Source organism: Nocardioides kongjuensis (assembly GCF_013409625.1).
GTDB classification, from domain to species: domain Bacteria; phylum Actinomycetota; class Actinomycetes; order Propionibacteriales; family Nocardioidaceae; genus Nocardioides; species Nocardioides kongjuensis.
Map to the genome: position 1 here is coordinate 2746064 of NZ_JACCBF010000001.1, position 57244 is coordinate 2803307.

Genomic DNA, 57244 nt, shown 5'->3' on the forward strand with positions numbered 1-57244 from the left:
TCGACAAGCGGCAACCCGTCTTCACCGGACGCTGACGCGAACGGCCCGGCCGCCCCGAGGGGCGGCCGGGCCGTTCTGCACTCCGCTCTCCAGCGTGACGTCAGGCGTTCGGGGCGGAGGGCACCACGACCCCGCGACCGTTGAGGCGCCCGGCGCGCAGCAGCTCCAACGCGTGACCGGTCTCCTCGAGCTTGAACTCCTCGACGTTGAGATCGAGCTCGCCGGCGACGAGCAGGTCGGCCAGCTCACCCGCGACCGCACGCCCCTCCGCGTCGCGGCGGATCATGTTGACGGGCAGCATGGCGACGTCGTCGAGCAGCCAGTTGGACAGCTCGAGGGTGACCTCGGTGCCAGCGACGTACCCGATCAGCGCGGCCCGTCCGCCCGGACGCACCGCGCGCAGCCGGGCCGGGAGTCCGGGCCCGCCGATGGTGTCGACGAGCAGGGTGGCCGGGCGATCGCGGACGAAGGCCGCGAGCGCCTCGGTGTCCGTCGAGTCGAGAGCCGTCACGCCCTCGGGCAGGGCGGCCGCCTGGCCGGCGTCGAGCACGAGCGCCGTGACCGTCGCCCCTGCGCGGCGGGCCAGCTGCACGACCATCGAGCCCACGGCACCGGCAGCGCCGGCGACGAGGACGTGCTCGTCGGCCGCGACGACGTCGTCGAACCAGCGTCCGAGGCGACCGACGCCGTTCAATGCCGTGTGGGCGGTGGTGGTCGGCACCCAGAAGGTCGCCCCCAGCGCGGGGCTCAGTCCGTCGGCGACCGGGACCAGGGTCGCGGACTTCGCGACGACGTACTCCGCCCAGGTGCCGGGACGGAGCATCCCGAGCCCGCCGCCACGCAGCACCACCCGGGTGCCCGGCGCGAGCTCCGCGGACTCCACGACCACGCCGCAGCCCTCGACCCCGGCGATGTAGGGCAGCTCGGGCTTGATCCCGAAGCTGCCGCCCGCGACGGTCAGGTCGAGGTGGGCCACCGCCGCAGCCTCGACCCGGACCAGTGTCTCTCCGTCGCGCGGCACCGGTCGCGGCACCTCGTCGATCGTCGGCTGCTGGCCCCACGCGTGGATCCGGGCCGCCTTCATCGTCGCGTCCGTCACTGTCCCTGCTCCTCCGATCGGGCCTGGCCCCACAGCGGGAACCGCTGGAGGCCGAGGCCGATGTTGACCGACTTCACGGCCGTGTACTCACGCAGCGTCTCGAGGGAGAGCTCGCGGCCGAAGCCGCTCTCCCCGACACCGCCCATGGGCATTCCGGGGGCGAGGTCGAACCAGCGGTTGACCCACACGATCCCGGCCTCGAGCTGCGCGGCCACGGTGTGCGCCCGGCGCAGGTCGCTGGTCCAGACACCAGCAGCGAGACCGTACGGCGTGCTGTTGGCACGGGCCACGGCCTCCTCGTCGGTGCGGTACTTCTGCACGACGGTGACCGGACCGAACACCTCGGTGCCGCTGATCGTCGACCCGCCGTCGTCGTCGGCCAGCAGGACGGGGCGCTGGAAGTAGCCGTCCGCGAGGTCCTGCGGCAGGTCGAGGGGCTCGTCACCGGTCACGAACCGCACACCCTCGGCACGGGCGCGGTCGAGGTGACCGCGGACCAGCTCCAGCTGTCGCGCGGAGACCAGCGGGCCGACCTCGGTGGCCGGGTCGAGTGCGTCACCGACCCGGATGCGGCGTGCGGTCGCGGCGAAGCGCTCGACGAACTCGGCGTGCACCTTCTCGTGCACCAACAGCCGGGAGGCGGCGATGCACGCCTCTCCGTTGGCGAGGTAGATGCCCATCAGGGCGTCCTCGACGGCGCGCTCGAGGTCGGCGTCCTCGGCGACGATCATCGCGCTCTTGCCGCCGAGCTCCATCAGGCTCGGCGTGAGCGTCTGGGCGGCTGCGCCGAGGATGGCGCGGGCCGTGGCGGGCCCGCCGGTGAAGGTGATCTTGGCGATGTCGGGGTGACCGACCAGCGCGGCGCCGGTCTCCGGGCCGACGCCGGTCACGACGTTGACGACGCCGGGCGGCAGCAGGTCGGCGACCAGGCGGAGGAACTCGAGCACGCTCGCGGTGGCGTACTCCGACGGCTTGACGACGACCGTGTTGCCCCCGGCCAGAGCGGGCGCGAGCTTGTTGGACAGCGTGATCAGCGGAGAGTTCCACGACAGCACTGCTGCGACGACGCCGATCGGCTCACGCCGCGTGTAGACGAGGGTCTCGGGGTCGGCGACCGGGATCTGCTCACCGTTCAGCGAGCGCACCACGCCGGCGAAGAAGCGGAAGATGGCGCAGACGGTCGGCAGGTCGGCGAGGTGGGCCTCGCGGATCGGCCGGCCGTTCTCGGTGGCGAGCAGGGGCGCGAACCGCTCGCCCTGCTCCTCGAACCGGTCGGCGATCGCCAGGAGCACCGTCTGGCGCTGGTCCAGGGTCGTGCGCCCCCACGCGCGCTGTGCGGCCCGGGCGGCCCGCACCGCCTCGTCGACGTCGCGCGCCGATCCCTGCGGCAGCGTGGCCCACGGCTGCCCCGTGCTCGGGTCGATCGCCTCGAAGGTGCCGGTCCCGGCGATCCAGTCGGCGCCGATCAGCTGCTCGTACGGCGCAGCGGGCACGTAGGCGCTGCGGGCGGAGGTCCTCATCGACGTGCTCACGGGCGTGGTCAACGGCGCGCCTCTCTCGTGGGGGACGGATGACGTGGCGGTTGCGTCAGTCTGCCGGCTCCCCGCCCCCGGTCGCGTGTGCCCGATCCGGTGAGCGAACCGGGCGTCGGGAGGGATCACGCGACGGGGACGGGGAGCAGGCGGGAGGCGCCTAGCCTCGGGATTTCACGGGGCTAACGCGCCTCGGCGGTGCGCAGCCGACCGACGACGACGCCGGCGGTCAGGACGGCGCACCCGGCGATCACCAGGATCGGCAGCTGCACGCTGCCGGTCCACTGCTGGCCGAGTCCGGTGACGTAGGGCCCGAGGAAGGAGCCGATCGAGCCCAGCGAGTTGATGAACGCCAGCGATGCGCCGATCGCGATGCTGCCGCGGAGGTGGTCGTGGGCCAGGCTCCAGACCAGCGGTCCGACGACCGAATAGGTGCCGGCGGCGATGCTGAGGCCGAGCAGCGTGACCAGTGCGCTGTTGCCAGCCGCGACGCTGAGCACCAGACCGAGGGCGGCGAGGACGAGCGCGGTCGCGGCGAGCCGGCGGTGCTGGCCGGTGCGGTCGCCGAGGACACCGCCGAGGACGATCGTGATCGCCGAGATGGTCCACGGGATCGCGGAGACCAGTCCGATCGCGAGCACGCTCTTGAGACCGGCGGCCTGCAGCATCGTGGGCATCCAGAAGATGACGGCGTAGATGCCGAGGTAGCTGGCCGCGAGGGTCAGGCCGAGCAGCCAGACCCGGCTGTCGGTCAGCGCGCTCCGCAGCCGCCCACGCTCGTGGCAGCGCTCCGGCTGGGGGTCGGCCGCGAGCGCCCGCTCGATCTCGTCCTTCTCGGCCTCGCTCAGCCACCTTGCCTGACGCGGGCTGTCGGCCATGAAGAGGAAGAAGACGACCCCGAACACGATGGCCGGAAGGCCGGTCAGGTAGAAGAGCCACTGCCAGCCGGCGTGGCCACCGGCGCCGTCGAGCCCCGACATGATCCAGCCCGCCAGCGGACCGACGGCCATGCTGGCCAACGGACCGGCGACGACCAGGATCGCCAGCGCCCGGGTCAGCCGGACCCGCGGGAACCACGCCGCGAGGAAGAGCACCATGCCCGGGTAGAACCCGGCCTCGGCGGCACCGAGTGCGATCCTGGCGAGGTAGAACTGCTCGGTGTTCTGCACGAATCCAGTCAGCACCGTGATCGCTCCCCAGGTCAGCAGGATCCGGGTGATCCAGGCCCGAGCACCGATCCGCTCGAGGACCAGGTTGCTGGGGACCTCGAGCAGGCAATAGGCGACGAAGAAGAGGCCGGCGCCGAGGCCGTAGGCAGCCGCCGACAGCCCGATGTCCGGTGCCATGGTGAGCTTGGCGAAGCCGATGTTGCTGCGGTCGATGACCGCGATGGCGTAGCCGATCGCCACGAAGGGCAGCAGCCGGCAGGCCAGGCGCCGGAACAGGGCCGGCGAGATGTCGGAGACCGTCGGCGTGCCGGCGGCGTCAAGTGCGGTCATGAAGCTCGTACCTCCGTGGAGTACTGGTCCAGCGTGTCATGGTGAGAGGGATCGGGTGCGTCGGTGCGCTCCGGCAGGTGCCACCAGGACCCGGGCGTCCAGGCGGCTCGGTGCCAGAGCAGGCGTTCGTCGGCGCGCGGGTCGTGCTCGACCCGCGGCTCGGTGTCGAGCACGAGGGTGGCGCGCTCGGTGGCGTCGTACCGCGGCCAGTCGGGCAGGCCGGCCCCGGCCGGGTCGGCGCCCGCGACGAACCTGCCCCAGGTACGCCGGATGGCCGCGCCGAGCTCGACGAGCGCGGGGTCGGCGTCGGCCAGGCCGACGTCCCACAGGTAGGTCTGGTCGGCGCCGTGGAAGCCCCACTGCTCGGGCGGTACGCCGGGGGTGGGCGCCTCGAACACGTAGCGCCAGGTGTCGGCGTGCTCGCTCTGGGCGTCGAGCAGGCGCACGGTGGGCACGCCGTACCGCTCGTCGCCGAGGATCGCCTGGTGCACCAGGCGCCCGGGCAGTGCCGGGCGCGCGGTCCGGTAGGTCTCGATGACGTCGTCGGCGTCGGTGCCGAAGATCTCGGCCAGCCGGGTCGGGACCAGGTCATTGGCGCTCGGCTCGGCGAGGGCGTAGCTGCCACCCTCGTTGGCGGTGACGCCCGCGATCATCCGCACGCCTCGCGCTGCTCCCGAGCGCAGCGCCTCGGTCGGAGTGGCCGGAAGGATGCGGCCGTCGACCATCGGGCGCCACAGCCAGGTCGCGCGGACACCGCGCCCGAGCCGCTCCTGCGCCGCGAGGATGTCGTCGGCCGGCAGGCCGAGCAACGCGGCTGCGTCGGCCGGGTCGATGCCCAGCTCGCGCAGCAGCTCGGCCGCAAGCTCGGCCGCCTGGTCGGGGCGGGCGACGTGGTCACCGCCGCTGTGCACGACGGCTGCCTCGAACAGGCCACGGGCGGCCGGTGTCGCCATCAGGTTGATCGCGCTCTTCGCGCCTGCGGAGATGCCGCCGATGGTCACCCGGTCGGGGTCGCCCCCGAAGGACGCGATGTTCTCCCGGACCCAGCGCAGAGCCTGCACCTGGTCAAGGAGCGCGCAGTTCGCAGCGTCGGCGTACTCGGGTCCGAGGAGGTGGTCGAGCCGCAGCATCCCGAGGGACCCGAGCCGATAGTTGGGCGTGACGACGATGCAGCCCTCGCGGGCCAGCGCCATGCCGTCGCCGGAGAACGTCGCGCCCGACCCGACGGCATACCCGCCGCCGTGGAACCAGACCAGCACTGGCAGCGCGACCTCCGGGTCGCGCTCGGCGGGCGCGCAGACGTTGAGGTGGAGGCAGTCCTCGGACTGGGGCGCGTCGGCATCCGTCTCCGCGGCGCCGAAGCTCGGGAGGAGGGCACTGCCCTGCTCCTGCCGGGCCCGCGGGGCGAACCGGTCCGCGGCGCGCACGCCCTCCCAGCCGGGGGCGGGCTGCGGTGCCTTCCAGCGCAGGTCGCCGACCGGCGGCGCCGCGAACGGAAGGCCCCGCCACACCGTCACGTCACCTCGTCGGGCGCCGCGCACCTGGCCCTGGGCCAGTGTCACGAGCGTCGTCTCCACCACGTCCATCTCCTTGTCTGCGGTCCCTGTGACCTGCGTCTCAGCATGAGGGGCGGCGAGAAGATCAGACAATGGGCATTGAGAACGTGGAGATTTTCGACAATAGTCTGGCGAATGATTCAGTTCTCCGGCGCGCTCGACCCGCTCTCCCAGCGCATCGTGGCGGCCCTGCAGGCCGACGGGCGCGCCTCGTGGACCCGGATCGCGGCGGTCCTCGGGGAGTCCGAGCGAACCATCCACCGGCGCGGGACCGAGCTGCTGCGCTCGGGTCAGGTCCGGGTCAGGGGGCTTGCCCACCCCGGTCGGGTGCGCAACGCCAGCCAGGTGGTGCTGAAGGTGTCCTGCACCGCCGGCACCACCTCGATCGCCGGCGGCGCGCTTGCCCGCCGCGCGGAGACGGTGTTCGCCTACCTGACCACCGGCGCGGTCGACTGCGTCGCCGAGCTGTCGGTCCACCCGAGCCGGTTCAGCGACCTCGTCGTCCAGGAGATCGGCGCGATCCCCGGCGTCGCCTCCTACACGGCCTCGCCGGTCCTCGGCTACTTCCGTGCGATGCACCAGTGGCGGCCTGACCTGCTGACCGCAGAGGAGTACGACGCCCTCGGCGGCGCGACGTACGCGACCGACCCCGGCGAGGGCAGCTCCGTCGAGCTCGACAAGCCCGACCAGCGGATCCTGACCGAGCTGACCGCCGACGGACGGGCGACGTACGACGACCTGGCCCGCGCCACCGGCCTCTCCGTGCAGACCGTCAGCCGCCGCGTCGAGCGGCTGCGCCTCGACGGGACCCTGTCCATCCGCGCCGTCTTCGAGCCCGCGCTGATCGGCCTGCCGGTGGAGGTCCTGTTGTGGCTGGAGCTGTCCTTCAGCGAGATCGAGGAGGTCGGCAACCAGATCATCACCTCGCCGTCGGTCCGCTACGCCTGCGCACTGGCCGGCGCGCACCAGCTGCTGGTCGACGCCGTCTTCCCGTCCCGCGACGACCTCTACCGCTACCTGCGCGAGGCACCGTGGGTGGCGCAGGTGCGCGCGGTGGAGCCGACGGTCGTGGTGAAGCCGCTCAAGCGCAGCGGGGTGCTGGACCTCCAACTGGGCTGATTCCGGTCAGTTGAGCTGCCCCGAGGTCCGGATCCGGCGCACCGTCCGCCGCAGCTGCGCGACGAGGCGGTCCACGTCGACCCGGAAGGTGGGCGCGGTCAGCGAGAGCGCGCCGAGCACCAGCCCGCTGCCGCCGTACAGCGGCACGGCGACGGAGCTGTAGCCGACCGTCGTCTCCTCCTGCTCGACCGCGTAGCCGCGCTCGCGGACCTGGCGGACCTGCTCGAGCAGGAGGCCCGGGGCGATCACCGTGCCGGCCGAGACTCGCGGCAGGCCCTGGGCGATCACGTCCTCGAGCAGCGCCGACGGGGCGTGGGCGAGCAGGACCTTGCCGCTGGCGGTGCAGTGCAGTGGCATCCGGCCCGCGATCCGGGAGGGCCGCGCGGCCTGGGGGCTGGCGCTGACCTTCTCCAGGTAGAGCACCTCCTGGCCGTCGAGGACACCGAGGTGCACGACCTCGCGGGTCTCCTGGTGCAGCTGCTCCATGGCCGGGCGGACACTGTCGCGCAGCACCCGGAAGCGCGGCACCCGGCTGCCGAGCTCGAAGGCGCGCATCCCGAGGCGGTACTCCTGCCCCGCGCGCTCGAGCATCCCCCAGGCGAGCAGCTCCTGCGCGAGCCGGTGGACCGACGCCTTGGAGATGCCCGTGCGGCGGGCGAGGTCGGACAACGAGATCTGGTCGTCCTCGATCGTGAACGACTCCAGGATCAGCCGGAGCTTGCCGACGACACTGTTCGCGCCCTCCACGGTCACTGGGGTCAGTCCCGACCGGGTGCGTGCTGCAGGAGCAGCACAGTGCGGACCAGGATCTCGACCAGCCGCCGGGCCTCGACGAGGTCGACGAGGTTCATGCCGCGGGTGAAGTCGGGCGGTACGCCGTCCGGCCCGGCCGGCACCTTCGGCATGCCGACCCGTGCGGTCGGGACACCGCGCAGGCGCAGGATGTTGGCGTCGGTGGCGCCGCTGTTGCCGGTGATCGGCGTGTGGCTCTCGCCCGCGACCGTCTCCCACGCGGCGACCGCCGCCCGCACCACCTCGGACGACGGCGCCGTGTGGCTGGCCGGCACTGCAGCGATCTGGGTGACGGTGAGCTCGACGTCGAGCTCACGGCCGACCTCGTCCAGGAAGGCGCGCACCTCGCGGGTGACCGACGGGGGCGTCTGCTCCGGCGTGATCCGGACGTCGAGCCGCAGCCGCACCGACGCAGCCGTCGCGGCCGCGAGGTGGTCGAGGCCGCCGCGTACCGACGAGACGATGCCCTGCGGACGCATGGTTCCGGTCTCGTGGCGCTCGGCGTAGTCCTCGAGCCACGCCTCCAGCCGCAGCGCCACCTCGCCCGCGAGCGCGACCGCATTGCGGTAGGGCAACCGGTGGCGGCTGCCGACGTACGTGTGGATGCCCGGTACGACGACGTCGAGCCAGACCAGCCCGACCTCCTCGTGCGAGACGTTCCAGCCGGGCTTGGCGATCACCGCGTGGTCGGTGGTGAACCCGCGCTCCAGCAGGAAGGTCGCGCCCACCCCGTGGCCGGTGTTGGCGCGAGCCGCGTCGTCCGGCGCGAAGGCCGGCATCCCGCCGGCACCGAACCCGGCGACGACATCGCCGCCGAGCTCGATTCCGGACGCCGCCAGTGCCTCCAGCGCGACGAGGACGCAAGCCGCGTGCCCCTTGGGGTTGCCCGCGCCCAGCCCCTCGACCAGGTCGCCGTGGACCGTCGCGCCGGCGTCGTCGTCGGTGAACGTGTCGATCGGCGCATAGAGCAGCACGGACGGTCCGTTGCCGCCGGCGAGGACGCCGACGGCGTTGGACTGCTCATCGTCGATCCGCTGCTCCACGGCCCGCAGCCCGGCGGCGTCCATCCGCTCGACGAGCCAGCGGGCCAGCTCCCCCTCGCCGCCGGTCGGGCTGGCGATGTCGACCACGCCGGTCACCGCACTCAGCAGCCGCTCCCGGGTCACGTGACCGAGAACGGCGTCGACCTTCCGCTCGATGTCCACGTCCGGCTCAGCCGACGGGGTGCTTGGCGAGGAACTCGAGGCTGATCGGGTTGTAGAGGTCGGCCTGCTCGTGCTGCGGCCAGTGCCCGCAGTCGTCGAAGAGCACCAGCTCGGAGCCGGCGATGTTCTGGTGCATCGCCGTGGCCTCCGGGACGTCGCCGAACGGGTTGTTGCGCCCCCACACGACCAGCGTGGGGACCGTGATCTCGGCAAGGTCCTCGGGGCGCAGGATGTTGCGCAGCCGGGTCTCGAGGTCCTGCAGGCACAGCAGGTTGTCGATGTTGGCGACGAACTCGGGCTGGTGGTAGATCAGGTGCCGCATCGCCACCAGCTCCTCGGTGGCGTTGACCGGGTCGGCCATGAGCAGCCGCATCCGCTTGCGCGTCAGCTCGGTGTCGTCGGTCTCGACCGCCAGTCGGGTGCTGGTGCGGATCCGCTCCATCACCTCGGGGTTGGCGACGGTGCCGCCGGCGGCAAGCAGCTGGATCGACGCGACCCGGTCGGGGTTGTCGATCGCCGTCCGGCCGGCCACCCAGCCACCCAGCGACTCGCCGACCAGGTGGGCCTTCTCGATGCCCAGTGCGTCCATGTAGGCGAGCAGGTGGTCGCGGTAGCGCGGGATCTCGTACGGGAAGTCCGGCTTGCCGGTGAATCCGTGCCCGAGCATGTCGATCGCGTGGCAGTGGTAGCGCTGCGCGTGCACCGGGAGGTTGCGCACGAACGCCTCGAGATGGCCCGAGGTGCCGTGCAGGAAGATGACGTGCTCGTCACCGCTGCCGGCCTGCAGGGATCGGGTCGGTACGCCGCCCGCGTCGACCGTCGTCATCGTGAAGTCGGTGCCGGCGAGCTCGGTCCAGATGGTCCTGGCCAGGTCGTTGCTCATGATCTCTCTTTCGAAGACTGCGTTTCAGGGCTGCGTGTCAGGGCTGGTTGATCCGGGTGACCCGGGTGTTGACCTTGGTGGTCAGCGCGGGCAGCACCGTCTGGTGCGAGGCCAGGCGCCGGCTGGCGGCCCGCAGGGCGGCGGCACCGGCGATCAGCGCGCCGAGGACGAGGAGGGGCTTCATGGGACGGGCCTTTCGGGTCGGGGCAGGTGCGATCAGGGGTGGTCGACCGCGCGGAGGAAGCCGTCGACGACGGCGTGGTAGGCGCCCGGACGCTCCTCCTGCAGGTGGTGCGAGACGTGGTCCATCACGTGGAGGTTCCCGCGCTGCACCATGCGGGCGAGCATCATCGGGTAGTCGGGGGTCAGGAAGGCGTCCTCCCGGCCCCACATGAACAGCGTCGGTGCCTCGACCCGGCCGAGCTCGGCCGTCAGGTCCTGCCAGTCGCCCCGCGGCGAGTCCGACATGGCGGCCAGCTCCCGCTCGCCGGGGTCGAGGCTCTGCTGCCAGCGCATCTCGAGCGTCTCCTCGGGGAGCCGGTCGGCGTCGTACCACTCGAGGCGGGTGATCAGGGAGCGCATCTTCTCCCGGGTCGGGCCCTCGCCGCCGTAGTAGACGTCGCGGGCGTTGCGGCCGCGGTGGCCGTTCTCGGGCAGTGGCGCGAGCGGGCCGTAGAAGACCGGCATGCTGCCGGTGATGACCAGCGAGCGGACCCGGTCGGGGTACGTGGCGGCGAGGCAGAGCGCGATCGTCCCGCCCCACGAGTTGCAGACGATGTCGGCCTGCTCCATGCCGAGCTCGTCCATGAGGGCGACCATCTTGGCGGCGTGGAAGTCCCACATCGGGCCGGTGATCCGACACTTCTCGGACAGGCCGTACTGCAGCAGGTCGGGAATGACACAGCGTCGGTCGGCCGCGAACAGCGGGATGACCGGACCGAAGTCGCTCCAGCCGGTGCAGCCCGGACCGCCACCGTGCAGGAACAACGTGTCCGGGCCGGTGCCGACCTCGAGGTAGTGGAACTTCACCCCGTCGGCGTCGGCGTACCTGCTGTCCGGCCGCGGCCCGGCAGCGGGCGAGGTCAGCTTCGTTGCGGTGGTCATGCGTTTCCTTCCGTTGCGTCGATGACGGCGACACTCATGCCGGTCAGCCATTCGGGCATCTCGGCGTAGGCCAACGCCTTGCCGGCGCGGAAGCCGAGGGCAGCTGCCATCACCAGCCAGGTGCGGATCTCCTGACCGCCGTTGCCGGCCTGCTCGGCGATCTGCTCGGTGGTGAGCTCGGCATAGGGGCGCAGCTCTCCGCGCTCGAGGTCGGCCAGGAAGCGCTCGTCGAAGTCGGTGAAGATGCACGGCTGCGCGGCGACGATGATCTCGCGGCGGCGCTGGTCGAAGCGCTCCCACTCGCCGCGCCCGTTGAGCCAGGCCTCGACCAGGAACTCCTCGTCCTCGCCGTCGGGAGTGGTCCAGTCGGAGGGCCACGGCAGCTGGTGGGACAGTCCTCCGGAGGCGATCACGACGACCCGGCGGTCGCCGCCGATCCGCTCGACGGCAGCCGCGATGGCCTCGCCCACCTGGGCGCAGCGGGTCGTCGTCGGCAGCGGGGTGGCGAACACGTTGACCACCAGCGGTACGACGGGCACGTCGATGCCGTCGAGCAGGTACTGGATTGCGTGCGACTGCCCGTGGTCGATCTGCAGTCGCGCCGAGATGGCGACGTCGATGCCGCCGCCGACCAGCTCGGCCGCGAGCTCCTGTGCGAACGCCGGGTCCGCGTGCTGCGGGCCCTTCGGCGTACCGGCCTCACCGGCGGCGATCACCTCCCCCACACCGAGGGTGAACGACGGGATCAGGTCGAGCCAGAAGCCGCGGAAGTGGTTGGACCCGACGACCAGGACCACATCGGGTCGGGCCTCGGCGATCCGGTCCCGCGCGGCGGCGAGGCCGTCGCGGAAGGCCTCCGCTCGGTCGGTGTGGACGACCTGGTCCCAGTGGGTGTTCATCAGCGTGGAGTGCGAGGCTCCGACGCCGAGCACGATCGACGACATCAGTTGGACGCCTCCTCGGTGGGCTCCAGGCCCTGCTCGCGGAGGGCGGCGAGCCGGTCCTCGGTGACGTCCTCGGCGAGCTTGCGCCACTGCAGCAGCGAGTCGTCGGGGCGGTAGAGCTTCTCCGGCGGAGCGTCGGTGATCTCGACCATCCACTTGTCCTGGCCGGAGAACTGGCCGTGGAAGAGCCAGCGGACCGCGCCGAGGTACTTCGCGTAGAAGGGCAGCGTCTTCAATCCCTTCTGGAAGTCGGCCATCACGCCGACGTACAGGTGGTTGTCGGCGTCGACCGGCACGTAGAACTCGTAGTGGATGAAGGTCGGGTAGGCGATCCGGAGCACGCCGGGCATGCTGACCGAGGCGAAGCCCGGGAACTCCTGCGCGGCGATCACCGGGTTGACCTCGCGGTGGCTGCTGGTGTTGCCGATGTTGGTTGCCTGCTTCGGCGGCTTGGCCTTGTACCAGGCCAGGCCCGTCCAGCGGCCCAGGCCGGGGAAGTCCGCGGTCCAGTGCTGCTCCTGCTGGACCCGGTAGATCCACCGGTCCCGCTTGACGATCCGCGTGGTGTTCCAGACCGGCATCGGCTTGAACATCCGCCACAGGGCCGTGCGGTGGAGGTACTTGGCGTGGCCCTCGTCGTACCCGTTCTCGACCGCGAAGCGCCAGTTGCCCTCGCGGGCCTGGATCCGCTGCCCGAGCACGGCGGGGTTGGACACGAGCTCCTCGGGGAGCTGCTCGTCGATGGGGTGCGGCTTCTCGCCGTCGCCGACGTAGACCCAGACCATGCCGAGACGCTCCTCGACGTCGTACGTCGGCTGGGTGACCTTGCCGCAGATGGGCGACTGCGGCCCGTCGGTGATCGCGGCGACCAGGTCGCCGGTCTCGAGGTCGAACGTCCAGCCGTGGTAGACGCAGGAGATGGCTCCCGGGAACTGCTTGTTGCCGTTGCTGAGCGGCACCCCGCGGTGGGGGCACCGGTTCTTCATCCCGTAGAGCTTGCCCTTGTCGCGGATGACGAAGAGGTCCTCGCCGAGAAGCTTGACGCGGTGGGGGCGCTCGCCGACCTGGTCGGCGAAGCAGACCGGGTACCAGTAGCCCCGGAAGCCGGCCGCGGCAGCCTGGTAGTGCGGCCACGTCGACCAGTCCTGCCGACCGGGCAGCTTGCCCTCGCGGTGGCGGGGGGTGCGGGGGCGGCGGGCCTTGCCGTCCGGTGGGGTGGTCGGGCTCACGGTCTCGGTCATGGCAGCAGATCACCACCGGGTCGCCGCCCCGACAAGGGAGGTGGTTCGCCAGGCGAACCGGCGGCACGAATTCCCTTGTCAGGAGCGACATTTCCGGCGGTGGTTCGCTCAGCAGTCCAGGTGCGCGGACACCTCCCGGACCTCGCTGCATCCTCGTCGGTGTCCCCCGAGATGAGGAGTTCACCCATGGACGCACCGTCCCCGATGACCACCGACGTGCTGATCGTCGGCGCCGGCCCGACCGGGCTCTACGGCGCCTACTACGCGGGCTTCCGTGGCCTCTCGACGGTCGTCGTCGACGTGCTGCCCCAGCCGGGCGGCCAGGTCAGCGCGCTCTACCCCGAGAAGGAGATCCGCGACGTCGCGGGCATCCCCTCGATCCGCGGTCGCGACTTCGTCGCCGGGCTCGTCGAGCAGGCGGGCGCCTACGCGCCCACCTACCGGCTGGGCCGCCAGGCGGTCGCCCTGACCCACGAGGACGACCACGCGCTGGTCACCCTCGACGACGGCACCGTGATCGCCGCCCGCGCCGTCGTGCTGACCGCGGGCATCGGTACGCCGACCCCGCGGCCGCTGCCCTGCGGTGAGGAGTGGCTCGGCACCGGGCTCTCGTACTTCGTGCTCGACCCGTCGGCGCACGCCGACCAGGACGTCGTGGTCGTCGGCGGCGGCGACAGCGCGCTCGACTGGGCCGTCGCCCTCGAGGACGTCGCCCGGTCGGTGACGCTCGTGCACCGCCGGGCCGCCTTCCGTGGCCACGCCGCGACCCTGCAGCAGGTGCAGGCCGGACCGGCGACGCTGCACACCGACACCGAGGTCGTCGCGCTCGACGGCGACCTGGCCTCGGGGCGCCTCGAGAAGGTCACCCTGCGCGCGAAGGACGGCTCCGAGGTCGTCGTACCGGCGGACCACGTGATCGCCGCCCTCGGCTTCATCAGCGACCTCGGGCCGCTGCGCGAGTGGGGCCTGGAGCTCAACGCCCGCTCCGTCGTGGTCGACCGCTCGCAGCGCACCAACCTGCCGCGCGTCTTCGCCGCCGGCGACCTGACCGACTACCCGGGCAAGGTCAAGCTGATGTCGGTCGGCTTCGGCGAGGTCGCCACCGCGGTCAACCACGTCGCCGTGGACCTCGACCCCACGCTCACCCTCTTCCCCGGTCACTCGACCGACGGCCACTGACCGCCCCGACAAATCTGGAGGAATCCGCCATGACGTACGTGATCGGTGCCGACTGCATCGACGAGCTGGACCGCTCCTGCATCGACGTGTGTCCCGTCGACTGCATCTACGAGGGCGACCGCAAGAGCTACATCAACCCCGACGAGTGCATCGACTGCGGCGCGTGCGAGGTCGAGTGCCCCGTCTCCGCGATCTCGGTCGACCGCCTGGCCCGCACCATCCCCGAGAAGGCCGTCCACCTCGAGGACGCCCGCACGTTCTTCGACACCGTCCTCCCCGGTCGCGCGGAGCCGATCGGGAAGCCGGGCGGGGCCGGTCGGTACGGCGAGATCGGCGTCGACACGCCCCTCGTCGCGGCGTTCGACGGGTGAGCGGGGGGCTGCATGAATCCCCGGCCGGCTGGGGATTCATGCACTTGTTGGGGGTTGCAACGCCTGACAAGTGCAGGAGAAGCCTGACAAGTACGCAGGGGCGCGACGAGCTCGGCTCGTCGCGCCCCTGCGTGCCTTCCGAGGAGTCCCGGCGGATCAGGCGAGGTTGATGAAGGTCGTCTGGGTCTCGGTGAACTCGTCGATGGAGTACTCCCCCATCTCGCGGCCGTGGCCGCTCATCCCGAAGCCTCCCCAGGGCGAGCCCGGATCGATCAGCGGGAGCTGGTTCACGAACACGGTGCCAGCGCGCAGTCGCGGCGGCAGCGTGTGGGCGGTGGTGAGGTCCTTGGTCCACACCACGCCCGCCAGGCCGTACTCGGTGCCGTTGGCGCGCGCGACGGCCTCGTCCAGGTCGTCGTAGGGCATCACGGCGAGGACGGGGCCGAAGATCTCCTCGCGGGCGATGGCCATCTCGTCGCGAACGTCGGCGAAGACGGTGGGGCGGTAGAAGTAGCCGTTCGCCAGCTCACCGTCGACCCGGGAGCCGCCCGTGACGAGCTGCGCACCCTCGGCGCGGCCGGAGTCGACGTACGACGCCACACGGTCGAGGTGCTCGGCCGAGACCAGCGGGCCGACCACGGTGGTCGGGTCCTGGCCGGGGCCGATCGCGAGGCTGTCGGCGGCCGCCGCGAGCTTGGTGGTGAACTCGTCGGCGACCGAGCGGTGCACGAAGAAGCGGGTGTAGGCGCCGCAGGCCTGACCGGTGTTGAACACAGCACCCTGCAGGTTGCCGATGACGGCGGCGTCGAGGTCGGCGTCGGGGCAGATGATGCTGGGCGCCTTGCCGCCGAGCTCGAGCGAGACCCGCTTGAGGTCGTCGGCCGAGGCGCGGACGATCTCCTGGCCGACCGCGGTGGAGCCGGTGAAGGAGATCTTGTCGACGCCGGGGTGGGCGACGAGGGCACGGCCCGCGTCGGGGCCGCCGGTGACCAGGTTGACCACGCCGGGGGGTACGCCCGCCTCGCGGCAGATCTCGACCAGCCGCACCGTGCTCAGCGGGGTCTGCTCGGCCGGCTTGAGCACGACGGCGTTGCCGGTCGCGAGGGCGGGTGCCAGCTTCCACGCGGCGATCGCGAAGGGGAAGTTCCACGGCGTGATGAGGCCGCAGACGCCGAGCGGTACCCGCCGCTGGTAGCTCAGGTTGCCGGGGATCGAGACCGGCGAGACCTTGCCCTCGATCTTCGTGGCCCAGCCGGCGTAGTAGCGGAACACCTGGGCCGCGAGCGGCAGGTTGATCTGGCTGCTGATGAAGGTCGGCTGGCCCTGGTCGAGGGTCTCCAGCGCGGCGATCTCCTCGGCGTCACGCTCGAGCAGGTCGGCGATGCGCCACAGCAGCCGACCGCGGGCGTCCGGGGTCATCGACTGCCAGGCGTCGGACTCGAAGCCGGCCCGGGCGGCCGCGACGGCCGCGTCGACGTCGGCCGCACCGCCGTCGGCGAAGGTGCCGATGGTCTCACCGGTCGCCGGGTTGATGGTCTCGGCGGTCGCTCCGCTGCTCGCGTCGACCCATTCGTCCGCGATCAGCAGCTGGGTGGTGTGCATGTGCTCTCCTTCAGGTATGACGGGGGTGGTGACGCCCGCAGATCAGGGCGAGGGCGGCCAGGACGACCTGGGAGGCGGCCAGCGTCACGGCGCCGTGCATGAGCAGGTCGACGACCTCCGACAGGGCCACGTGTGCCGTGGCGCCGTCGTGGGTGTGCTCGAGGCCGAGGTGCACGAGCACCATGCCGACGCCGGATCCCGCCATCATGGCCAGCGCCGACCGGGCAGCGGCCCGGTGGCGCCAGACCGCGGGGACACAGCCGACGCAGAGCAACGAGAGGGCCAGCATCGGCAGGGACATCGCCCACAGCTCGCGGCCGCCGGCCGCGAGCAGGGCGAGGTGGAGCAGCAGGCAGGTCACCGCGGACCCGGCCACGACGGCCGGGGCCAGGTCGGCGACCTGGGCCCGGACCGTCGTACGACGGACCGGCGCGAGCGCGCTCGTGGTCATCGCGGCGTCCGTCAGTGGCAGTGCTTGGGCGCGGTGGCCGGCACGTCGAGGGCGGGGTTCTTGTCGAAGAAGTTGACCGGCAACAGCATGAAGCCGGCCTTCTCCACCGGCATGACCGGCCAGTCCTCGGCACGCGGGATGTGCGTGACGCCGAGGGTGTGCCAGAGCACGACGTCGGTGTCGACGGTCGCCCGGTCGGCCTTGGTCCACTCGGGCAGGCCCGCACCAGAGCGGCTCTGGTTGGGGTACTCGCCCGCCGAGCGCATCTCGGTGGGCTCGTAGGGCGTGACCCAGATGTTGCGGGTGGCGAAGCCCGCCCGCTTGGCGATGAGCGAGGGCTCCTGCGCGAGCATGGTCGCCGAGGACCAGCCGGGCAGGAACTTGTAGCCGACCGGCACGCCCCACTTGTTGGTCTTGCCGCGGTTGAGCACGACCCAGTTGCGCGACGACTGGGTGTTGGTGATCGCGTCGCCGGTGTTCTCGGTCTCGATGACCGTCTTGCGCACGCCGATCGCGTTGCCCTGCGGGTTGTCCGGGCCGACCGGCACGGAGTAGGCGTCGTTCTGGACGACGGTGTTCTGCCAGCCGTCGACCTCCATGTCGAGGCGGAACGAGAACAGGTGCTGGTGGTAGGTGCCGATCAGGTTCTGCGCGATCGGCGTGCCGTGCTCGGCGACCTCGCCGTCCTCCACCGCGCGGGTCTGCACGATGCCGAGGAGCTTGACCTCCATCTGGATGGAGCCGTCCTGGTAGAAGTACCAGAAGAAGCCGTAGTGGTAGTTGCCGACCGTGCCGATGAAACTGACGACGAGGCGACGCGAGCGGCGGACGTCGACCTTCCCGGTCACCCAGTCGGTGTGCTTCCACAGGATGCCGTCGTCCTCCTCGTGGATGCAGATGGCGTTCTCGATGGTCATCGGCTCGCCGTCCTCGCCCGCCAGCACGGCGTCCAGGTAGACGATCTCGCCGAGGCAGTCGCATCCCAGGCGCAGCGAGTTGGCCAGCTTGCCGAGGCCGTACTCGCCCACGTCGAAGGCGCTGCGCCAGAAGTGCTCCGAGCTCGGGTCGCCGTACGGCACGACCATCTCCGACAGCGAGCCGCGGTGCATGACCGAGCGGTACTCCTCGCCGTCCTTGTACTCCACGCCGTGCAGGACCAGGCCCTCCAGCGGGTGCATGTTGATCCGGAAGCGCCACTTCTGCCAGGTCAGCTCGGGCCCGTCGAGAGCGAAGCCGACGCCCTCGGGCTGGGTGATCTCCAGCGGCGCGACATCGGTGCGCATCGGCTGGTTGGCGTCGGCGGTGTAGTTGCAGAGGTCCGGGTTCATCGGGCGTACGCCGAAGTCGTGGACCGCGATGACCTCCTCGCGCTGCAGGTCGACGACGGCCATGACGCCCTCGATGGGGTGGGCGTAGCCGTTGTCGTCCGGGAACTCGCGGTAGTAGGACACGGAGCCGGCGAGACGGCGCCCCTGGACGTCGATCTCGGCCATGTTGCCGACGCCCCACGGGTCGATCTGGACCTTGTCCATGTCCGTGATGCCGCGCTTCGCGAGCGCCTCGACGTAGCGCGGGTCCGCCTTGATCAGCTGGGGGGCGAGCGCGAACTCCTCGACCAGCACGGGCGCGGAGCCCTCGGTCACCTCGGTGACAGAGGCGACCTTGTCAGCCTCGAGGTCGAGGACCACGTCGAACGTCTGGCTGGTGCTGCGGTCGAGGATCATGGCGCGCGCACGGCGGGGAACGGCGACGCCGTCGCGCAGCAGGCGCTTGTCGGGCTCGTCGGTGAAGACGGCGCTGAAGCCGGGCCGCTCACCTCCGATCCGCTCGGCGCGGACGAGGGCGGCGACCTGCCGGATCTCGTCGGCGGTCAGTGCGTCGAAGAGCTGGTTGCGCACGGTCGGTCCTTTCGCAGTGACGGTGGCGTGGCCACAACCAATCACCGTGCGGGGACCGCGGAAAAGGAAGTGGTTCGCTCAGCGGGCCACCAGGCCGAAACCCGCGCCAGGACCGGGGATTCGGCGCGTCAGGCGCCGGACAGGAGCGCCCGCATCCGGTCGAGCGCGACCTGCGTGCGAGCGGAGTCGCCGTAGACGAAGTGCTGGAGGACGAGCCCGTCGAGCGCCGCGAACACCAAGTCGGCAAGAGAGCCGTCGGGGTCATCGATGCCGCTGCTGTCGAGCGTGGCGGCGACCTGGGCGATGTAGTGGTCGTAGAGCGCGGCGACGTCGGGCAGTGATCCGTGGCCGCGCGCTGCGCGCAGCAGGAAGTCGTACTGGAGCAGCTGGCGGGCGGGATCGTCGGCGAGCAGCGCGACCAGGTCGCCGGCGAGGTCGGAGACGTCGTCAGCACGCAGGTGCGCAGCCGCGGCGTCGTGGCGGGCTGCGCGTTCGAAGGCGGCGGTGAGCATCGCCTCGCGGGTGCCGAAGTGGAAGCGCACCAGGCTGTGCGCCACACCGATCCGCGCTGCCACCGACCGGTAGGTCACCTGGTCGGTGCCGAGCGTGCCGGCGATGTGGATCGCGGCATCGAGCAGGCGCTCTCGGGTGGCGTTGGCGGGCCCGGTCTCCTCGGGCTGGTCGGACTGGTCGGCTTGGCTCACGGGGCGATTGTGCTCCGCTCAGGCACCGAGGAACCGCAGCACCGCCGCAGCGACCTCGGCCGGCTTGTGCTCGAGCAACGGGATGGTGCCGTCCTCGATCGCGACGACCTCCACCGACGGCGAGCCGGTCAGCGCGTAGCGCACGGGTGGCAGGTCGGGGTAGGCGAAGGGGTCCGCGGTCGCGCCGAGGAGCAGCACCGGTGCCTTCACCAGGCCGATCCGATCCTCCATCCGGTAGCGCGCACAGGCCCGGTGGCCCTCGGCGGGATCGAGGCCGGGCGCGAGGGCATCGCGCACGAAACGGTCGAGCAGGCCGGTGAGCAGGTCCTCCGGGTAATACGGGGCGCGCTGGTTCCACAGCGTGGTCAGGTGGGCCCCGTCCGGGGTGCGCTCGGCGGTGTCGACCGCCGGCGGCTCGGCGTCCCGGTAGCACCGGTCCGTGTACGACGGCGAGGAGAGCACGACGCCCGCGACCCGGTCGGCGTCGGCCGCGGCCACCTCGATCGCGACGACGGCCCCGGTGTGGTGCCCCATCACGGTGTAGGCGTCGAGTCCGAGGGCATCGGCGAGCGCGGTCGCGCCGGCGGCGTACTGCTCGATGCTCTGCGGCCCCTCGGGCTTCGCGGACAGGCCGAAGCCGTACATGTCCATGGCGATCGCCCGCACCGAGCGGCCCAGCAGGGGCAGCAGCTCGCGGTACTCGTCGTGGGAGCGCGGGGTCTGGTGCAGCAACAGGACCGCCGGACCGGAGCCGGCCTCGGCGTAGTGCAGCTGGCCGAGCGGCGTGTCGGCATATCCCCGGCGTACGGCGGGTGCGGTCATCGGTCCTCCTCGTCGGGCGGTCCGGGCGAGTCTCGACCGGCCTCGACGCCGCAGGGAACGCGCTGGTCCGCTGAACGGTCCAGATCGCGACACGTGACGCTGGACACAGGGATCCCGATGGCGCACACTTGTCCACGTGGACAACTTGTCCAAGTGGACAAGTCGGTGGACGACAGGTGAGAGGCGAGGGTGGCGTCATGACGCTGGCTGAGATCGAGACCGACTTCGAGCCGCAACTCGACAAGGAGGCCGCCGGCGCACCGCCGTCGGTCCTGGGCAAGGCCTACCTGCTGCTGGCGGCCTTTGACGACGGCCACCCGCGACTGGGCCTGACCGAGCTGAGCCGGCGCTCCGGGGTACCGAAGGCCAGCGCCTATCGGCTCTCCCAGGAGCTCGTGGCTCTTGGCTTCCTCGACCGGGTCGACAACTCCTACCAGCTCGGCTGGCGGGTCTTCGAGCTCGGACAGCGGGTGCCCGGGCCGGCACAGCTGCGCTCGGTCGCCCGACCGGTGCTGATGGACCTCCACACGGCCACCCGCGCGGTCATCCACCTGGCCGTGCCCCGCGGCAACGACACGGTCCATCTCGAGCGGATCGCCGGCCGGCGCGACTCGAGGGTCCAGACCGCCATCGACACCCGGATCCCCCAGTGGTTCACGGCCTCCGGGAAGATCTTCCTCGCCCACAGCGACCAGGCCGACGAGGCCCTCTCGGCCCTCGAGCGCGGTGAGGTCATCCCGCTGACCCCGCACAGCATCTGCAACGGGCGGGCCCTGCGCAGCCAGCTGGCCGAGGTGCGCGAGCGCCGATGGGCCGCCGAGCGGGAGGAGTGCATCGAGGGCTACAAGACCTACGCCGTACCGATCACGGTCGCGGGCAGCACCGAGGTCGTGGCGGCACTGTCCGCGACCATGGAGGTCGCCCGGCGAGACGACCAGCAGGTCACCCACGCCCTGTGGGCCGCGGCCCATGACATCGGGCGCGGGCTGCGGCGCCGTCTCGTCTGGTAGCTCCTCCATGGCCGCTGCGAGAGTCGAACGGACCGAGTCCGTTCTCTGAATCAGGTTCGGCCGCGGACTGCAGGCCGTACCCGACTAGCTGTGATGTCCAGGGAGGTTGTACCGCCCGGCACCGGTGAGCCTGTCTGACAGACGAAGGCCTCCGGTTGTGAAGTGGAGCTGTCTAGTTCAACGCTTCACTGACCGGAGGCCCTCGTGTCCCACGCTAACGCTGCCCTGACCCCGCGCGCCCGTTTGCGGCTCGCCCAGCTCGTCGTCGACCGCGGCTGGACCTACGCTGCAGCGGCCAAGATGTTCATGGTCGCCCCACGCACCGCGAAGAAGTGGGCCGACCGCTACCGCATCGAAGGCCCGGGCGGGATGGTCGACCGCAGTTCACGACCGAAGACGTGTCCGAACAGGACCAGGCCGGAGGTGGTGCGCCAGATCGTGCGACTGCGATGGCGCCAGCGACTCGGTCCGGTCCAGATCGCCGGCCAGCTCGGCATGCAGGCCTCGACCGTGCACGCCGTGCTCGTCCGCTGCCGGATCAACCGGCTCTCCCACATCGACCGCGTTACCGGGGAGCCGCTGCGACGCTACGAGCATCCGCACCCCGGCTCGCTGATCCACGTCGACGTCACCAAGTTCGGCAACATCCCCGACGGCGGCGGGCACAAGTTCCTCAGCCGCCAACAGAGTCGAGCCAACGGCATCGCGACAGCACTCCGCACAGGCGAACGCGGGAAGCACTATCGACCATTGATCGGGACCGCGTTCGTGCACACCGTCATCGACGACCACTCACGCATCGCCTACGCCGAGATCTGTACCGACGAGAAGGCCGCCACCGCGATCGGCGTCCTACAGCGTGCGGTGGCCTGGTTCGCCGATCACGGCGTCACCATCGAACGAGTCCTATCAGACAACGGCTCGGCCTACCGGTCCTACGCCTGGCGCGACGCGTGCGCTGAGCTCGCCATCAGCCACAAGCGGACCCGGCCCTACCGGCCCCAGACCAACGGGAAGATCGAGCGCTTCCACCGAACCCTCGCCGACGGATGGGCCTACGCCCGGCTCTATGAGTCAACCGAGCAACGCAACGCCGCGCTGCCCGCCTGGCTCCACTTCTACAATCACCACCGCGCCCACTCCGCCATTGGAGGCCGCCCACCGGTCACCCGGCTGACCAACCTCCCCGGACATCACAACTAGCCCGTCCGCGATTGGAGCTTGTCCAGGGACACGGCCACCACCAGCACGAACCCCGTGACGACTCCCTGCCAGAACGCGGAGACGCCCATCAAGCCCAGGCCGTTCTGCAGAACCGCGATCAGCAGCACGCCGACGATCGTGCCGCCGACACCGCCGATGCCGCCGAAGAAGCTCGTGCCGCCGAGGAGCACCGCCGCGCCTGCCGTGAGGGCAAGACTGGCGCCAGCCGTCGGCGAGGCCGACGCGAGGCGGCTGGCATCGATCAGGCCGGCCACGGCGGCGAGCAGGCCGCCGATTCCGTAGACACAGATCCTGACCGCTGGGACGTTGATGCCGGCGAGCCGGGCCGCGTCAGGATTGCCGCCGACGGCATAGACCGCGCGACCGAAGGGCGTGCAACGCAGGACGTACCCCGATATCGCGAGTACGACCGCGGAGAGGATGATCGGGAACGGGATGGTCAGCACCGTGCCATTGCCCAAGAAGTAGATCAGGCTCCCCTCCGGCTCTGCGATCGCGTTGGTCTTGCCGTTGGTGATCACGTTGAGCGCTCCGGTGAACAGAGACGAGGTCCCTAGGGTGACCACGAAGAAGTTCAGCCGGAAGGCACCGATGAGGACACCGTTGACGGCGCCACCCAAGAGAATGCCGATCCCGATGCCGCACAGCAGCGCCGCCACGATCGGCAGGCCTGCGTCGAGAGCACGGAAGGCCGCGTAGCCGGACGCCGCGTAGATCGCGCCGACGGAGAGGTCGAAACCCGCAGCCAGGACCACGAAGGTCAGCCCGACCGACGTGATGAGCAGTGCACTGTTGCCCGAGAGGACGTTGAGGACATTGGCCTTCGTGAAGAAGAACTCCTGCGTGGACGCCAGGTAGACCAGCATCACCAGCAGTGCGGCAAGCGCTCCGGCGAATCCCTTGATCTCGCGGATGACGCCGCTCAGGACGACGCCGTACGTGGGCCGACCCTGGTCCCGGGGCGAGGCACCGTCGGGCGCGAAGGCAGTGGACTCAGACATCGTGTTCGACTCCCGCTATGTGTTGCGCGATGGACAGTTCATCGAGTTGGTCGGCGGGCAGGTCGCCCACCACCTTGCCGTGCAGCATCATCACGATGCGGTCGCACAGCCCGAGGAGCTCGGTGCTCTCCGAAGAGCTGATCAGCACGCCGACCCTCTTCGCAGCCAGCTCTCTGATCACGCGGTAGATCTCGGACTTGGCGCCGACATCGACGCCGCGTGTGGGCTCGTCGAGCAGGAGCAGCCGCAGATCGCGATCCAGCCAACGGCCGATCACGACCTTCTGCTGGTTACCTCCGGACAGGCTCCCCGCCGGTAGATCCGGGTCGTCCGGCCTGACCTGCAGATCGGCCATCACGGCCCGCGCCGCCCGACGCTGACTGCGCGCTGGAACCGGCATCAGCGAGAGCCTGCTGTTGGTGACCGTCGTCAGGTTCTGCAGGACACTGGCACCGGCGATCAGACCTTCCTGTTTCCGGTCGCCGGTCACCAGCGCGATTCCGCGCTTGATCGACCCGCGGGGCGATCGGCGCCGGTAGGGCACACCGGCGACTTCGACGTCACCCTGCACAGCATCCGCACCGAAGACCGCGCGCACCACCTCGACCCGGCCTGACCCCACCAGGCCAGCAACGCCGACGACCTCGCCGGGACGTACGACCAGGTCGGCCGGCCCGGCGGTCGGCTCGACGCGGAGTCCACGCACCTCGAGAACCGGTCTGGCGTGCGTCGTTGGCCCAGCGGTGATCTCGCGATGGAAGTAGTCAGTCAGTGAGCGCCCCACCATCAACTGGGTGATGGTCATCTCGTCGGCCTCGCCGATCCCGAGGGTGTCGACGACCGAGCCGTCGCGGAGCACGGTGACCCGGTCAGCGACGGGCTCGATGTCTTGAAGCCGCTGCGAGATGAACGCGATCGCCAGTCCGCGCTCCTTCATCCGCCGGATGATCTCGAAGAGCGACTCCACGAGTTCTCCCGACAGCGAGCTCGTGGGCTCGTCGAAGATGACCACCGATGCACGCGACGTGATCGCCCGCGCGATGGCAACGACCTGACGGTCACCCGGCCCCAGGCTACCGACCAGCTGGTGGGAGCGAACCTTCGATCCCAGCTCCGCCAACGCCTCTCGCGCCACCCGGTGTGCGCCACGCCAGTCAACTCGGAGTGGCGAGCCCGGCAGGCCTCCCAGCGCAATGTTCTCCGCCACCGAGAGTGAGGGGACGACCGGCACCTCCTGCGCCACCATCGCGATGCCCGATCGCGCAGCCTGCAGTGGATTGGCGAAGTTGACTTCCTCACCGCGAACTCGGATCTCCCCGCTGTCCGCCATGATCTCTCCGTAGGCGACCTTCATCAGAGTCGACTTACCAGAGCCATTCTCCCCGAGGAGGGCGTGCGCCTCGCCCGGTCGGAGAGCGAAGTCGACGCCCCTGAGTGCGTGAGTTCGCCCGAAGCGCTTGTGGACCGAACTCATCTGCAGGACGGGCTGTTCTATGGCCATCTCGCCGCCTCGACAGACCGGGAGCGCGTCACTTGTCCAGCGCCATGACGCCGTCAGGGCAGCCGCCACCAGACGCGCAGGAGAGCGTGCCGGCCTTGATTTGCGACACTGCGTCAGACCACCCCAGATAGTCGGCTGCCGTCTCCTGGGTGACAAGTTCCGAGGGGCTCTCGACGTACGCCGGCACACCCTTCTCCCCAGCGAGCACGGCCTTCGTCAAGGTCTCCAGAATCAGCCCGGTGCGCCACGGCACCAGGTTGATGGTCGCACTGATGCGGCCGTCCTTGACCGCGTCGACACCGTCTTGATCACCGTTCTGCCCGACGATCACCATCGAGGTGACGCCCGCCGACTTGGCCGCCACCGCTGCGCCGATCGCGGAGCTGTCGTTGTAGGCCATGATCGCCTGGATGTCGTTGGTGAACCTGGTCAGCGCGGTCGCGACGACCTTCTGTGCGCCGGCGATGTCATCGGTCGGATTGTCCGCCCGACCGGACCAGGTGATGTCCGATCCCTCGGTCACGTCCGACTGATAGCTCTTCAACATCGCCTCAAGCGTCGGCACCGGGATTCCGAGGCCGACGCCGAGGACGTTGCCCTTGCCATCGAGCCGCTCCTTGACGAAGTCGGAGAGGAGTCGGGCACCGCGGTAGCTGCCACCAGTATCAACGTTGGCGTCGTAGACACCCAGGTCGCCGTTCGGCGTTGGGACTGCGGCCCAGCCGATCAACTTGATCCCGGCCTTCTGTGCTCGGTCAAGCGCCGGCCTCAAGGAGTTGGCGTCGAGCGGATAGACGATGATCGCATCGACATGCTGTGCCACGAGCTGGTCGATGTCGGTGACTTGCTTGGCCGGATCGAGCTGGGCGTCGAGCGCCTTGACAGTCATCCCGTCTTTCGCCGCCGCTGCGGTGAAGGCGTCCTGCGTGATCTTGAGGATCGGTTGTGCCCCCTGAGGATTCGAGATGCCGATGACGAGGTGGTCGCCGCCGTCGGAGCCCTCGTCGGAGCTGCTCCCACAGGCGGACAGCGCGAGTGATGCGCCGAGAACCAGGAGCAGAGCAGCTGCACACCGGCGCCGCGTTCGAACGAACATCTTTCCTCCAACGTTTGGGGATGGTGCCGGGGAGTACAGCACCGGTCCGCACTCCCCAGCCCCGGATCGGTCCGGTGGCCGGACCGGGCAATCGGCGACGGACGGGGGACGGGCGACAGTCAGGCGACGGCACCGTGATCGCGGTGTTCACGGTCACGCCAGCGAAGGGACATCATGAACGTCATCGGGTACACCGACCGGCTCACCTACCGAGCCGGAAACGAGGTGCATTGCCGGATCAGCACCACCGCGGACTCCTTCACCGCGCGATTGGTCCGCCTCCTCAACGGCGATCCCCATCCGCTCGGGCCGGGCATCGACATCCGGCCAGTTCCGTCAAGGCTGGACGGGCTGAGCTTCCCCGGCCGCGTCCAAGCGCTGCACGCAGGATCGCACGTCGTGATCGAGGAGTCCTTGGTCGCAGCCGGAGCCGATCTGGAGCTGTCCTGGTGGGCACGGCCCACCCTCGCTCGGGCGTCCCACGATCAAGCCATGGTCACGCTGACGTACGCGGATCGCAGCGTCGTCGTTCTCGGCATCGACAGCGACGGCCGATGGCGACTGGATGGCGACACTCTCGGAATCCCCGGCGCGCCTGTGGATCCCTTGCGCTGGTACGAGATCACGCTGCGGGTCGCCACCTCCGGTTCGGTGTCGGTGACGATCTCGACCGAGCAGCGCGACACCGAGTCGCTCACAGCCACCGCGCTGCCGCTGGCCGGTGCCGACCGCTTGGGGCTCGTCTTTGCGGCACGAGCGGTCGAGAACGGCTGTACGGATCACTTCAACGGTCGGATCGAGTCACCTCGCCTTGCCGGGCTCGCCGCTTGGGACTTCGGGCCGACGGATCGCCCCCGGACTGTCGACAACCGACTGGGGTCCGCCTTCCAAGGCCGAGCGGTCAACTTCCCTCTACGCGCCTGTCTCGGCCACCGCGGCGCGGGCGACGACGCCGACCCACGCCTGTCCCCGGAGTCGTACCAAGCCATCCATTTCCACGATGATGACCTGGATGACGCGCTTTGGCAGGACGACCTAGTCCTGGCACTTCCTCACGAACTGCCGAGCGCCGTGTACGGCGTCGAGGTCACCGCGGCGGACGGCACCACCGACACGCTCCCCTTCGTGGTCGCACCGACCGCCGCCACCGCACCTGCCCTCCTCGTGCTGCCGACCTTCAGCTACCTGGCGTACAGCTGCGAGCACGTGATGGCCGACCCCGGGGCGCGGGCCTACCTGGAAGGGGTCGGCATCACCGATGTCCCGGCGTTCGGGGGCAACCGGCACGACCGCTATCTGCTCGAGAACGGCCTGCGCAGCCTCTACGACGTGCACACCGACCTGACCGGCGTCTGCTTCACCTCCACCCGAAAGCCGCTGCCCAACATCAGGCACGACCACCGCTGGGCCGCGGTCGCAGGAGGAGCAACCTCGGCGCACCAGTTCAGCGCCGACCTGCACATCGTCGCCTGGCTCGTCCAACAGGGATTCGACGTCGACGTCGCCGCCGACGAGGACGTGCACGAGCGGGGTCTCGACCTGCTCGGCCAGTACCGGGTCGTGTTGACAGGAAGCCACCCGGAGTATCCGACAACCCCCATGTTGCGTGCCTACGAGTCCTACCTCGACGGGGGCGGCCGGCTGATGTACCTCGGTGGGAACGGCTTCTACTGGGTGACTTCGATCGATCCCGAGGAGGGACACACCATTGAGATTCGCCGCACCGCAGGCATTCGCGCATGGCAGCCGGAGCCGGGTGAGTGGCACCACCTGACCACAGGGGAGCTCGGTGGTCTCTGGCGCACCCGCGGAATCCCACCTCAGCGCATCGTCGGCGTCGGCATGGCCTCACAGGGCTTCGACACCAACCGCCCGTACGACGTGCTGGTCGACGTCGAGGACCCCCGCTGCGCCTTCGTCTTTGATGGGGTCGAGCTCGTGGATGGCCGCCTCGGCGAGTTCGACTCGATGGTCAACGGGCGGGGCGCGGCCGGAGTCGAGATCGATCGTGCAGACCACGCTCTAGGCACATCTCCCGACGCGCTCGTCCTCGCCTCCGCAACCGGGTTCAGCCGTGCCTATGGGCTGGATCCGATCGAAGTAGCTCTGCCCGACGGCTGCTACGACGGCACGACCAGCGACAAGGTCCGCGCCGACCTGGTGCTCGAGCCCAAGCCGCGCCAGGGTGCGGTATTCGCCACCTCGAGCATCGCATGGTCGGGTTCGTTGCTCGTCAATGGAGGTGACAACAACGTGTCCCGCGTAACCCGCAACGTCCTGGATGCCTTCCTGACGCAAGATGTGCTCCCGTTCAATCGGGCTCCGCGCGATTGACCACCGGGCAGCTTCCGCGGCGTCCCGTTCGCGGCGTGACGGTGGGTGAGTCCGGCTGAACACAGGGCTCTCTTGCACCCACTGCACGAAGCACCGACCAGCTGCCCCGACCGATGCCGGGCTGCGGATGGGGGCGGGCAGCACTGGACAGCAACCGCGCGTTGGAGAGCTGCTGGGTGTTCGGCGCCAGCGAGGTCAGGCAGTTGATGACGCCTCACCCACCAGGAGCAGCACGCGCAGCACGAGCTTGCGGTAGAGGATCGGCGAGATGTCTGATCGTTGCGTGGGGGTGGTCTCGGTACTCATGGTGACGGCTGCCTCCTGGGGGTGGGGACGGGTGAAGCGGCGGTGAGGTAGTCCTCGGCCGCACGACAGGCCAGGGCGCGCAGCGCCGGGCCGAACTCCTTCGCGGTGCCGGTCTCGGGCCGGGACTGGACCCAACCGAGGTAGGTCGTGCCGCGCAGGTAGAGGAAGAGCGGCAGCAGGCGCTCGTCGTCGGCCGCCAGGTCCCGTTCCGACCGGTAGCCGGACAGGAGCGCGGCACGCAACGCATCGAAGCAGGACTGGTCGAGGTGGAAGTACAGCGCGGTGGCGAGCTCGAACAGGTACCAGCCGTGGCCGGCGTCGTCGAAGTCGATCAGCTGGAGCTCGCCGCCGTCGACGAGGATGTTCTCAGGGACCAGGTCCGCGTGGATCAGGCCGTAGCCGTCGTGCCGGCCGAGGGCCAGCAGGTCGGCCCGAGCGCGATCACGTGCACGGACCAGCAGGTCGCGTTCGGCGTCGGTGAGTGCGCCGTACTCCCAGAACCGTCCCCAGCGCGGGTGCTCCCCGACGAGGGCGTCCGCGTCCCAGGCGGGACGGGTGAACCCCTGCGGCAACACCCAGGTGGCTGTGTGCCGGTGCAGGCGGGCCGCCAGCCGACCGGCATCGGCGAACAGGCGGACCGCATCGCCCTCGGCAAGGTCGACACCGGCCTCCGAGGTGCCCGCGGGCCGGCCGGACAACCAGCCGAGCACGGTCACCTGTCGCGGCTCCGGTACGCCGGGGTGCGCTGCCTCGACGACCAGGCTCCCGTCGGCCGCGGACACGACCGGCGGCACCGTGAAGCCGTCGACGTCGTGCAGAGAGCGCATCCACTCGAGCTCCGAGATCACAGCGGCCGGAGAGTGGTAGGCATGTCGGTGCACGCGAACCGCCACCCTGCGTCCGGTGGCCAGCTCGGCGGAGAACACGGCGTTCTCACGGTACTTCACCAGCTCCAGGCGGTGCAGGCCGCCGGCCCAGGATGCCCCGGCCACGTCGGCGAGGCGTGCCAGCGCCGCGGCCTGCTCGCGGTCCGGGAGCGTGTAGAAGCTCACCACGGCCCGGTGCCGTCGGAGGCCCGGTCGGGGACACCGTCGAGGGCGTCGTCGAGAGCGTCGAGCAGCCGGTCAGCGTGCTCGGTGGCGAAGACCAGCGGCGGCCGGATCTTCAGCACGTTGTCGTGTCGACCGATCCGGCTCAGCAGCACACCCCGGTCGCGCATGGCGTTGACCAGCCAGGCGGTGCGAGCGGCGTCCGGAACCCCGTCGTGCTCGATCTCGACGCCCACGAAGAGACCGCGGCCGCGGATGTCACCGAGCGGCTCGTGACGCGCGGCCAGCTTCGCCAGGCCCTCGCGCAGGTGGGCGCCGACCCGGTGGGCGTTGGCCTGGAGCCCCTCCTCGTCGAGGACGTCGAGCACGGCCGCGCCGGCCGCCGCAGAGACCGGGTTGCCGCCGAAGGTGTTGAAGTAGGTCGCCGCCGACTGGAATGCCGACACCAGCTCGTTGCCGGCGACGACGCCGGCGATCGGGTGGCCGTTGCCCATCGGCTTGCCCAGCGTGACGAGGTCAGGAGTGACGCCGGCCAGTTCATGGCCCCACAGCGCGTCGCCGGTCCGGCCGAACCCGGCCTGGACCTCGTCGCAGATGAAGAGGCCACCCGCGGCGCGGACCAGCTCGACCGCGCCGGCGACGTACCCGGCGACCGCGTCGGGCAGACCCTCGTTGGCGAAGAAGGAGTCGATCAGGATGGCGCCGACGCCGTCGCCCGACGCCTCGAGCGAGCGCACCGCCTCGGCCACCTCGCCCAGGTACCGCTCGAGCAGCTCGGCCTCGGTCAGGCCTGCGCCGTCATGGCGGGGGTCCGGGACCCGCACGGCCCGCGCGCTGGCCGGGAACTCCTCCACGACCGGGAAGCAGGTCGTCAGGGACGCGAGCGTCGCGGTGTTCCCGTGGTAGCTGAAGTCGCTCACGATCAGCCCGCGCCGACCGGTCGCGAACCGGGCCATCCGCAGCGCGAGCTCGTTGGACTCGCTGCCGGAGCAGGTGAGCACGGCGGTGTCGAGGGAGTCGGCGAACCGCGCGGTGAGCCGCTCCGCGTAGTCGACGACGACACCGTCGAGGTAGCGCGTGTGCAGGTTGAGCGTCGCCGCCTGTCGAGCCACGGCCTGCACGACGTGCGGGTGGCAGTGGCCGACGTGCGGCACGTTGTTGTAGGCGTCGAGGTAACGGCGTCCATCGGCGTCCTCGACCCAGACGCCGCTCCCGCGCACCAGGTGCACCGGGCGGTCGTAGAACAGCGGGGCGTTGCGCCCCAGGACGCCGCGGCGACGCTCGAGCAGGTGGTCCAGGCCGGTCATCTCGTCACTCCTCGATGGTCTCGAGGACGCCCCGGTAGTCGTCAGGCCGGCGGACCCGCAGCCACAGGCCCTGGCCGACCCCGAAGGCGGGGAACGCGGCGATGAGGACGTAGAAGAACAGCACGCGGCCGGTCACGTGGGGCTCGCCGAGCAGCAACGGGAAGTTCTCGATCTGGAGGTAGGCGACGAACAGCAGCCCGGCCAGACCGAGTCCGGGCGCGACCCAGCTGCGCCACGGTCCCTCATCGACGCCGGGGCGAGCGAGGTAGACGATCACCGCGATGCTGGCGAGGGCCATGAGCAGCACGATGGAGAACATCGCGACCCCGCCGAACCAGGTGAAGACCTGCATGATCGGGTCCAGGCCGCTCGCCGCGAAGACCGCGACCATGGCCAGCGCGAGCGAGATCTGCGCGAGGGCGGCGACGTACGGCGAGCCGTGCCGGGGATGCACCTTCGCGAAGGATCGGGGCAGTGCGTGGGCGATGCCCATGGAGTGCCCATAGCGGTTGAGCACATTGTGGAAGGACAGCACGCAGGCGTAGAGGCTGGTGATCAGCAGCAGGTTGACCACCTGGGCGCCGGTCCCGCCGAGGTACTCCCCCGCCAGCACCATGATGAAGTCGCCCACGTGCTCGGGGATCCAGGACGGGAACCGGCCGACCCCGACCGCGAGGATCAGCGCCCACTGGGTGAAGGTGTAGAAGACGGCGATCACGATGACAGCGCCGTACGTCGCCCGCGGGACCGTGCGGTCGGGGTCCTTGGCCTCGTCGCGGAAGATCGCGGTCGACTCGAAGCCGAGGAAGCTCGCGATGGCGAACATCAGGCCCAGGCCGGGCGAGCCGGTCGTCACGTTGTCCCAGTGGAACGAATCGAGGCTGACGCCGTCGTGGCCACCCTCGGCCAGCGCGACGACGGCGAGCAGCACGACGATGCCGATCTCGAGGACGAGCATGACGCCGAGGACCTTGGCGCTGAGGTCGAGGTGGCGGTAGCCGAGCATGCCGGTGACCGCGAGCGTTGCGAGCGAGTACACCCACCAAGCGACGTCCGGACCGTTGAGGCTGTCGACGACGAACGCCTGCAGCTGGGCACCGAGCATGGCCGCGATGCCGACCTGCGCGGTCGTGTAGGTGAGGATCGCGAGCCAGGCCGCGCCCAGGCCCGCCGGCCGGCCGAGGCCGTGCCCGACGTAGGTGAAGAAGGCGCCCGGCCGGTGCACGGTCCGCGCCATCGTGGTCAGGCCGACGGTGAAGAGCAGCAGCACGACGCTGCTGCCGAGGGTCAGCGCCGGCGTTCCGACACCGTTGCCCAGCATGGCCTGCAGCGGGAAGACGCCGCCGACGGCGGTGAGCGGTGCGGCGGCGGCGACCACCATGAAGATGATGGCGGTGACGCCGAGGCTCCCCTGCAGGCGGTGCTCGCGGGCATCGCCCGGGGAGGGAGTGACACTGGTGGCGGCACGGCCGCCGAGTTCGTCGAGGTGGGACACGGGTGGTTCTCCGTTCTTGTGGGTCGCGCTCAGCGCGGGCGCCCGGGGAGGTGGAAGAGGCCGTCGGGGTCCCAGGTCGAGCGCAGCTCGGTCAGCCGGCGCCAGCTCTCCGGGCTGAAGGAGCGCTCCAGACGCTCGGGATGGCGTTCGTGGTCGGCTTCGCTGACGAAGTTGCCGACGCTGAGCGGCGCGAGGATCGCCGACATCTCCTCGATCCAGCGCGCGTTCGCCTCGTCTGCAGCCGGGTCGGTCCACAGCGCGTACGCCATGACCAGGGTGCGGTGGTCCATCGAGTAGGCGCCGGCTCGGGGGTCCAGGCCGACCTGCTTCCCGTTCCCCGGCATCAGGGCGACGAAGTTGCTCAGGCCCGACGGCGCCCGCACGAAGGCGTCGGCGAGCGGGACCATCGCGCCCGCGGCGTCCAGGTCGGTCCAGAAGGCGTCGGCCAGGTAGCGGTGTCCGTCGGGGTACTCGGCGTCGAAGGACGCCGAGAGGTCCTCGTAGGCCACCGGCGCCAGGTCGGTGCAGGCCAGCGGCTCGACGCCGGGACCGTCGGCGAACGGCGCGAGCGCCGCCCGCGCCTCGGCCTCGGTGTCGACGTACGCGGTGGCGAGCACAGTCACGATGCGGTCGGGATAGCCCTCACTCGGCAGGTGGTCGTGGCGCCCGGGACCGCCGGCCGCCGTGAACACCTCGACGTACGACGGCAGCGTGGCCGACACCCGGCTCACCCAGGCGCTGACCGCGGCGAGGTGCTCGTGGTCGAACACCCACGATGAGACCCGGGTGTCGACCGGGCGGTCCTGGAGGTCGAGCTCGAACTCCGTGACCACTCCGGGGAAGAGGGGTCCCGCGCCGCGGGCCAGCCAGAGCAGGTCCCGGTTCTCGCTCTCCGACGCCACCACGAGCTCGCCCTCGGCCGTCACGACCCGCACGCTGCGCACGCTGTAGCAGGCGGGCTTCCAGTGTCCCGAGTTGACGCCGATCCCGCCGCCGAGCAGGTAGCCACCGGCACCCGGGGTCCCGCAGTGCCCTGATGAGTAGGCGAGACCGTGCGCGGCGACGGCCGGGACGATCGCGGAGCTGCGGGCAGCGGGACCCACCCGCAGCCTCCTGCGCTCGGCGTCGACGTCGACACCGTCGAATGCGCTCATGTCGATCAGGACGCCGCCCTCACGCACCGGCGCGGCGATCCAGCTGTGCCCACCGGAGAGGACGGCGACCTGGTGGCCGTCGCGCCGGGCGGCGCGCACGGTGTCGACGACGTCCTGCTCGGTGCGCGGACGGACGACCACGTCGGGACGGCGGTCGACGGGCAGCTGGTTGAACACGAGGTCGGCGAGCCGTTTCTCGAAGCCGGGGTCGGAACGCGTCAGCCGCGGGCTATCCGTCCTCACGGGACCACCAGCTGACGCGACTCGTGGGCGTGCACCAGGCGCCAGTCGCCGCCGGACCTCCGTAGGGCGGCGGTGAAGCGCACCTCCCCGGTCAACGGTTCCTCGATGCCGTGCAGGTGCATCGAGGTCGCCAGGGTCGAGAAGCAGAGCGCCAGGTCCCCGGCCACGGTCACGTCGGTCTCGAGCTCGCGCCACTCGGCGATCCGCTCGACGACGGCCGGGATCCCCGTCCAGTAGGCGACGATCTCCTCCCATGTGCGGCACGGCCGTGCGTACTCCTCCGGCTGGTACAGCAGGTCGGAGTACTCCTGGTCCCACAGCGCCTGGAGGCCGTCGAGGTCCAGCGCCTGCAGGGCTTCGCCGTACGCCGTCCAGGTGGCCCGGACCCGCTGCTCGTCGGTCGTCATCGGTGTGCCTCCGGTCAGAGGACGACCGTGACGGTCTTGGTCTCGGTGTTGGCGGCGATCGCCTCCACCCCCAGCTCCCGGCCGACGCCGCTGGCCTTCGTCCCGCCCCAGGGCAGCTGCGGGGCCAGCGGCGACCAGCCGTTGACACCGATCGCGCCCGCCTGCAGCTGGGCGGACACCGTGTGGGCGCGGGCGAGGTCGCGGGTCCAGACGGTGGCCGCGAGCCCGTAGTCGTTGTCGTTGGCGAGTGCGACGGCCTCGTCGGGGTCGTCGAACGGGATGACCGTCCCGACAGGTCCGAAGATCTCCTCCCGGGCGATCGTCATGTCGTTGGTGCCCGCGAAGACCGTCGGCGCCACGAAGAAGCCCGGGCCGTCCGGGGCCGTGCCGCCGGTGACGAGGGCGGCGCCGTCCGCGGCCCCCTGCTTCACGTAGCCGAGCACGCGGTCCCGCTGGGCCGCGTTGACGAGGGGGCCCATCGTGGTGCCCTCGGCGAACGGGTCGCCGACCACCTGGGCCTCGGCTGCCTGCTTGAGGCCCTGGAGGACGTCGTCGTACACCGAGCGGTGGGCGAGGATCCGCGTGCCGGCGGCGCAGACCTCGCCGGAGTTGAAGAACAGGCCCATCCCGGCGCCCTGGACGGCGGCCTCGAGAGCGGCGTCCTCGAAGATGATCTGGGGCGACTTGCCGCCGAGCTCGAGCGTGGTGCGCTTGAAGGAGCCGGCCGAGTTGACCAGGATCCGGCGACCGACCTCGGTGGAGCCGGTGAAGGAGACCTTGCGCACGCCGGGGTGGAGGCTCAGCGCCTCGCCGGCGACCGTGCCCGCGCCCGGCAGCACCTGCACGGTGCCGGCCGGGAACCCGGCCTCCTCGACCAGGGCGGCGAGGTGCAGGATCGAGAGGGAGGCGTCCTCGGCCGGCTTCACGATGACCGCGTTGCCGCAGGCGAGGGCCGGCGCGAGCTTCCAGCCGAGGATCATCAGCGGCGCGTTCCAGGGCACGATCGCGGCGACGACGCCGAGGGGCTCGCGGCGCGTGTAGGCGTGGGTGGGCCGGCCGAAGTAGCCGTCGTTGGCGATGGTCTCGCCGTTGATCTTGTCGGCCCAGCCGGCGAAGTGACGCAGCGTTGCTGCCAGGTTGGGCACGAACATCATCCCGGCGAAACCGACCGGGATGCCCATGTCGAGCGCGTCCAGCGTGGCCAGGGTGGCGGCGTCGCGCTCGACGAGGTCGGCAAGCCGGTTGAGCAGCTGGCCCTTGGCGGAGCCGGGGAGCGCACCCCACTCGCCCCGCACGGCGGCCGTGGCCGCGGCGACCGCCGCGTCGACGTCGGCCGCTCCGGCCGCCTGGATCGCGGTGATCGGCTCCCCGGTGGTGGGGTTTAGGACCGTGAGGGGGTCCGCGCTGCCGGCGCGCCAGGCGCCGTCGAGGAAGAGCTGGGTGTGCAGGGCGGGTACGGCGACCATCGGATGCTCCTGGTGCTGTCGGGACTGCGCCGGTACCTGCCGGCGTCATGTGATCCACGACACTAGGAACGGCGGTTCGGTCAGTCGATTGGCGAAACCCCTTGCCCGGAGGGGGATTCCCGACGTGGCCGTAAGGAAATCACTCAGCCGGGCAAGGGGCTCCGGATCAGGTGGAGGCGGCGCGTACGGCGGGCAGCACCCGCTCGACGAGCAGCTCGAGGCCTCGGCGTTCGTCGAGGCCGAAGGGGTTGCCGAGGTAGACCTTGTCCACCCCGGCCGACGCGAGCTCGACCAGGTGGTCGACCACGTCGCTCGGTGTCCCGCAGACCAGGAAGCGGCGCAACAGGGCGGCAGGGACGAGTCGTCCGGCGCCCTCCTCGTCGCCGTCGGCGAGGAGGTCCCGGATCCGCTCGATCAGGTCGGGGTCGAGGTCGACCGTGGGGTCCAGGTGACCGACCGCCTCGACGTACATGGCTCCCCTGGCGCGGGCCAGCGCCTCGGCCGCGGACCGGTCCTCGTCGACGACCAGCATCGGGTTGAAGGAGACGACGAGATCGTCCACGTCGCGACCGGCCCGTTCCGCGCCCGGCGCGGCCAGGTCGCGGATGACCTTCGCCATGTCGGGGTTCGCAGTGCCGCCGACCTCGATCTCGTCGGCGATCTCGCCCGCCAGTGCGGCCATCCGGGGGCTCCAGGTGCCGATCACGAGCGGGATCCGGTCGCGATGGACGTCGTACTGCAGGCCGAGGCCGGCGGCGAGCTGGAACACGGTCCCGTTCATGCCCGACCGGTCGTCGCGCAGCAGCCGCGCGACGATGTCCGCGGTCTCGCGGACCGCGGTGATGGCGCGGCGCTGGTCGAGCCCGAGCTGGTGCAGCCAGGCGCCGCGCACCAGGCCGAGATGGGCTCGTCCGCCCGATGCCGCGTCGAGGTAGGCGACCTGACCGGCGATCTCGACGGGGTGCACGGTGAACGGGGTCAGGCAGCCGAGCCCGAGCTGGACGCGGTCGGTCGCGGCCGCCATCTCCAGCAGTGGCCCCAGCGGCGGCCGGAACAACAGGTCGCTGTAGACGACGAGCTCGTCGACGCCGTTCTCCTCCGCGTAGCGCGCGAGCGGGGCGTACGACCCGGGGCGGCCGGACGCCGCCCAGCCGAGACCGATGCGGAGCCCTGCCGCGCCCGTCACATCAGGTCCGCCGCGCGGTGCCGGCGCAGCGCGGTGCGCTCGATCCGCATGACCACCCGCTCGTCGGGATCCGGACAGGTGGCGTGGGCGTCGCAGGCCATCCAGTCGTGCTCCGCGAGCGGCCGCTGCTTGGCCGAGATCATCGGGAAGACCGCCTGCATGGCGTACATGCAGAAGTGCTTGCCGTCGGGGATCCGCACCTCGTCGGTCCCGCTGACGTCGAAGTGGTCGCCGACGGACAGGCCGCAGATCGACCGCCCCTCGATCCGCTCGACGACGACGCGCAGGTCGTACAGCTCCACGGTTGGTTCATCGCTCATCTGACGGGCATCTCCCTTGTCGTGGTGGTGGGTCAGATCGGCACGCCGGTCCTGAGCACCTCGCTCACCAACGTGCCGAGGCTCTCGGCATCGGTCTTCGCCTTGATCCGGGCGCGGTGCACGTCGACCGTCTTGACGCTCGCGCCCAGCCGGCGGGCGATCATCTGGCTCGACAGACCGTCGACGACCAGCCGGAGCACCTCGCGCTCGCGGGGCGTCAGCTGGTCCAGTCGGTCCTCGACCTCGCAGCGCAGGGCGCGCTCGGCGAACAGCTCACGGGCCCGGCCGACCTGCTCCTGGACGAGGTCGAGCATCTGCTGCGGCTCGTAGGGCTTCTCGAGGAAGGTCACCGCGCCCTGGCGCAACGCCCGCACCGACATGGGGATGTCGCCGTGGGCCGAGCAGAAGATGATCGGCGCCGGGTAGCCGCGGGCGAGGAGCTGCTCCTGCAGCTGCAGACCGCTCATCCCCGGCATCCGGACGTCGAGCACCAGGACCGCCGGCTGCCCGGGGTCGAGCTGCTCGAGGAAGCCGCTCGCGTCGTGGTGCAGGTGCGGTTCGATGCCGACGCTGCCCAGCAGGAAGACGAGGGACTGGCGGAGGTCCTCGTCGTCGTCGACGACGTGGACCTGGGGTGCTCCGGTCCGGCACGCGGTGGCGGCGTACTGGTCGTCGGCCTTCATCCTTGCCTCCTTCGCAGGTGCGCCGACGCTAGGCCGACCATGACCGTCGGGTATCGCCCTCGGACCGCTGGGCGGACCGGTCAGCTGGCGACGCCGACGGCGTGGAAGCGGCGCTGGAAGTAGACGAGCGCGCCCCGGTCCTCCGCGACGCTGACGTCGTCGACCTCGATCATCAGCACCGAGTGCGACCCGTGCGTGTGACCGGACACGATCCTGCCGACGACATTGGCCGTGGCGCCCCGCAGCACCGGTACGCCGCCCGCCAGCTCGTCCCACGCCTCGCCGGCGAACCGCTCGGCCATGGGCAGGCCGGTCGCGCCGGCGAAGCGCATCGCGAGCTCCTCGTGCTCGGGTCCGAGCAGGTTGACGCAGACTCGGCGGTTGGCGAGGAAGGCGTCGTGGGAGCGGCTCGACTGGTTGAGGCAGGCCAGGAGTGTCGGCGGCTCGTCGGTGACCGAGCACAGCGCGCTGACCGTGATCCCGGCGCGGCCGGCCGGGCCGTCGGTGGTGATGACACTGACAGCCGCCGAGAGCTGCGCCATCGCCGCCCGGAAGGCGCGTTGCGCGCCGGTGAGGGATCCGCTCGTCACGGTCATCGCCGTCCTCCTGGTCGACCGGTCGCCCGTCGGTGCGACGGGCTCAGCACGACCGTACGAAGACGACACAGGTCGTCACCATCGAGACTTTCACCCCGGGGGCTGAGGGATTCCCGTACGTCCTCAGCCCTCCACGCTGGGCAGCGTGAAGCACATCCGGGCTCCCCCGCCCTCGCGCTGCTCGCTCCAGATCGTGCCGTGCTGACGGGTGATGATGCGGTGGCTGAGGGCGAGGCCGATCCCGCTCCCGTGCTCCTTCGACGTGAAGGACTCCGCGAACGGGTCGCGCTGCAGGCCACGGCCGCGGTCGGCGACCACGAAGAGGCCCTCTGCCACGCCGGCCCCGTCCCGTCGACACGTCGACAGCGTGACCGGCTCAGAGCTGGCCGCGACCGCGGCCATCTCGTCGATCGCGTTGAAGGCGAGGTTGAGGACGACCTGCCCGGTCAGCACCCGCTCGCACCGCACGAGGACCGGTTCCGGGGCGAGGTCGAGCTCGACCGCGACGCCCGCTGGCTCGGCGCGCAGTCCGATGAAGTACGCACACTCGGTGACGATGTCGTTGAGGTCGACGACCTGCTCGACGTGCTCGAGGTGGCCGACGAAGGCCCGCAGGGAGCGCACGATGTCCGCGGCGCGCTCGATCTGACGCACGGTGCTGTCGAGCCCGAACGACAGTGCCTCGCGCGTCGTCGGGCCGGCCCCCGGTTCGGCGAGCGCCTCGGCATGGGTGCGGACGCCGGCCAGGAAGTTGCGTGCCGCGGCGAGCGGCTGGCCGAGCTCGTGGGCGATGGCCATGGCCAGGTCGCCCATCGCGGTGTAGCGGGCGAGGTAGTTCTCCTGCTCGAGCTCCCGCCCCCGACGTACCTCGTCGAGGATCCGGCCGGAGACGTCGTGCAGGATCATCAGCAGCCCGCTGTCGCCGCTTTCCCGGGGACGTTCGACGCTGCCCTCGAGCCAGACCGCTGACTCGCCTACGCGGTGCACCTCGAGCTGGACGGGCGCGACCGGGGTCGCCTGCTCGACCACCTCGGCCCAGGACGCCGGGCGGCCGCGCAGTCGGAGCCGGACGTAGTCGGTGAGCAGGCCGAGAGGCTCGTCGAGCGGTGCGCCGATGTGGCGCAGCGCGCTGTCGGTCCCGAACCGGAGCGCCCCACTGTCGTCGAGCAGGAGCGCGAGGGTGGACGTGTGGTGGGCCAATGCGTCGACGTACGACGTGGTGAGGCGCAGCTCGCGCTCGACGGCCTGCTCCCGCTCGATGTCGCGGAACTGCACCATCACGCCGATCCGATCCTCCAGCTGGACCCGGATCGCGAGCGCGTCGGTCGGGATCACGCGACCGGACCGCGAGCGGTAGTGCCACTCGACACGACTCACGCCGCGCTCGACCGCGTCCTGCAGCCAGGCCCGGCCGATCACCCGGTCGTACTGCTGGGCCGAGCTGCTCATGTCGTTGGCCTTGAGCGGGCGGATCTCCTCGAGCGAGAACTCGAGGAGCTCGCAGGCCGCCGGGTTCGCCCAGAGGATGTTCTTGGTCTCGGCGTCGTGCAGCAGCACGCACATGTGCGCCGCATCGAGCATGGCGACGAAGTCGCCGCTGACCAGCTCGGGTGCACGCGGGTCGACCTGCATGCGCCAAGGCTAGGCCGTTGGGGCGGGCAGGTCGTCCGCCCGGGAGTAGGGGAAATCCTTACGCCTGCTGGGGATTCCATCGGCATGGGTCCGCGAACTACCGATTCCACCGGCCACAGCCGGTTCCTAGTGTCGTGGGTCCAACGAACCACGGGAGCTGACCGATGACCCAGACCGAGGACGCCGTCCGTCCGAGCGGCGCCGAGCGCCGCCAGACTACCGTCGAGGACGTTCTCGACGAGCTGCGGCGACGCAGGAACGAGTTCCACGAGCAGCGCTTCGTCGCGCCGGACTTCGTCGACCGCCTCAAGGAGATCGGCGTCTACCGCTGCGCGGCCCCGGTGCGCTTCGGCGGGACACCGGTCCGGCCGGCCGACTTCCTGCGCCTGGTGGAGCAGATCTCGACCGTCGACGGCTCGGCCGGCTGGGTGGCGAGCTTCGGCTGCCAGACGACCTATCTGGGCTCGCTGCCGCTGGAGACCCTCGAGGAGATCTACGCCGACGGCCCCGACGTCGTCTTCGCCGGCGCACTGTTCCCGGTCCAGGAAGCACGCCGTACGCCGGACGGCTTCTCGGTCACCGGCCGGTGGAAGTTCGCCAGCGGCTGCAAGGCGGCCGAGGTGATCTGCGTCGGCATCCCGGGCGACGACTCGACCGCAGGCAAGCCGCGCGGCGCCGTGGTCCGGCCGCAGGATGTCCGGATCGTCGAGGACTGGGACGTCGTCGGCATGCGGGCGACGGGCTCCTTCGACCTCGTCCTCGAGGAGGTTCTCGTCCCGGAGCGTCGTACCTTCATCCGCGGGGGCGCCCCGACGATCGACGAGCCCATCTACCGCTACCCGACGATCACGTACGCCGCCCAGGCGCTCTCCGTCGTCTCCGCCGGTGTCGCCCGGGCCGCCCTGGACTTCGCCGAGGAGCTCGGTGCGGGCCGTGCGGGCATCACGGGAGCGCCGAAGCTCGCCGACCGCGCCTACTACCGCACCGGCATCGCCGAGGCCGAGGCCACGCTGCGCTCGGCCAGGGCCTACTTCTTCGAGGCGGCCGAGGAGGCCTGGGACGGCGTACTCGACGGCGGCCCGCTGAGCGACCGCGCGAACGCGCACCTGCGTCTGTCCGCCGCCCACCTCGCCCGCACCTCGGCGCGCGTCGTGGCCGACGTCGTCAGCCTCTCCGGCACGGCCCCGATCTTCACCGGGCACCCGCTCCAGGACCTCCTGGGCGACGCGCTGGTCCCCCAGTCACACGCCTTCTTGAGTCCGGCGATGTACGACGCCGCCGGAGCGGTCCTCATGGGCGAGCCGCCGACGGTGCCTGCGTTCCGTTGAGCTCGGACGCGGGCGCGCCGCCCCACGCTGCTTGGGAACGCCAGAGCAACGCCGCCAGCGCGAAGCACGCGGCCCCGAGCAACGCCAGCACACCCACCCCGGCCCACGCGGCCGGGTACCCGGCCCGGTCGACAGCGATGCCGAAGGCGGTCGGTCCCAGCATCCCGCCCGCGAACAGGGCGGCCTGGGATCGGCCGGTCATCGCGCCGACCGAGCGCGGACGGGCCGCTGTGACGGCGAGGTTGAACACGCCCGGCCAGCCCCACCCGAGGCCGTAGCCGATCGCGACGAAGACGAGGAATGCCGGTCCGTCTACGACCGCCAGGCCGGCGTACCCGAGGACACCGCTGGCAAGCAGCAGCCCCAACCCGGCCACGGCACGCGGCGGCGTCACGTGCCCGGCCAGCCAGGAGGCGGTGACCCGGCAGCCGACGCAGGCGAGGCCGGCCACCACTATTCCCGTGCCCACGGTGCCGGGATCGAGCCCGCCGTCCAACGCCGCAGAAGCCGCGAACGCCGGGAGCACGGTCGCGGTCGCCGAACCGAGGAGACCGCCGAGACCGAGGAGCACCAGACAGGCCCGGCTCGGCTCCGTCACGGGGCCGGTTGGTCCGGACGCGGTCGCCGCGGCTACCGGCTCGGGAACGCGGACGACGAAGGCGCCGAGGGCGGCGAGGACGGCCACCAGCACGAACGCGGTCCGCCATCCCCAGGAACCCGCGACCGTGCCGAGCATCAGCCCCGACACCAGGATCGACGCCGGGATCGCGGCCTGGACGATGCCGAAGTACAGCCCGCGCCGCCGGCCTGGTGGCAGAGCGGAGAGCACCAGGTTGGCGGCCGGTTGCGAGAGGGCGACCGGGAAGCCCTGCAGGAGCAGGCCGACCGTGATCACACCGGGCCCCGGCGCCGCGGCGAGGACCGCCAGCGCGACCGAGCTGGCGACGAAGGTGACCCGCAGCGCTGCAGCAGCCCCGATCCGGTCGACCCACGGCCCGGCGACGGTGCAGACTGCCGCCGCGACGAGATAGCACAGCCCCACCGCGAACCCGACCGCGCTGGCGGACATGCCGAGGTCCCGGTCGATCCCGGCCGCGAGGGCCCCGACGAGGAACGGCGGCGCAGCGGCCGTGCTGAGGGCCACGAGGACGACGGCGAGCTGGCGGGACGGCATCGACGAGCAATCTAGGCAACGGCTCCGCCCGGCGCTCGCGATTCGGTTCGGTGAACGAACCCCTTCGGGGCACGTCGCCCGGCCTAGATCGTGCGGAGTCGCTCGACAAGCTCTGACTTCTCGTCGAATGGGTCGATGGCCACTCTCACGACACACCGGGATCTCTGCGGCGTCAGAGCGACCAAGTGCTCGTCGTACCCCAGCTCCGCCCAACGTCGAGCGAAGGCGACCCCGGCGCTCCAGGTGGCGGGCGTCGAGGGAAAGCGGGTGGTCGGGAGTTCCTCGACGAGCCGCTCCACTACGGCGGCGATCGAATCGGCATCGTCCACCCGCGTCCTCCCCTCGTCGTCAGCGCCACCAGCCTGCGCGCTTCTCTGCCGCGGGTCGAACCGCGTCGGGATGAACCGGACCGACGGCTGCTTCGGTCTCTTCGGCAACGGCTCGTAGCTGCGGATCCATGCCGACGCCGTCAGCATCGGGTCGGGTCCGAACCGCAACGCGTCGGGCCGGGTCGGCTCCTTCGCGATCACGATCGCCCACTTCCACGCCTTGCGGACGGGCTCCGGGAGGTCGAGCTCGTCCCACACGTCGACGAGGAACGGACCGTCGACCCAGCGGATCATCTGCTGCGGCAGCCCGTGCAGGATCAGCTGCTCATACACGCCCTTGCGCTGCTCCCGGTTGTGCAGGTCCCACTCGCGCATCGGACCGTCGCCGTCGGGGATGCTGAGCGTCGCGAAGCAGTCGGGCATGTCGACGTGCCAGAGGAGGTTCGGCACCCAGAACGGCCCGAGCCGCGGCACCCGGTGCTCGACCCAATCGATGTGCACGCGCAGGTCGAGATCGAACCCGATCGCTTCGAGGATCCGCGACGCGACCTTGAGCGTCGGGGACTTCAACCCGCGTTCGTACGCCGACAACGTCGCTTGCGACGTACCGGACCTCGCGGCGACCTCGACCTGCGTCAGGCCACGGGCTCGTCGTGCGATCTCGAGCAGATACGCCCGATCCATCTCTCGACGATATCCGATCGAACGTATTCGGCACGCTGCTTGGCGCGGCCGGTGCACCTAACTGTCGCCCACGATTCCCGCGGGCCTTCGCCAGCCAGGAGGAACCATGAACAACACCGCCCAAGACATCCCCTTCCACGCCCGCCACGACGACGAGCTGCTGACCCTCGACGATGTCGCCGAGATCCTGCGAACCCCGGCGAACACCGTGCGCTGGTGGCGCCAGGAGGGCACCGGCCCGGAGTTCTTCAAGATTGGACGGCGGCTCTACACGACCGTCGGCGACCTGCGCACCTTCATCCGCGCCCAGCGACTCGCATCGGCCTCCGTCCTCGGCCAGCCGAAGGCGGTCTGAGTCGTGCAGTGGCCGCCAGATGCCTCGGACAGCGACGACCCGCGGCACGTCTTCCTCGATGCACGCGACGTGATGACGCGCTACGGCTGGGGCAAGACCAAGGGGTACCAGAACCTCAAGGATCGTGAATTGGTGCCACCGCCGGTCATGACGCATCCCAACCGTTGGCGACTCGATCAGCTGCTGGCCTGGGAGGAGAAGCGCATGGCCCTCGCCGAGGCTGCACAGGGTGCGTTGCTCGCGCCCGATCGAGAGGAACTGACCCTCACCGAGCTGCTCCCCCAGCCGAAGAGCCGACGCCAATCGGCGTGACTGGGACCCTTCGCCGGATCTTGCCGGCGCGGCGCTGTCGGTGGTCGCCTCAACAATCTGGCTGGTGAGAGACCACCACGAAGCAGTGTCAGCTGACGCAGCCTTGGACGACTCGACGATCGGCGTCGCACTCTCGGGTGGTGGCGTGCGCGCCGCGTTGTTCTGCGCCGGCGCCCTGCGAGCGATCGTTCGTCACGCCGAGTTCAAGGACAAGCAATTGGCCGTATCAGGAGTCTCCGGCAGCGCGCTGCTCGCTTTCGAGACAGCTTGGTCGTCGGCCTCGACCGATGAAGAGGCGCTCGAGGAGGCCATCGAGCGGATCGTCAAGTACGGCTACTGGCTCGGTCGCCGTTGGTGGGCCATCGCGGTAGTCGTCTTGCTATCTGTCTCGATCGCCTTTCCGATTCTCCAGGGTTCCGGCTCCTCGACAGCGGGGCTCCTGATCGCCATCGGGATCGCCGCCGTGATTGCAGGGCTGCTGGCGATCGGACTGTTCCGCACGCAAGGGATCTTCTACCGTGCGCGCCCCGTCGCCTGGCATCCCCTGCCGATCTACTCCGCGCGACCGAGCCAGTTCGGTCGCGCACCCGCACGTCGCCTCACACTGGACCACGTCGTGCTCAACGCGACATCCCTCAATGACGGCTCCTACGTGTCCTTCGACCGCCGAACTTTCCCCACTGACATCCCCGTCAGTCGGCTCGCTGAAGCGTCGGCGGCGTTTCCTGGGGTCTTCCTCCCGCGACGCCTGCCCGGACGCGTCGAAACGCTCGCGGACGGCGGCGTCCACGACAACACCGGGCTCACCTACTTCCGACGAGCCGAGCGACGGCCCGAGCTCGTCCTCGCGATCGACGCCGGGGTATCGAGTCAGCCGCCCACCGGTACGCCGTACTCACTCGTGCTCGCAATCCTCCGGCGCGCACCATCAGCCATATGGATCCTGATGGGATCGGTCATCGGCAGCGCCGTCGTCAGCGCCCTTCTGAAGGCACCGTGGCTGTCCGCTCTGATCGCGACTTTCGCGCTGGTCGCGTTCGTTGCGACGATCATCATCGTGATCCCGATCGCCATCGTTCGCGGGTTCTGGACAGATCTGCGGTGGCTCGGAAGGGGGTGGCCCATCACGGTGCGCGTCGCGTCAGACCTGCACCGGGAGGTGTTCACGCTGGAGCACGCCGCCCGTGGTGGCGCGGTCTTGAGTGTGAAGCTCGAGAGTGGGCCGGAACCAGTTCGCGCCAAGACTCAGCTCTGGCGGTTGAAGGAGTCCGTAGCTCGCCAATTGGTTGGTGAAGGACAACGCCGGACGGAGGAGCTGCTCCGGGGGTGGGCGACACTGCCTGCCGAGGAACGGCCCTCGACGTACGGCATCGATGGCGTCCGCGGCCACGCGATCAGGTAGCTGTCCGGCGGATCGCTACTTCCTGGCCGGACCGCGAGAGGACCATCAGGTCGAGGTCCCAGAGTCGGCGCATCGTGCACTTCTCCTCGTCGCCGAGGCCATGGCTGGAGAAGCGCGGCTACCTACTGTCCTCGCAACTGGCGGGCTCTCCGCGCCTCGACGACGCCCGACAACCTCGCAATCGATCGCGAGGCGCCCATACACCAAGGGATGTCACATCCGTACCGATATTGGTACGCTTGTGACATCGGAGGTGCAGGATGTCCTATCGGCAGACGCTGCGCGAGCTCGCGTTCGACAGCCACGGCGTCGTCACGGTCGCTGACGCGGCCGAGCTCGGCGTGCCTGCGGTCGAGCTGCGCAAGCTCGCCTCCCGTGGCGCGCTCCAGCGGATCAGCCAGGGCGTCTACCGGATGCTGGAGGCCCCGACAAGCGAGCTGAGCGAGTTCGCCGAAGCGGTGGCCGCGACTGGGTGCGCCGACGCTCTTCTGGTCGACGAGGCTGTGCTCGCCGCCCACGGACTGGCGCAGGTCAACCTCCGCACGATCAAGGTCGCTGTCCCCCGCCGGACTCGGACGCAGGTGCCGGCGACCGTCGAGGTCATCCAGCGCGTCGTCCCCGACGAGGAGCGCGACTTCATCGACGGCATCCCCGCCATGACCATCGCCGCAGCGATCCGCGCAACGAAGGGCCGCATCCTCCGCGAGCGACTCATCGACGCCACGCGCCAGGCTGAGGCCAGGGACCTCATCAGCGAGGCGGCCCGCGACGAACTCATCAAGGAACTGGACGACGAGTGACCACCGAGCCCGCACGCGATCCGGGAAGCGTCAACGAGCTGCGCCGCCGCGTCACCAACCTCTCCGCCGCTCGCAACACCACCGTCAGGCGGCTGCAAGCTCTCGTCGCCAACGTGATCGTCGGCCAGATGCTCCCGGAAACGGCGATCAAAGGCGGGACAGGGCTCAAGCTCCGCTTCGGCGACACGCTCACCCGCGAGACTCCAGACCTCGACACTGCGTTCCGCGGTGACCTCACCGAGTTTCGTCAATCCTTCGAGCGCAACGGCGCCGAAGGCTGGGGTCCGTTCACGGCGCGCATCGTTGAGGGCCGCAAGCGCGGTCCTGAGCACGTCCCCGCGGCGTACGTCATGCAGCCCTTCAGCGTGAAGCTCAACTACCGCAACAAACCCTTCGGCACGGTCACCGTCGAGGTCGGGTACGACGAGCTCGAAGTCACCACCGACGACGCTCCTGAGATTGTCTCGTCGACCGAGGCAGGAGAGATCTTCGCGGCCCTCGGACTGCCCGAGCCCGGTCCACTGCGCGTACTGCCGTTGCACCACCAGGTCGCTCAGAAGATCCACGCGTGTTCCGAACCGGGCAGCGACCGTGCCCACGACCTCGTCGACCTGCAGATCATGGCTCCCGGCCTCGACGATCGGCTCGTCGCCGGGACCTGCCGCCGCCTGTTCGCCTTCCGGCAGCTCCACGCCTGGCCGCCGGTCATCACTCCGGCCGGAGACTGGGCGCCGGCCTACCAGGACGCCGCGCTCGGCCTCGACGTCCTGACTCATGTGGAGAGGCCGTCGCGTGGGCGAACACCTACATCGCCCGTCTCGCCGTGGAGCCGATCGCACCGTGACGTGTTAAGAATCGACCGAATTCTTAACACGTCCCAGAGACGTGTTAAGTCGACGCACAGGTCGTCAGCAGGGCGCCGAGTGATACACGAAAGTGATGCACGAAGCCCCGGAAACGGTGTCCAACAGCCTCCTTCGCCGATGCATCGCGAACTTCGAAATGCCCCCTGACCTGCAGTTTCGCGAAAATCCGTCGACGATCGTTCAACCTTGAACCTCGTGGCACCAGTGGCAGGCGGCGTAGCCGACGCTCAGCAGGATGGGGACGTTGCGGCGCCGCGCCTCGGCGAACGCCTCGGGTCCCCACTCCCACCAGTCGACAGGGTTCTCGGCGTGCTGGAAGAGGTAGGGGCTGGTCGCGCTGACGAGACGGTTCGGCACGTTCCCACGCTAGTCGGGTGCAGGTCACCCGCGCGGGGGCGACGCACGCTCCTCCGGCAGCGTCCGGCGCAGGCTCGGGCCCGGCGACACACCGTGCCCCCACACATTCGAGCCCAGCGACGCGGATCGTCGGGCGAGATGCGCCGTCCGTTGCGCGGCACCGCTCCCGGCCCGATGCCCTGACAGGAGACCCCATGCCCCGCAACCCGGGCCCGTAGAAGCCCGCCCGGCCCTTCACCCGCCAGTCCACGGTGCTCGAGCTCTCCTCGACCCTGCCGGGCCGCGCGTTCAAGGCGCTGATCGCGCGCCAGCTCCCCCGGTCGCCACCGAGAAAGAAGCGTCAGGAGCTGGAGGACATGACCGTCGGCCTCCCCCTGGAGACCCTGGTGGCGCTGTCGGAGGGCAAGCTGACGTGGGGCATCGCCGACTCCATCGTCGACCTGGCCAACGGCAAGCCGCACCGCCTGATCCGCCGCAGCGTCGGCGCAGGCGCGGGCGCCCTGAAGAAGGTCACGAGCGCGCGGTCCGCCGCTGAGGGGCGCAGGCCTCCCGGCGATTCGTAGGAGGTCACGCCGCAGCTCGCGGCACGCCTGGTCGCGTTGAGCGGATGCACGCGTTCAACGACCTCGTCGAATAGCGGGTGGGCCGCCCACCCGGCGTGGAAGCATGCGGGCGTGAGCGAGTTCGACGCAGAGGCGGCGATCGTCTGGGGAGGTTGGGACGCCCGGTACGCCCGTGTCCTCGACGTCCAGGTCGAAGGAGACGTCGCCGCGGCGCTCATCGACTCCAACGGGGACGGCGCTGACGTGAACGTGGACCTCTACTTTCGCGACAGCGACGGTCGTTGGATCCCGGGCGCCAGCGGCAACGGATCGATCAGCATGCCTGGTGTTCTGGCAACGTGGACCGACGACGACCGGCTGCTGCTGACGCGCACGGACGAAGCGGCGGAGTAGGAATGCGCGCAGTCGGCTCCGCGGCTCTGGCGCCTCCCCGCCTGAGACGTCGACGGGACGGCGCTTGTACCGGCTGCCGATTCCCGCGTCCGTACGTCGGCGAATCCGGACGTCCGATACGCGGCGGAATGGTGCAGGTGCATGATCGTCCACCGCGTCTCTGAAGGCCGCCGTTGCCCGACGGCGGGACCTGAATGTCCCCGTCGCGCCCTCACCGCCAGGTCGTCGAGCGACGGGCCGCGTCGTAGATCGCGGCGATCTCGCGCTCCACGAGGCGCTGCGGGAGGTTCCCGACGTACTGGCTGATCCGGCGACGGGGAACGACGACGACGGCACCGTCCTCGGGCTGCCGCTTGACCTTGAAGCCCTTCTGCGCGCCCATCACCGCGATCACGCCGAGCGCGGTCACGGGGAAGCCGACGTGCTCGGTCAGCAGGCGCCCTGCCCGCACGGCCTCGTGGCGGCTGTTGCGGATGTACGGCACCCGCTGGCCGTTGACCATGAAGGTGTCGTCGCCGCCGACCCAGATGCTGCGCGGTCCCACCGGGCGTCTCGGCGTACAGGCGCTCGTGGCCGTAGCGAACCCACCTGCGCACGATCCAGTCCGTCACGGGCGACCACCTCCCCTGCCGTCGAGGGTGGCACCCGCGACGGTGGGGCGCTGAAGAATCCCCGAAACGCGGGCCACAGGGACCCGCGGAGACAGGCGGGTGCCTCACGCCCTCCTTCGCCGGCCGAGGACGACGAGGAGCAGTCCGAGCAGGGTGAGGAGCACTCCTCCGATGAGCCCGCGGGTCACGTCGGGGGCGCCGGTGTCGGGCAGTCCCGCCGCGGGGTGGTGCCCGCCGTGGGGCGTCCCGCCCGGAGTCGGGTGCGGGAGCGGGGTGGTCGGGACCGGCGTCGACGGCACGGGCGTGATCGGGATGCCCGGGGTGGTGGCGCCCTTGGCACCGAAGTAGTGGGACGGGTCGGTGTCGGTCACCGTGATCTCGAGTTCGGTGAACTGGCCGACGATGGTGCCGACGTTGGCGTACGCACCCTCGACCGCGCTCCCCCGCGCCGTGCAGCTGAACGACGCGCCGGGCGCCAGCGGTCCCGGAACCACGTTGGAGGAGGTCCCGTTGCAGGCGATCGCCGACGCCGGTTCCCGGTCGTCGGTGACGACGAGGTCCGTCAGAGGCACGTTGCCGGTGTTGGTGACGACGTAGGTCCACTCCACGACGGCTCCCGCGGTGACGGACACGCCGGGCGCCTCGTCGGCGTCGACGCCGTTGGTGGCCTTCTCGATGTCGACGGCCGGGACGGCACCGAGGTAGTGCGACGGGTCCTCGTCGGTGACCTCCTCCTGCGCGGGGTCCAGCGCCGTCACGGTTCCGACGTTGGCGTACTGCCCCTCGATCGCGGTGCCCGTGGCCACGCAGGTGAAGGACTCGCCGGGGGCCAGCGGCCCGGCCACGACGTTGCCGCCGGTGTCGTCGCAGTCGATCTCGGAGGCAGCCACCTGGTCGTCGGTGACCGTCACGTCGGTCAGCTCGACCCCGCCGGTGTTGGTCACCACGTAGGTCCACGTCACCGGGGAACCGGGTGCGACGAACGGCCCGGTCGGGCTGTCCGCGTCCTGGCCGTTGGTGGCCTTCTCGATGTCGATCCTCGGTGCCGGCATCACGGCCAGGTCGACGGTGAACGTCGTGAACGAGTCCGGGACCAGCTCGCCGGACAGCCCCGCCACGTCGTCGCCCAGCGGGCCGTTGCCGCCGACCAGGCGTCCGCCGGCGTGCACGTAGTCCAGGGTGACCGGCGTGCTGGTCAGCCCGGTCGTCGCCGGGTCGGCTGCCGCGGTGTTGTTGTCGTCGGCCGTCTCGTTCGGCTCGAGGGTGTCGCCCGACCCGACGGTGCGGACCACGTGCCCGGCCAGCGGACCCGACGGCGCGAACATCGACGCGGGGACGTGCACGGTGTACTCGCCGGCCGGGAGCGCGGCGACCGACCAGCGGCCCTCGGCGTCCGTGGTCCGGGTCGCGACGACGTCGCCGTCGGCGTCGCGCACCTGCACGGTCACGCCGGGCACACCCTGCTCGCCGGCGTCGAACCGGCCGTTCCCGTTGCGGTCGATCCACACCAGGTCGCCGAGGGTGAAGCCGGGCATGAGGACGTAGGGCTCGTTCGACAGCAGCGGCTGGTCCGGGACCGTGGCCGAGAAGATCATGGCGCGGTTCACGTAGAGGTTGTCCAGCACGTTGCTCGTCGACACGGCCGCCAGCCGCGCCCGAACACGGGACTGCACCGGCAGCGCGGCGGCGGACACGAACCGGACGGCGGTCACGTCGGCGAAGTCGGACACCTCGGCCGCAGTCAGCCACCGTCCGCCCGCAGCCGCGGGGTTCGCGTTCGTCGCGTGGCGGGGGTCGTGGCTCAGCGTGGCGGGAGCCGCGGTGGAGTAGTACCAGGTGCCGGCCACGGCGCCCGTGCCGCCGCGGAGGTACGTCGGCGCCGCGAGCGGCCCGACCAGGCGGGCGAGTCCCGTGTAGTCGGACGCGAGCCGGGCCCGCGCCGACCCGGACGCGGGGTCGCCGTCCCCGTTCCACGGCAGCACGTCGATGACGTCGGGGCTCTGGAACGAGATCACCGTCGAGGTGTTCCCCCACTCCAGCGACCACTCGTAGGTCTCTCCGCTCGCGACGAACGTCTTGTCGACGCTCTTGACGATGCCGAGCTGTCCGGCGCCGGCGATCTGCATCTGGGCCGTCGCCGTCGGCGCGTTCTCCGAGTTGTCGCCGAACGCCTGCACGTTGTTGCGGTGCAGGTCGCCGGGCTGCGCCAGCGTCGGCACCGTCGTGCAGACCTGGAGGAAGGGCTTCCCGCCGCCACCGGCGATCCAGTGCCGCGGTGCCGTCACGATCGCGACGTCGCCGAACCGGAAGGTCACGGTGTTCGCCACCGGGTCGTACGTCGCCGTCACCCCCGCAGGCAGCAGGTTCTGCGTGCAGGCGGCGTCGTAGAGGAGACCCGCGGGCAGGGAGTCGACCACCCGGACGTTGCGCATCGTGGAGTCGACCGTCGCCTGGTCGATCCACACCTGCAGGTTCCACCGGGCGGTGTCGCCCGGGAGGTACTGCGCCTGTTGGGCCGCCTTGGAGATGCCCAGCTGCATGCCGCGGAAGGGCACCTGCCGGGTGACGGTGCCCAGCGTGTCCGGGTTGCCCCGCTGGGTCCAGCCGCCGACGTTGGTGACCTGGACCCCGCTGGGAATGGCCTCCCCGGCGTTCGGTCCGCCGTTGTAGAAGCCGCGGGTGGTGAGCTGCGCCTCCAGCTGGAGCGAGAACGGGCCCGTCTGCACGTGGTCGGGGTCGATCGGGCGTACCCGGATCATGTTGACGGAGTCCTGCCAGTCCGGGCCGAACGCCGTCGGGCTGGTCTCCCACGGGCCGTCATGCTCATGACAGGCCGCCGCCGCGTCCTGGATCGACGTGAAGTCCGTGGGCGCCTGCGTGTGGGTCTCGTTGGGACCCTCGGCGTACTCGACGACGTAGTCCGCCGGGTCGATGGTTCCGCTGGAAACGAGGCGGGTGAAGGTGCCGGGCCCGTACCAGTCCACGTCGGCGAGGTAGAGCACCGAGACGTCGAAGACGTCGCACACGGTGAGGTCGGGGATCGAGACCCGGTCGTTGCTCGCGTTGGCGGCGACCGCCGTCCCCATCTGGCGCCCGGCCCAGGCGACGGTGGGGTTGAACGTCCACACCTTGCTTCCTGTGTACGTGCCGCAGTCACCGACCGTGGAGCGGATCGTCCACGTCCGGTCCACGACGTTGTTGCCGGTCGCGGTCGTCCCGTCCCAGCCGGGTTCGCGTCCGGTGCCGTTGATCGGGTCGCCGCCGGCCGTCCAGCCGTCCGTGCCGCGGGCCTCGTTGCGGATCCGGAAGGTGTCGGTCGGGCTCGCCAGGCACGGGTCCACCGCGATCGCGTCGGCGGGGATGAAGAACAGGGCCTGCATGAGTCCCTGGCGGTTGTCGATGCCGGTCTGGTTCGGGACGAAGTGGAACTCCCAGCCGTCGCTGGGCTGAAGACCGGTCTCGCAGGTCGTGGTGCCCCTCGACGGGAAGGAGGGGTTCGTGCGGCACTGGACGAGGTGCGCGTCGGGATGCGACGTCAGCACGTCGTGGAAGGTCACGTCGTCGACGAAGGGCGCCAGCACGGCACCGTTGGTCTCGGTGACGTTGAGGTTGTACCAGATCTCGTAGCCGACGACCTGCTGCCCGTCGATGGTCCGCGTCGTGTACGACGGGTTGGTGGCCGCCCCCTTGGCCAGGTCCCACTTCGGCTCGGTGAGGGCCTGCGAGCGGGTGACCAGGTTGTTGCCGGTCGCGGTCGCACCGTCCCAGCCGGGCTCGAAGCCCGTCCCGTAGTTGGGCTGGCCGCCCACCATGGTCCACCCGTCGGTGTCCTCGGCCCGGTTCTGCCAGTCCGAGACCCCGACGGGCCGGTCGTCGCCGGGCTGCCAGTCCGGGTCGACCGTCCGGTAGAGGTCCGCCTCGGGGACGAACACCCTCATCACGGTGAACCCCGCGTCACCTCCACCCGCGGTGGGGTTGTTGGGCCCGAGGCTGAGCTGCCAGCCGTCGGTGCCCGCGGCCTCGCGCAGCGGGCAGGTGAGCGTCCACGGCGAGCGGACGGCCGGGGTGTCGGAGAGGTTGTTCGGCCGGCAGCTGACGACGATCGCGTTGGGGAACTCGGTCATCCGGTCGGTGAACGTCACCGGCCAGTCCAGCTGTCCCCCGCCGGTGGCTCCCGCCATGTTGAGGATCGAGATCTGGTAGTCGGTGTAGAAGCCGCGCACGGCCTGGCCGCCGATGGTCTCGGTCGCGGGCACGAACGGGACGTAGCTGATCTTCCTGATGTCCCACTCGGCCTTGCCGGTCACCTCGACCGTCGGCCCCGCGACCGGGTCGGACGCGCCGGCGTCGCCCTGGCCCGCGTAGGCGCGGGCAGCGATGGTCGCATGGGACGGCACCGCCGACGACGTGGTCACGCGGTAGGTGATCTCCAGGGCGGCCACGTTCGACGACATGGTCCCGACGTTGCAGGTCACGGTGATGGAACCGTCGGCGTTCAGCGTGCGCCCGGACGCGGGGTTCGCCCCGTTGGCCGCGGAAAGGCAGCCGGCGGGCAGGCCGTTGGGGCCCGGTCCGGCGAGCTGGAGGGCCGCCCCGTCCGGGGAGGAGACGAGCATCTCGACCACGACGTTCGGCACCGAGGTCCCGCTCGGCAGCCCGGTCAGCGACACGGCGTACTGCTGCCGGACGGTGTCGCCCGTGCGGATGATGCAGTTGGCGGTGCCGGTGTCCAGGCCGGGGCCGTTCGCCGCGTCGAAGGGCGGCGTACCCGTCTGGGCGAGACCGTCGCAGGCGTTGGGCAGCGCGAGCCGCTCGATGCGGACGTCGGCGATCGGCTGCAGACCGGCATCCAGGCCGACGACCTTGGTGGCACCGGCGATGGCGAAGGGCGCGCTCACGCCGCGCTCGGGTTCGCCCGGAGCCGGCTGCCCCTCGCGAACGAAGTCGTTGGCCCCGCTCGCCGCGGCGGGGAACCGGAACGCACCCGGCGCCCTCACCCGCACCCGGTAGTCGCCGTCGGGGACGTTCGCGAACGAGTACGCGCCACTGGCGCTGGTCGTCGTGGAGGCGGTGACCGCCCCGCCGGGCGAGGCGAGCAGCTCGACCGTGACTCCGCTCCGCACCGGCTCGGCCGGCTGACGCGCGCCGTCGCGGTTGGTGTCGGCCCACACCACGCCGCTGACCGCGCTCCCGGTGCCGGCGAGCGCCGAGCCGGGCGCCAGCAGCCCGACCGCGAGTCCGAGAACCGCCAACGTCATCCCCATGCGCCTCGCCACGAGACCCTCGCTCCCCCGGCCGCACGCGCCGATTCTCGGTACGCTGCGCGTTCGGATGGCCCGAGATACCACCGGCAGATGGAGCGCAGGGTACACAGCACGCGCCCGGCGTGGGCGGAAATTCCGAAGGGTCTCAAACCCGACGAAGACCCCGGTCTCAGGCGACCCGGTACGGCGGCTCCGCCTCCCGGCCCTGGAACGCCAGGATCGCGGGGTTGACCACCCGACCGTCGCGGATCTCGATCGCGCGGCTCAGCGTCTCGTCCGCGTCCCAGCCGGCTCCGCCCTCGAGCACCCGGTGGACGAAGGGGATCAGCGCGTTGCTGTTCTCCCAGGTCGCCGAGCTCCACAGGTACGACGGCGAGTGGTCGACGCCGTAGTAGAGGACGTTGTCGCCCACCACGAACGTCGGGTCGTCGAAGCTCGTCGGCCGGGCGAAGCTGAACCCCATCGCGAGGTCGCACGACACGTCGACGACCAGGCTTCCCGGGCGGAAGGCAGCCATCTCCTCGACGCGGAGGTAGACCAGCGGGTGGGCGGTGTCCTGGAGGGTGCAGTTGACGACGATGTCGTTCTCGGCCAGGTACGCCGCCAGCGGCTCGCGTCCGCGCTCGGTGATCACGTGGCTGCCCTGGTCGTCGTCCCGGTCGTGCTCGAACTGCCGGATCCGCACCGAGTGGATCGGCGACCCGACCGCCGCCACCTCGCGGTTGGTCAGCACCGCGACCTCGTGCACGCCGTGCGCGTTGAGCGCGGTCACCGCCCCGCGGGCGGTCGCACCGAAGCCGATGACCACGGCGCTCAGCCGGCGACCGTAGTCGCCGGTCAGTCCTGCGAGCTGGAGCGCGTGGAGCACCGAGCAGTAGCCGGCGAGCTCGTTGTTCTTGTGGAACACGTGCAGGCCGACGGTGCCGTCACGTGTCCAGTGGTTCATCGCCTCGAAGGCGATGACGGTCAGGCGACGGTCGATCGCGAGCTGGGTGAGCTCGGTGTCCTGGACGCAGTGCGGCCAGCCCCACAGCACCTGGCCCGGTCGCATCATCGCGACGTCCGAGTGCTGCGGCTTGGGCAGCAGCACCACGTCGGAGTCGGCGAGCAGCTCGTCGCGCGAGGCGAACCCGGCCACGTGCTCGGCCAGGGACGCGTCATCGACGCCGAACCGCGCGCCGTAGCCGTGCTCGAGCGTGATGCGCGCTCGGAGGCCGGGGTCGAGCACGCGGAGATGGTCGGGATGGATGGGCAGCCGGTGCTCGTTCTCCTTGGCCGAGGACCCGATGACGCCCAGCCCGAGGCCCGTCACTTCTTCTTGCCCGGGTGGATCTTCTCGGAGAACGTCTCCTCGGAGGCCTTGCTGCGCTTGTCGGCGCGCTTCTCCTTGATCGACTTACCGGTCTTCTTGGACATGCTCTGGCGCGGCGACTTGTCGCTCATGGCGGTTCTCTCTGAGAGGGAGCCCGGATGGCCCCTGCCTGTGACAGTACGCCTCACGTCGCGACGTGCGCCGACGGGACTCGATCCCTGCTTGGATGCGGGCATGCACGTCCCGCTCCGCGCCGCCCGGCTGCTCACCCGTCGCGTCGTGCGGCCGGTGCTCGGCACCCGCCTGTCCCCCGCCCGGCAACGGCAGGTGATCGACGCCCTGATGAGGTTCCCGGTCCTGCCCAGGGGTACGACGATCGAGCACACCAGCCTCGGCGGTGTCCCGGCGGACCGGATCACGACGCCGGCCAGCAACCCCGACCACGCGCTGCTGTACCTGCACGGCGGCGCCCACATCGTCGGCTCCCCGCTCACCCACCGCGCCGCGGCCACCCACCTGGCCGACGCCACCGGTGCGGTCGCGCACGTCCTCGACCACCGGCTCGCACCCGAGCACCCCTACCCCGCCGCCGTCGACGACGCCCTCGCCGCCTACCGCGCCCTGCTCGACGGCGGCCTGGCGCCCGAGCGGATCGTCGTGGCCGGCGACTCGGCGGGAGGCGGCCTCGCCCTCGCGCTCGCCCTGCGCGCGCACGCGACGGGCATCGCCCGACCGGCGGCGCTCGGCCTGGTCTCCCCCTGGGTCGACGCGCGCCTCGACGGCCTCGCCGAGCACGTCGACGACCCGCTGCTCACCCGCGGCTGGCTCGAGCTCGGAGCGACGTCGTACGCCGCCCGCCACCGCGAGCATCCCGAGGTCTCGCCGCTCCTGGCCGACCCCGCCGACCTGGCGACCCTGCCGCCGCTGTTCGTGCACGCCGCCAGCGACGAGCTGTTCGTCGACGACGTGGAGCGGTTCGTGGCGACGGCGCGCGCAGCCGGCGCGACGGTGACGTACCGGCGGCTCGAGGGCCACTGGCACGTGACGCACCTGTACGCAGGGACGGTCCGCGCGGCGACCGAGGTCGTCCGGGAGCTGGGCGGCTGGCTGCGCTCGGCCCTGCCGAACGGCCAGGGCGTGTCCTAGCGACCCGTCCAGCGCGGCTCGCGCCGCTCGAAGAAGGCGCCGATCCCCTCGGCGACGTCGGCGGAGGCGAGCAGCCGCTCGTGCGCGGCGTGGCTGGCGGCCCAGCTGGCGGTCTCGTCGCCGTTGATCTCGTCGTTCGCCAGCGCGAGGGCGGCGCGGACCGCGAGCGGGGCGTTGCCGCTGATCGTGGCGGCGAGGCCCAGGGCGACGTCGAGCGTGGTGCCGGGCTCGACCAGGCGGTTGACGAGGCCGAGCCGCTCGGCGCGCTCGGCGCCGATCGGGTCGCCGGTCAGCAGCATCTCGCGGGCGACGTTGGCGGGCAGCACCCGCGGCGCGC

53 protein-coding genes and 1 pseudogene (2 of these 54 cut by a window edge) are annotated in these 57244 nt (G+C 70.8%); 16 read left to right on the forward strand and 38 right to left on the reverse strand.

The window, feature by feature from the left end; all coding sequences use genetic code 11:
* Positions 1-35, forward strand: partial view of an enoyl-CoA hydratase/isomerase family protein gene (locus BJ958_RS13130; RefSeq protein ID WP_179727233.1) — the 3' portion only. It extends 742 nt beyond the left edge of the window; 35 of the gene's 777 nt are visible here — the last part of the coding sequence; its start codon lies off the left edge, out of view; the stop codon is at positions 33-35.
* A gap of 65 nt (positions 36-100) precedes the next feature.
* On the opposite strand, the gene BJ958_RS13135 is transcribed toward BJ958_RS13130, so the two are convergent.
* From BJ958_RS13135 to BJ958_RS13150, 4 genes are all read right to left on the reverse strand, one after another.
* On the reverse strand, positions 101-1099 hold the full coding sequence (locus tag BJ958_RS13135) for an alcohol dehydrogenase catalytic domain-containing protein (RefSeq protein WP_218865739.1): 999 nt from the start codon (positions 1097-1099) through the stop codon (positions 101-103).
* Positions 1096-2643, reverse strand: a complete 1548-nt coding sequence (locus BJ958_RS13140) for an aldehyde dehydrogenase family protein (RefSeq protein WP_218865740.1) — start codon at positions 2641-2643, stop codon at positions 1096-1098. The genes BJ958_RS13135 and BJ958_RS13140 overlap by 4 nt, the downstream gene beginning before the upstream one ends.
* 170 nt (positions 2644-2813) lie before the next feature.
* Positions 2814-4130 (reverse strand): MFS transporter, encoded by a 1317-nt coding sequence (locus tag BJ958_RS13145; protein ID WP_179727234.1) that lies wholly within the window; start codon positions 4128-4130, stop codon positions 2814-2816.
* Positions 4127-5710, reverse strand: a complete 1584-nt coding sequence (locus BJ958_RS13150) for a carboxylesterase family protein (protein WP_179727235.1) — start codon at positions 5708-5710, stop codon at positions 4127-4129. The genes BJ958_RS13145 and BJ958_RS13150 overlap by 4 nt, the downstream gene beginning before the upstream one ends.
* Before the next feature lie 111 nt (positions 5711-5821).
* Here BJ958_RS13150 and BJ958_RS13155 point away from each other — a divergent pair, with 111 nt between their 5' ends.
* Positions 5822-6805: an Lrp/AsnC family transcriptional regulator gene (locus BJ958_RS13155; protein ID WP_179727236.1), complete on the forward strand. Its 984-nt coding sequence runs from the start codon at positions 5822-5824 to the stop codon at positions 6803-6805.
* A 6-nt stretch (positions 6806-6811) separates the two neighbouring features.
* On the opposite strand, the gene BJ958_RS13160 is transcribed toward BJ958_RS13155, so the two are convergent.
* The 7 genes from BJ958_RS13160 to BJ958_RS13190 are packed head-to-tail and all read right to left on the reverse strand — an operon-like array spanning position 6812 to position 12974.
* A complete protein-coding gene (locus BJ958_RS13160; protein WP_179727237.1) occupies positions 6812-7552 on the reverse strand; it encodes an IclR family transcriptional regulator domain-containing protein in 741 nt (246 codons plus the stop codon).
* An 11-nt stretch (positions 7553-7563) separates the two neighbouring features.
* Positions 7564-8802, reverse strand: coding sequence for a M20/M25/M40 family metallo-hydrolase (locus tag BJ958_RS13165; protein WP_179727238.1), 1239 nt, complete (start codon positions 8800-8802; stop codon positions 7564-7566).
* Between the two features lie 7 nt (positions 8803-8809).
* Positions 8810-9685 (reverse strand): alpha/beta fold hydrolase, encoded by an 876-nt coding sequence (locus BJ958_RS13170; protein WP_179727239.1) that lies wholly within the window; start codon positions 9683-9685, stop codon positions 8810-8812.
* A gap of 37 nt (positions 9686-9722) precedes the next feature.
* Positions 9723-9869, reverse strand: coding sequence for a hypothetical protein (locus tag BJ958_RS13175; RefSeq protein WP_179727240.1), 147 nt, complete (start codon positions 9867-9869; stop codon positions 9723-9725).
* A gap of 32 nt (positions 9870-9901) precedes the next feature.
* Positions 9902-10789 (reverse strand): alpha/beta fold hydrolase, encoded by an 888-nt coding sequence (locus BJ958_RS13180; protein WP_179727241.1) that lies wholly within the window; start codon positions 10787-10789, stop codon positions 9902-9904.
* On the reverse strand, positions 10786-11733 hold the full coding sequence (locus BJ958_RS13185; protein ID WP_179727242.1) for a DODA-type extradiol aromatic ring-opening family dioxygenase: 948 nt from the start codon (positions 11731-11733) through the stop codon (positions 10786-10788). The genes BJ958_RS13180 and BJ958_RS13185 overlap by 4 nt, the downstream gene beginning before the upstream one ends.
* Positions 11733-12974, reverse strand: coding sequence for a Rieske 2Fe-2S domain-containing protein (locus BJ958_RS13190; RefSeq protein ID WP_179727243.1), 1242 nt, complete (start codon positions 12972-12974; stop codon positions 11733-11735). Before BJ958_RS13190 ends, BJ958_RS13185 begins: the two co-directional genes overlap by 1 nt.
* Before the next feature lie 186 nt (positions 12975-13160).
* Here BJ958_RS13190 and BJ958_RS13195 point away from each other — a divergent pair, with 186 nt between their 5' ends.
* Together BJ958_RS13195 and BJ958_RS13200 are read left to right on the forward strand one after the other, a co-directional pair.
* Positions 13161-14153: an NAD(P)/FAD-dependent oxidoreductase gene (locus tag BJ958_RS13195; RefSeq protein ID WP_179727244.1), complete on the forward strand. Its 993-nt coding sequence runs from the start codon at positions 13161-13163 to the stop codon at positions 14151-14153.
* A 29-nt stretch (positions 14154-14182) separates the two neighbouring features.
* A complete protein-coding gene (locus BJ958_RS13200) occupies positions 14183-14524 on the forward strand; it encodes a ferredoxin family protein (protein WP_179727245.1) in 342 nt (113 codons plus the stop codon).
* Positions 14525-14680: 156 nt separating this feature from the next.
* On the opposite strand, the gene BJ958_RS13205 is transcribed toward BJ958_RS13200, so the two are convergent.
* From BJ958_RS13205 to BJ958_RS13225, 5 genes are all read right to left on the reverse strand, one after another.
* Positions 14681-16126: an aldehyde dehydrogenase family protein gene (locus BJ958_RS13205; protein ID WP_179727246.1), complete on the reverse strand. Its 1446-nt coding sequence runs from the start codon at positions 16124-16126 to the stop codon at positions 14681-14683.
* Between the two features lie 10 nt (positions 16127-16136).
* The gene (locus BJ958_RS13210; RefSeq protein WP_179727247.1) at positions 16137-16577 is read right to left on the reverse strand and encodes a hypothetical protein; all 441 of its coding nucleotides are present in this window, start codon (positions 16575-16577) and stop codon (positions 16137-16139) included.
* Positions 16578-16588: 11 nt separating this feature from the next.
* Entirely contained in the window at positions 16589-18475 is a 1887-nt protein-coding gene (locus BJ958_RS13215; RefSeq protein WP_218865742.1) for a primary-amine oxidase, read from the reverse strand.
* 128 nt (positions 18476-18603) lie between these two features.
* Positions 18604-19179, reverse strand: a complete 576-nt coding sequence (locus tag BJ958_RS13220) for a TetR family transcriptional regulator (protein WP_179727248.1) — start codon at positions 19177-19179, stop codon at positions 18604-18606.
* A gap of 18 nt (positions 19180-19197) precedes the next feature.
* Positions 19198-20001 carry an alpha/beta fold hydrolase gene (locus tag BJ958_RS13225; protein WP_179727249.1) on the reverse strand — a complete coding sequence of 268 codons (804 nt, stop codon included), beginning with the start codon at positions 19999-20001 and terminating at the stop codon, positions 19198-19200.
* Positions 20002-20198: 197 nt separating this feature from the next.
* Between BJ958_RS13225 and BJ958_RS13230 the strand changes: the two genes are divergently transcribed.
* Together BJ958_RS13230 and BJ958_RS13235 are read left to right on the forward strand one after the other, a co-directional pair.
* The gene (locus BJ958_RS13230) at positions 20199-21011 is read left to right on the forward strand and encodes an IclR family transcriptional regulator (protein ID WP_179727250.1); all 813 of its coding nucleotides are present in this window, start codon (positions 20199-20201) and stop codon (positions 21009-21011) included.
* 204 nt (positions 21012-21215) lie between these two features.
* Positions 21216-22214, forward strand: a complete 999-nt coding sequence (locus BJ958_RS13235; RefSeq protein WP_179727251.1) for an IS481 family transposase — start codon at positions 21216-21218, stop codon at positions 22212-22214.
* Here the strand turns inward: BJ958_RS13235 and BJ958_RS13240 are convergent.
* The 3 genes from BJ958_RS13240 to BJ958_RS13250 all read right to left on the reverse strand — a co-directional run bounded on the left by BJ958_RS13240 (position 22211) and on the right by BJ958_RS13250 (position 25833).
* Positions 22211-23101 carry an ABC transporter permease gene (locus BJ958_RS13240; RefSeq protein ID WP_179727252.1) on the reverse strand — a complete coding sequence of 297 codons (891 nt, stop codon included), beginning with the start codon at positions 23099-23101 and terminating at the stop codon, positions 22211-22213. The genes BJ958_RS13235 and BJ958_RS13240 overlap by 4 nt on opposite strands.
* Before the next feature lie 127 nt (positions 23102-23228).
* Positions 23229-24737: an ATP-binding cassette domain-containing protein gene (locus tag BJ958_RS13245; RefSeq protein WP_179727253.1), complete on the reverse strand. Its 1509-nt coding sequence runs from the start codon at positions 24735-24737 to the stop codon at positions 23229-23231.
* Positions 24738-24765: 28 nt separating this feature from the next.
* On the reverse strand, positions 24766-25833 hold the full coding sequence (locus BJ958_RS13250) for a sugar ABC transporter substrate-binding protein (protein WP_179727254.1): 1068 nt from the start codon (positions 25831-25833) through the stop codon (positions 24766-24768).
* A gap of 174 nt (positions 25834-26007) precedes the next feature.
* Between BJ958_RS13250 and BJ958_RS13255 the strand changes: the two genes are divergently transcribed.
* Positions 26008-28167 (forward strand): N,N-dimethylformamidase beta subunit family domain-containing protein, encoded by a 2160-nt coding sequence (locus BJ958_RS13255; protein WP_179727255.1) that lies wholly within the window; start codon positions 26008-26010, stop codon positions 28165-28167.
* A 302-nt stretch (positions 28168-28469) separates the two neighbouring features.
* Here the strand turns inward: BJ958_RS13255 and BJ958_RS13260 are convergent, their stop codons facing one another.
* The 11 genes from BJ958_RS13260 to BJ958_RS13310 form a co-directional block, all read right to left on the reverse strand.
* Positions 28470-29525 (reverse strand): phosphotransferase, encoded by a 1056-nt coding sequence (locus BJ958_RS13260; protein ID WP_218865744.1) that lies wholly within the window; start codon positions 29523-29525, stop codon positions 28470-28472.
* Positions 29522-30829, reverse strand: coding sequence for an aspartate aminotransferase family protein (locus tag BJ958_RS13265; RefSeq protein ID WP_179727257.1), 1308 nt, complete (start codon positions 30827-30829; stop codon positions 29522-29524). The genes BJ958_RS13260 and BJ958_RS13265 overlap by 4 nt, the downstream gene beginning before the upstream one ends.
* 4 nt (positions 30830-30833) lie before the next feature.
* Complete coding sequence (locus BJ958_RS13270; RefSeq protein WP_343052675.1) at positions 30834-32324, reverse strand: APC family permease; 1491 nt, start codon at positions 32322-32324, stop codon at positions 30834-30836.
* 29 nt (positions 32325-32353) lie between these two features.
* On the reverse strand, positions 32354-33721 hold the full coding sequence (locus tag BJ958_RS13275) for an FAD-binding protein (RefSeq protein ID WP_179727258.1): 1368 nt from the start codon (positions 33719-33721) through the stop codon (positions 32354-32356).
* Positions 33718-34128: a nuclear transport factor 2 family protein gene (locus BJ958_RS13280; protein WP_179727259.1), complete on the reverse strand. Its 411-nt coding sequence runs from the start codon at positions 34126-34128 to the stop codon at positions 33718-33720. Before BJ958_RS13280 ends, BJ958_RS13275 begins: the two co-directional genes overlap by 4 nt.
* 14 nt (positions 34129-34142) lie before the next feature.
* Positions 34143-35594, reverse strand: coding sequence for an aldehyde dehydrogenase family protein (locus BJ958_RS13285; protein ID WP_179727260.1), 1452 nt, complete (start codon positions 35592-35594; stop codon positions 34143-34145).
* A 166-nt stretch (positions 35595-35760) separates the two neighbouring features.
* Positions 35761-36780, reverse strand: coding sequence for an LLM class flavin-dependent oxidoreductase (locus tag BJ958_RS13290; RefSeq protein WP_218865746.1), 1020 nt, complete (start codon positions 36778-36780; stop codon positions 35761-35763).
* Positions 36777-37100 carry a TIGR04076 family protein gene (locus BJ958_RS13295; RefSeq protein WP_179727261.1) on the reverse strand — a complete coding sequence of 108 codons (324 nt, stop codon included), beginning with the start codon at positions 37098-37100 and terminating at the stop codon, positions 36777-36779. The genes BJ958_RS13290 and BJ958_RS13295 overlap by 4 nt, the downstream gene beginning before the upstream one ends.
* A gap of 32 nt (positions 37101-37132) precedes the next feature.
* Positions 37133-37783: a response regulator transcription factor gene (locus BJ958_RS13300; protein WP_179727262.1), complete on the reverse strand. Its 651-nt coding sequence runs from the start codon at positions 37781-37783 to the stop codon at positions 37133-37135.
* An 80-nt stretch (positions 37784-37863) separates the two neighbouring features.
* A complete protein-coding gene (locus BJ958_RS13305; RefSeq protein WP_179727263.1) occupies positions 37864-38379 on the reverse strand; it encodes a flavin reductase in 516 nt (171 codons plus the stop codon).
* Positions 38380-38502: 123 nt separating this feature from the next.
* Complete coding sequence (locus BJ958_RS13310) at positions 38503-40011, reverse strand: PAS domain-containing sensor histidine kinase (RefSeq protein ID WP_179727264.1); 1509 nt, start codon at positions 40009-40011, stop codon at positions 38503-38505.
* A gap of 164 nt (positions 40012-40175) precedes the next feature.
* Here BJ958_RS13310 and BJ958_RS13315 point away from each other — a divergent pair, with 164 nt between their 5' ends.
* Entirely contained in the window at positions 40176-41339 is a 1164-nt protein-coding gene (locus BJ958_RS13315; RefSeq protein WP_179727265.1) for an acyl-CoA dehydrogenase family protein, read from the forward strand.
* On the opposite strand, the gene BJ958_RS13320 is transcribed toward BJ958_RS13315, so the two are convergent.
* Entirely contained in the window at positions 41302-42513 is a 1212-nt protein-coding gene (locus tag BJ958_RS13320; protein WP_179727266.1) for an MFS transporter, read from the reverse strand. The genes BJ958_RS13315 and BJ958_RS13320 overlap by 38 nt on opposite strands.
* Positions 42514-42596: 83 nt before the next feature.
* A complete protein-coding gene (locus BJ958_RS13325) occupies positions 42597-43526 on the reverse strand; it encodes a helix-turn-helix domain-containing protein (RefSeq protein WP_246319538.1) in 930 nt (309 codons plus the stop codon).
* A 106-nt stretch (positions 43527-43632) separates the two neighbouring features.
* On the opposite strand from BJ958_RS13325, the gene BJ958_RS13330 reads away from it, so the two are divergent.
* The 5 genes from BJ958_RS13330 (at position 43633) to BJ958_RS13350 (ending at position 47408) form a co-directional block, all read left to right on the forward strand.
* Positions 43633-43881, forward strand: a complete 249-nt coding sequence (locus tag BJ958_RS13330; RefSeq protein WP_179727268.1) for a helix-turn-helix domain-containing protein — start codon at positions 43633-43635, stop codon at positions 43879-43881.
* 3 nt (positions 43882-43884) lie between these two features.
* Positions 43885-44193 carry a hypothetical protein gene (locus BJ958_RS13335; protein ID WP_179727269.1) on the forward strand — a complete coding sequence of 103 codons (309 nt, stop codon included), beginning with the start codon at positions 43885-43887 and terminating at the stop codon, positions 44191-44193.
* Positions 44194-44257: 64 nt separating this feature from the next.
* Positions 44258-45595, forward strand: coding sequence for a patatin-like phospholipase family protein (locus tag BJ958_RS13340; RefSeq protein ID WP_179727270.1), 1338 nt, complete (start codon positions 44258-44260; stop codon positions 45593-45595).
* A gap of 260 nt (positions 45596-45855) precedes the next feature.
* Positions 45856-46395 carry a type IV toxin-antitoxin system AbiEi family antitoxin domain-containing protein gene (locus tag BJ958_RS13345; protein WP_179727271.1) on the forward strand — a complete coding sequence of 180 codons (540 nt, stop codon included), beginning with the start codon at positions 45856-45858 and terminating at the stop codon, positions 46393-46395.
* Complete coding sequence (locus BJ958_RS13350; RefSeq protein WP_179727272.1) at positions 46392-47408, forward strand: nucleotidyl transferase AbiEii/AbiGii toxin family protein; 1017 nt, start codon at positions 46392-46394, stop codon at positions 47406-47408. Before BJ958_RS13345 ends, BJ958_RS13350 begins: the two co-directional genes overlap by 4 nt.
* 48 nt (positions 47409-47456) lie before the next feature.
* Here the strand turns inward: BJ958_RS13350 and BJ958_RS13355 are convergent.
* A pseudogene (locus tag BJ958_RS13355) lies at positions 47457-47618 on the reverse strand (DUF255 domain-containing protein); the annotation flags it as partial.
* Positions 47619-47869: 251 nt separating this feature from the next.
* On the opposite strand from BJ958_RS13355, the gene BJ958_RS13360 reads away from it, so the two are divergent.
* A complete protein-coding gene (locus BJ958_RS13360; RefSeq protein WP_179727274.1) occupies positions 47870-48181 on the forward strand; it encodes a hypothetical protein in 312 nt (103 codons plus the stop codon).
* Between the two features lie 111 nt (positions 48182-48292).
* Positions 48293-48574 carry a hypothetical protein gene (locus tag BJ958_RS13365; RefSeq protein WP_179727275.1) on the forward strand — a complete coding sequence of 94 codons (282 nt, stop codon included), beginning with the start codon at positions 48293-48295 and terminating at the stop codon, positions 48572-48574.
* 211 nt (positions 48575-48785) lie between these two features.
* Here the strand turns inward: BJ958_RS13365 and BJ958_RS13370 are convergent, their stop codons facing one another.
* The 4 genes from BJ958_RS13370 to BJ958_RS28540 all read right to left on the reverse strand — a co-directional run bounded on the left by BJ958_RS13370 (position 48786) and on the right by BJ958_RS28540 (position 55892).
* Positions 48786-49118 (reverse strand): hypothetical protein, encoded by a 333-nt coding sequence (locus tag BJ958_RS13370; RefSeq protein ID WP_179727276.1) that lies wholly within the window; start codon positions 49116-49118, stop codon positions 48786-48788.
* 171 nt (positions 49119-49289) lie between these two features.
* Entirely contained in the window at positions 49290-54443 is a 5154-nt protein-coding gene (locus tag BJ958_RS13375; RefSeq protein ID WP_179727277.1) for an SdrD B-like domain-containing protein, read from the reverse strand.
* 175 nt (positions 54444-54618) lie between these two features.
* Positions 54619-55761 carry a Rossmann-fold NAD(P)-binding domain-containing protein gene (locus tag BJ958_RS13380; RefSeq protein WP_179727278.1) on the reverse strand — a complete coding sequence of 381 codons (1143 nt, stop codon included), beginning with the start codon at positions 55759-55761 and terminating at the stop codon, positions 54619-54621.
* Positions 55758-55892 (reverse strand): hypothetical protein, encoded by a 135-nt coding sequence (locus tag BJ958_RS28540; protein WP_273520764.1) that lies wholly within the window; start codon positions 55890-55892, stop codon positions 55758-55760. Before BJ958_RS28540 ends, BJ958_RS13380 begins: the two co-directional genes overlap by 4 nt.
* Before the next feature lie 103 nt (positions 55893-55995).
* Here BJ958_RS28540 and BJ958_RS13385 point away from each other — a divergent pair, with 103 nt between their 5' ends.
* Entirely contained in the window at positions 55996-56907 is a 912-nt protein-coding gene (locus BJ958_RS13385; protein ID WP_179727279.1) for an alpha/beta hydrolase, read from the forward strand.
* On the opposite strand, the gene BJ958_RS13390 is transcribed toward BJ958_RS13385, so the two are convergent.
* Positions 56904-57244 carry the end of an enoyl-CoA hydratase-related protein gene (locus BJ958_RS13390; RefSeq protein WP_179727280.1) on the reverse strand. It continues 436 nt past the right edge of the window, so 341 of the gene's 777 nt are visible here — the last part of the coding sequence; its start codon lies beyond the right edge, outside the window — the gene reads right to left on this strand; it ends in the stop codon at positions 56904-56906. The genes BJ958_RS13385 and BJ958_RS13390 overlap by 4 nt on opposite strands.

Coding starts and splice junctions, on each gene's coding strand:
- BJ958_RS13145 (WP_179727234.1), bottom strand. CDS start 4,130: ATGACCGCACTTGACGCCGCCGGCACGCCGACGGTCTCCGACATCTCG.
- BJ958_RS13155 (WP_179727236.1), top strand. CDS start 5,822: ATGATTCAGTTCTCCGGCGCGCTCGACCCGCTCTCCCAGCGCATCGTG.
- BJ958_RS13170 (WP_179727239.1), bottom strand. CDS start 9,685: ATGAGCAACGACCTGGCCAGGACCATCTGGACCGAGCTCGCCGGCACC.
- BJ958_RS13175 (WP_179727240.1), bottom strand. CDS start 9,869: ATGAAGCCCCTCCTCGTCCTCGGCGCGCTGATCGCCGGTGCCGCCGCC.
- BJ958_RS13180 (WP_179727241.1), bottom strand. CDS start 10,789: ATGACCACCGCAACGAAGCTGACCTCGCCCGCTGCCGGGCCGCGGCCG.
- BJ958_RS13185 (WP_179727242.1), bottom strand. CDS start 11,733: ATGTCGTCGATCGTGCTCGGCGTCGGAGCCTCGCACTCCACGCTGATG.
- BJ958_RS13190 (WP_179727243.1), bottom strand. CDS start 12,974: ATGACCGAGACCGTGAGCCCGACCACCCCACCGGACGGCAAGGCCCGC.
- BJ958_RS13195 (WP_179727244.1), top strand. CDS start 13,161: ATGGACGCACCGTCCCCGATGACCACCGACGTGCTGATCGTCGGCGCC.
- BJ958_RS13200 (WP_179727245.1), top strand. CDS start 14,183: ATGACGTACGTGATCGGTGCCGACTGCATCGACGAGCTGGACCGCTCC.
- BJ958_RS13205 (WP_179727246.1), bottom strand. CDS start 16,126: ATGCACACCACCCAGCTGCTGATCGCGGACGAATGGGTCGACGCGAGC.
- BJ958_RS13210 (WP_179727247.1), bottom strand. CDS start 16,577: ATGACCACGAGCGCGCTCGCGCCGGTCCGTCGTACGACGGTCCGGGCC.
- BJ958_RS13225 (WP_179727249.1), bottom strand. CDS start 20,001: ATGACCGCACCCGCCGTACGCCGGGGATATGCCGACACGCCGCTCGGC.
- BJ958_RS13230 (WP_179727250.1), top strand. CDS start 20,199: ATGACGCTGGCTGAGATCGAGACCGACTTCGAGCCGCAACTCGACAAG.
- BJ958_RS13240 (WP_179727252.1), bottom strand. CDS start 23,101: ATGCTGGTCTACCTGGCGTCCACGCAGGAGTTCTTCTTCACGAAGGCC.
- BJ958_RS13245 (WP_179727253.1), bottom strand. CDS start 24,737: ATGGCCATAGAACAGCCCGTCCTGCAGATGAGTTCGGTCCACAAGCGC.
- BJ958_RS13250 (WP_179727254.1), bottom strand. CDS start 25,833: ATGTTCGTTCGAACGCGGCGCCGGTGTGCAGCTGCTCTGCTCCTGGTT.
- BJ958_RS13255 (WP_179727255.1), top strand. CDS start 26,008: ATGAACGTCATCGGGTACACCGACCGGCTCACCTACCGAGCCGGAAAC.
- BJ958_RS13265 (WP_179727257.1), bottom strand. CDS start 30,829: ATGACCGGCCTGGACCACCTGCTCGAGCGTCGCCGCGGCGTCCTGGGG.
- BJ958_RS13280 (WP_179727259.1), bottom strand. CDS start 34,128: ATGACGACCGACGAGCAGCGGGTCCGGGCCACCTGGACGGCGTACGGC.
- BJ958_RS13285 (WP_179727260.1), bottom strand. CDS start 35,594: ATGGTCGCCGTACCCGCCCTGCACACCCAGCTCTTCCTCGACGGCGCC.
- BJ958_RS13295 (WP_179727261.1), bottom strand. CDS start 37,100: ATGAGCGATGAACCAACCGTGGAGCTGTACGACCTGCGCGTCGTCGTC.
- BJ958_RS13300 (WP_179727262.1), bottom strand. CDS start 37,783: ATGAAGGCCGACGACCAGTACGCCGCCACCGCGTGCCGGACCGGAGCA.
- BJ958_RS13305 (WP_179727263.1), bottom strand. CDS start 38,379: ATGACCGTGACGAGCGGATCCCTCACCGGCGCGCAACGCGCCTTCCGG.
- BJ958_RS13310 (WP_179727264.1), bottom strand. CDS start 40,011: ATGCAGGTCGACCCGCGTGCACCCGAGCTGGTCAGCGGCGACTTCGTC.
- BJ958_RS13315 (WP_179727265.1), top strand. CDS start 40,176: ATGACCCAGACCGAGGACGCCGTCCGTCCGAGCGGCGCCGAGCGCCGC.
- BJ958_RS13320 (WP_179727266.1), bottom strand. CDS start 42,513: ATGCCGTCCCGCCAGCTCGCCGTCGTCCTCGTGGCCCTCAGCACGGCC.
- BJ958_RS13325 (WP_246319538.1), bottom strand. CDS start 43,526: ATGGATCGGGCGTATCTGCTCGAGATCGCACGACGAGCCCGTGGCCTG.
- BJ958_RS13330 (WP_179727268.1), top strand. CDS start 43,633: ATGAACAACACCGCCCAAGACATCCCCTTCCACGCCCGCCACGACGAC.
- BJ958_RS13345 (WP_179727271.1), top strand. CDS start 45,856: ATGTCCTATCGGCAGACGCTGCGCGAGCTCGCGTTCGACAGCCACGGC.
- BJ958_RS13375 (WP_179727277.1), bottom strand. CDS start 54,443: ATGACGTTGGCGGTTCTCGGACTCGCGGTCGGGCTGCTGGCGCCCGGC.
- BJ958_RS28540 (WP_273520764.1), bottom strand. CDS start 55,892: ATGAGCGACAAGTCGCCGCGCCAGAGCATGTCCAAGAAGACCGGTAAG.
- BJ958_RS13385 (WP_179727279.1), top strand. CDS start 55,996: ATGCACGTCCCGCTCCGCGCCGCCCGGCTGCTCACCCGTCGCGTCGTG.